This window comes from Streptomyces sp. NPDC048521, from assembly GCF_043199855.1.
Classification (GTDB): Bacteria; Actinomycetota; Actinomycetes; order Streptomycetales; family Streptomycetaceae; genus Streptomyces.
Window position 1 is genome coordinate 354,681 of record NZ_JBICWR010000004.1, and the last position, 57,153, is coordinate 411,833.

Sequence of the window (57,153 nt, forward strand, 5' to 3'; positions counted from 1 at the left end):
GCCCCGCGCGCCCTGCGCCGAAGCGGCTTGCGCCGATGCGCCCTGTGCCCTACGCCGATGCGGATGCGGCTTGCGCCGATGCTCCCCGCGCCGATGCTCCCCGCGCCGATGCGCGGCACGTCCGCCCAGCCCCCGCCCCGCGCGCCCTGCGCCGAAGCGGCTTGCGCCGATGCGCCCTGTGCCCTACGCCGATGCGGATGCGGCTTGCGCCGATGCTCCCCGCGCCGATGCGCGGCACGTCCGCCCAGCTCCCGCCCCCGCCCCTACGCGAGCGCCGTGCGGAGGGCTCGGACCAGCGCCTGTGCCCTCGGGTCCGCCGTCACGCTCGTCCTGAAGCCGTTGGTGACGTAGCCGAAGGCGATGCCCGTCTCCGGGTCGGCGAACGCGAGGGGGCCGCCCCGGCCCGGGTGGCCGAAGGAGGTGGGGGTGAGCAGCGGGGACGCGCTGCCGTGCAGCATGTAGCCGAGGCCGAAGCGGGTGCCGACGACGAGGACCCGGTCCGGCCCGGCGGACTGCTCGGCGCGGGCCAGTTCCGTGGTGCGCGGGGTGAACAGGCGGGTGCCGCCGTCCGGTTCGCCGATGAGCGAGGCGTAGAAGCGGGCCAGTCCGTCGGCGGTGGCGATGCCGTTGGAGGCGGGCAGGGCGGCGGCGCGGTAGGCGGGGGCGTTCTCGTCCGGCAGCGGGGTGATCGCCGCGAACGCGCGGCGGGTCAGGGAGTCCGGGTCGGCGTAGGCCTCGGCGACCGCGCGCTTGGGGCGGGTCTTCAGGCCGCCCGCTGCCTCGGGCGCCTCGACGGGGCCGACGCGTCCCACGCGCGACCGCCGCCCTTCCGGCAGGCCGAGCCAGAGGTCGGCGCCGACGGGTCCGGCGATCTCGTCCGCGATCCACTCGCCTGCCGGGCGGCCGGTGATGCGCCGGATCAGTTCGCCGGTGAGCCAGCTGTAGGTCTGGGCGTGGTAGCCGTGGTCCGTTCCCGGCTCCCACACCGGCGCCTGTGCGGCGACGGCCGCCGCGCCGAGGTCCGGGTCGGCGGCCTCCTCGGGGGTCAGCGGGCGGTCGAGCACGGGCACGCCCGCGCGGTGCGCGAGCAGATGCCGTACGCGCGTGTGCTCCTTGCCGGCCGCCTTGTACTCCGGCCAGTACGTGCCGACGGGGGCGTCCAGGTCCAGTTCGCCGCGCTGGTGCAGCAGCAGCAGCGCGGCCGCGGCGACGCCCTTGGTCGCGGAGCGCACGATCTGCGCGGTCCCGGCCTCCCAGGGGGTGTCGCCGTCCACGTCCTTGGTGCCGGCCCACAGGTTCACGACCCGGTGTCCGTCGCGGTACACGACGACGGCCGCGCCACGCTCCCCGAGCAGCGCGAAGTTCGCTGCGAAGGCCTCCCCGACCGGCTCGAAGCCCTCGGCCACAGTGCCGTTCACGTCCACGCCGGCCGTCCCTTCCCCGATCGCCTGCGACAGTGGGTGCAACAGCGGTCGGGCGCCTGCGATTCCTCGGTGGGATCAGCCCAGCAGAATCGTTACGTCGATGTTGCCGCGCGTGGCGTTCGAGTAGGGGCACACCTCGTGGGCGGCGTCCACCAGCTGCTCGGCGATATGCCGGTCCAGCACCGGCAACGCGACGCTGAGGGCGACCGCGAGGCCGTAGCCCCGGTGCCTGTTGGGGCCGATGCCGACCTTCGCGGCCACCGTGGAACCGGTCAGGTCGTAGCCCGCGCGGTTGCCGACCAGGATCAGGGCGTTGTGGAAGCAGGAGCTGTACCCCGCCGCGAACAGCTGCTCCGGGTTGGTGCCGTTGCCGTCCCCGCCCAGCTCCGGCGGCATCGCGACCTTCAGCGCGATCCGCCCGTCCTGGCTGGTGACGTACCCGTCGCGGCCGCCGTGCGCGGTGGCCTCGGCGACGTACATGATCTTCGTCGGGCGGGTGTCGACGGTGGTGTCGACTGAGGTGGTGTCCGTCATGATCGGCCTCCCCCGAAACAAGTGGCACACAAATACATCGCGCACAAGATACTGGCCGGTAGGTCACCCGGGGGCGGCAGGGGGTGCAACCGCTGGTAACGCGGGATCAGCGGGGCCGGAGCCGGATCAGGGCCGGTCGGCCGCCGCGTCGGCGCGCTCGGTGAGCCTCCACAACTCCTCGCGCAACCGCGCGACCTCCTGAGCGCCGAGCCCCGTGGTGGTGAGTAGTGCGTCCGGTACGCGCGCCGCGCGCTCCCTGAGTTCCTCCCCGCGCCCGGTGCACGCGACCAGCACCGAGCGCTCGTCGCCCGCCGCGCGCTCCCTGCGCACCAGCCCCGCCGCCTCCAGTCGCTTCAGCAGCGGCGAGACGGTGCCGTAGTCCAGGCGGAGCGCGCGCGCCAGCTCCTTCACGCTGGTCTCTCCGCGTTCCCAGAGCACCAGCAGGACGAGGTACTGCGGGTAGGTGAGCCCGAGGTCGTCGAGGAGCGGACGGTACGCGGCGGTCACGGCGCGCTGTGCCGCGTACAGCGCGAAGCACAGCTGGTCGTCCAGCAGCAGCGAGCCCTCGACGGCGGGATCCTCGTTCGTCACGCGCCCATTGTCACGGACTTCGGGTCGAACCCGAACGGCAGCTCCAGGCGGTGCGCCCGCATCAGCTCGTCGTCGGAGAGCAGCTCGCCGGTCGGACCGTCCGCCGCGATCACGCCGTCGCTGAGGATCAGGGAGCGCGGGCACAGCTCCAGGGCGTACGGCAGGTCGTGCGTGACCATGAGGACGGTCACGTCCAGGGACCGCAGGATGTCGGCGAGTTCGCGGCGGGAGGCCGGGTCGAGGTTGGAGGACGGCTCGTCCAGGACCAGGATCTCCGGCTCCATGGCGAGCACGGTGGCGACCGCGACGCGCCGGCGCTGGCCGAAGGACAGGTGGTGCGGCGGGCGGTCGGCGAAGTCCTGCATCCCGACCAGCTCCAGGGCGGAGCGCACCCGCTCCTCCAGCGCGGCGCCCTTGATCCCGGCGGCGGCCGGCCCGAACGCCACGTCCTCCCGCACGGTCGGCATGAACAACTGGTCGTCCGGGTCCTGGAAGACGATGCCGACCTTCTGCCGGACGGCGGCCATGTGCTGCTTGCCGACGGGCAGCCCGGCCACGGTCACCGTGCCGGTGCCACCGCCGAGGATGCCGTTCAGGTGCAGCACCAGGGTCGTCTTGCCGGCACCGTTCGGGCCGAGCAGCGCGACCCGCTCGCCGCGCGCGAGGCAGAAGTCGACGCCGAACAGGGCCTGGTGTCCGTCCGGGTAGGCGAAGGCGAGGCCGGAGACCTCCAGGGAGGCAGGTGTAGTCACAGGACCCATCCCAGCAGACAGACGGCGAGGGCGGCGAAGGGGAGCGTGAGGGCGTACGACCACTGCGCCCGGGACGCGGTCACCTCGTCGATGACCGGCATGGAGCCGGCGTACCCCCGGCTCACCATGGCCAGGTGCACGCGCTCCCCGCGCTCGTAGGAGCGGATGAACAGCGCACCGGCGGACTTGGCGAGCACGCCCCAGTGGCGCACGCCCTTCGCCTCGAAGCCGCGCGACTCGCGGGCGATCCGCATCCGGCGCATCTCGTCGGTGACGACATCGCCGTAACGGATCATGAAGGAGGCGATCTGCACGAGCAGCGGCGGCAGCTTCAGCCGCTGGAGACCGAGCAGCAGTTCGCGCAGTTCGGTGGTGGCGGCGAGCAGCACGGAGGCGGCGACGCCGAGCGTGCCCTTGGCGAGCACGTTCCAGGCGCCCCACAGGCCGTTCACGCTCAGCGAGAGCCCGAGCACGTCCGTCCGCCCGCCCTCCGCCACGAACGGCAGGAGCACCGCGAAGGCGACGAACGGCACCTCGATCAGCAGCCGCCCGAGCAGGAAACCGGCGGGCACGCGCGCGCGGTGCGCGACGCACGCGAGCAGGACGGCGTACACCCCGAACGCCCACATCGCCTCGCGCGGGGTCGACACCACGACCACCACGAACAGGAAGGTCGCCGCCAGCTTGGTGTGCGGTGGCAGCGCGTGCACGGGCGAGTGCCCGTGCCGGTACAGCCGGTGCGCGTGTCCCGCTCCCACGTCAGACGCCCGTGCCCGCGGTCGAGGCGGGCGAGACGTCCGCGTCGCGGCGCCGGCGCACCGCCCAGAACACCGCGCTGCCCGCCACGACGGTGACCCCCACGCCGATCACGCCCGCGAGACCGCCGGACAGCCGGGCGTCGGAGACGTCCTTGACGCCGTAGTCGGCGAGCGGGGAGTCGGACGCCGCGTGCTCCTCGGCCTTCTTGTCGATGCCCTTGTCGTGCGCGACCTTCTCCAGACCGTCCGGGTCGGCGGAGGCGTAGAAGCTGACGAACCCGGCGAGGACGAGGGAGGTGACCAGACCGGTCACCCACAGCGTGCGCCGCGAGGTGCGCGCCGCGACGGGCGCCGTGGGCGCCGGAGCGTCCACCAGTGTGCCGTTCACGCGCAACTGGAGCCGCTGCCGCAGGCCGCGCGCGCCGTGCACGAGGTCCGGGCGTACGGCGATGACGGCGCCGACGGTGAGCGCGGTGATGACCGCCTCGCCGATGCCGATCAGCACGTGCACGCCGATCATCGCGGTCGCGACCTTGCCGATGGAGACGTCCGTGGTGCCGCCGACGGCGTAGATCAGCGTGAAGGCGACGGCGGCGGCCGGCACGGACACCAGGGCGGCGACGAAGGAGGCGATGGTCACCGAGCGCCGCTTGCGGGGCAGCACGGCGAGCAGTCCGCGGAAGAGGGCGTAGGAGACCACCGTGGTGACGATCGCCATGTCGGTGATGTTCACGCCGAGCGCGGTCAGCCCGCCGTCGGCGAACAGCACGCCCTGCATCAGCAGCACGACCGACACGCACAACACGCCTGTGCAGGGGCCGACGAGTATCGCGGCGAGGGCTCCGCCGAGCAGGTGACCGCTTGTTCCGGCCGCGACGGGGAAGTTGAGCATCTGTACGGCGAAGATGAACGCCGCCACCAGGCCGGCCAGCGGAGCCGTCCGCTCGTCGAGTTCACGGCGGGCGCCGCGCAGGCTCACCGCGAGGGCGCCGGCGGCGACCACCCCGGTGACCGCGGAGGTGGGGGCGTCGATGAATCCGTCAGGTACATGCACCTGATGATTTTAGGCCCTTGTTGCGAACCTATTGCAAGAGAGACGGGGTCTCATCTCTCACCGGGGCGCAAACCGGAAAATGTGCGATTCTGGAGGGAAAGCGGATGCACGGCTTTCACAAAGGTCACGGTGCGTGAGAGGGCGGTCCGATGTCTGTAGTCGAACAGTACGCGCGCGCTCATATCGTCACGGACGAGGAAGACCCGGGGGCCGTACCCGTCGTGCTCCGGTACGACCCCGACGCCGATCCCCGGTCGGTCCGGGTCGGTCTTCCCGGACCGCACGAGTGGACCTTCTCCCGCTCGCTCCTGGAGCGGGGACTGCGCACGCCGGCCGAGAGCGGCGACGTCCGGGTGTGGCCGTGCGGGCGCGTCCAGGCCGTCGTGGAGTTCCACACCGACGACGGCGTGGAAGTGGTGCAGTTCGAGTCGAAGACCCTGGTCAGATTTCTGCGCCGGACGTACATCGCCGAGCCCGTACGGAGCTGATCAGCTTCCCATGCGCAGCAGGGTCGCCACGATCGGGCCGGCCGTGTCGCCGCCGTGGCCGCCCGCCTGGACCACGCCCGCGGCGGCGAGATCGCCCCGGTAGGCGGTGAACCAGCCGTTGGGCTTCTTCTGCCCGTCGACCTCCGCCGAGCCGGTCTTCGCGCCGTAGTCCGGACCGAGCCCGGACATGGCCTCGGCGGCGGTGCCGTAGGCGGCCGTGTACCGCATCAGCTCGCGCAGCTGGGACAGCGTCTTGGCCGACAGGGTGCGCGACGCGGTGGCCAGCGTGCGGTGGTCGACCGACGGTGACACCAGGTACGGCTGGTGGAAGGCGCCGGACCGCACCGTCGCCGCCACGGAGGCCATGTTCAGCGGGTTCATGCGCACCCCGCCCTGTCCGATCAGGGAGGCCGCCATCTGCGCCGCCGACTGGACCGGCACGGAGCCGTCGAAGGTGGGCACGCCGATCGCCCAGTTGTTCATGGACAGGCCGAAGACCTGCTGCGCCTGCTTGGTCAGGTCGTCGTTCTTCAGCTTCTTCGCCTGGCTGATGAAGGCGGTGTTGCACGAGCGGGCGAAGCTCGCCTTGAACGTGCCGCCCTTGATCTCGAAGTCGTCGTCGTTGTGGAACTTCCAGCCGCCGTAGGTGAACGTCTTGGGGCAGGGGTGCTCCTTGTCCGCCGACGCCAGGCCCTTGTCGATCAGCAGCGACGAGGTGATGACCTTCATCGTGGAGCCGGGCGCCAGGGAGCCCTGGAAGGCGGTGTTGAAGCCGTGCCCGCTGTTGGCGACCGCGAGGATCTCGCCGGTCGAGGGCCGCAGGACGACCACCGAGGCGCGGGCCCGCTTGTCGACCTGCCGCTCGGCCGCCGCCTGCAGGGTCGGGCTCAGCGTCGTCCGCACCGTGCCCGGCGTGCCCTTGCTCAGCTCCACGAGCGTCTTGTCGGACAGCTTGGCCGCCTTGGCCGCCTTGCCGCGTACCACGCGCAGTTCGACGCCCGCCTTGCCGCCCGCCTTCTTGCCGTACTTCTCCCGCAGCCCGTCCAGCACCGTGCCCAGCGAGGGGTACGTGGCGGCCGTCAGCTTGCCGCCGGCGCGGTCCAGCGCCGTGACGGGCGGGGTGCCGGACTCGCCGGTGACGAGCGTGTCGCCGTCCCGGAGCTCCGGGTGGACGACGGAGGAGTGCCAGTCGACCAGCGGCTTGCCGTCGCTCTCGCGCCGGACGACGGTGAGGGAACTGTCGTAGGCGAGCGGCTCGGTGAGGCTCCGGTACACGACGGTCGCCTTGACGGAGAACGGCACCTTGGCGCCCGTCGCCGTCCCGGCGGTGAGCCTGACGTTCTTCAGGTGGGCGTCCTTCGCGTACCCGGTGAGCAGCGTGCCGGCGGCGGCGGGGTCGTCGGTGGCGGCCGCCGCCTCGGCGGCCCTGCCCTGCTGCCAGGCGGTGAGGAAGCGCGCCGAGGCCGTGCGGACCTCGGCCGTGGTGAGCGGGCCGGTCTTGACGGCCTTGTGGTCGGCCGTGGCGGACGTCCGGTCGTCGGCCGCGGCGCCCCCGCCGTACAGCGCGTAGACGCCGAAGCCGGCGCCGCCGACGACCACGGCGATCATCCCGCCGAGCACGGCGGGTCCGGTCTTCCGTCGCTCGGCGACGCGCCTTCTCTTGCCCACTGCCTCAGTTCCTCCGCGACTTCCCCAGGCTCCCCGTAGCCCTCACACTCCCCAACGACGACCCTCACCTTAAGGTCCTGGCCTCGGCGGGTGATCTCAGCCGGCGTTCCGTAGCACGCTTGCGACAATCGGCCCGGCCGCGTCGATGCCGTGGCCGCCGTCCTGGACCATCGCGGCCGCCGCCACGTCATTGCGGTAACCGGTGAACCAGCTGTCGGACCTGGCGTTCCCGTCGACCTCCGCCGAGCCGGTCTTCGCCCCGATGTCGTCCCCGCCCATCCCGGTCATCACACCGGCCGCGGTGCCGCTGCGGGCGGTGCGGTTCATCATGCCGCGCAGTTGCGCGACCGTGCTCGACGACAGCCCGCGCGCGCGTGCGGGTTCGCGGCCGTCCAGGCCGAGCGGGACGAGCACCGGCTGCCGGAAGGTGCCGGTCATCGCGGTCGCGGTCACGGAGGCCAGGTTCAGCGGACTCAGCTGGACCTGGCCCTGGCCGATCAGGGCGGCCGCCTTGTCGGGGCCGCCGACCGCGGGCACCCGGCCGTCGAAGGAGGGCACGCCGATCTGCCAGTTGTCCCGCCCGAGCCCGAACCGCTCCTGGGCCTCCTTGGTGAGGGTGTCCTCCTTCACCTCGTCCGCGAACTTCACGAACGCCGTGTTGCAGGAGCGGGCGAAACTGTCGGAGAGGGTGGCGTGCTCGTCCGGCTTCAGATCCTTGAGGTTGTGGAAGGTCTGGCTGTTCGATACGGCGTCCGGCGGGCAGGGGGCCGGGCCGCCGGCCGTGGTCAGGCCGTTGTCGATGAGGGTCGCCGCACTGATGATCTTCATGGTGGATCCGGGTGCGCGTTCGCCGAGCAGGGCCGCGTCGAAGCCGTCGGCGCGGTGGTTGGCGACGGCCAGGATCTCGCCGGTGCTCGGCTCGACGGCCACGACGGACGCCTCGGTGTACTTGCGCACGGCCGTCTCGGCCGCCGCCTGCGCGCTCGCGCTGAGCGTCGTACGGAGCTTGCCGGGCCTGCCCTCGGCGAGCGTGAGCAGGGGGGTGTCGGCCTGGCCGGTGCCGTCCGTGTCCTCGTGGCGTACGGCCAGTTCCACGCCGGGCCTGCCACCCGCCTTGTCGCCGTACCGCTTGCGCAGCTCGTCCAGGACGGGACCGAGGGACGGGTACTTCTCCTTCGTCAGCACGGTGCCGTCGCGGTCCACGGCCTCGATCGGCGGGGCCGCCGACTCGCCGGTGACGAGCGTGTCGCCCTTGCGCAGCCGCGGATGGACGACGGACGGCTGCCAGTCGACCAGCGGCCGGTGCGAGGTCTCACCGCGTACGACGGTCAGGCTGCTCGGGTAGGCGAGCGGCCGGGACGTGCCGCCGTACGACACCGTCGCCTTGACCGTGAAAGGCACGGTGGTCCCGGTGGCCGTGCCGGGCGTGATGCGCACCTTCGTGATGTGCGCGTCGTCGCCGTAGGCGGTCAGCAACTGCCGGGCCGCCTCCGGGAAGTTCGTGTACGACGCCGCGGTCGGCGCGTCGCCCCTCTCCCAGGCGGCGAAGAACTTCGCCGTGGTGTCCTTCACCTCGTCCCCGCCGGGCGGCCCGGACTTCACGGTCGCGGTGCCGCCGGATCCTCCGTCGCCGCTCAGCGCCGACAGGATGTTGTAGGCCCCGTATCCCGCGCCGCCCAGCATCACCACGCACACGCCGCCTATGACCGCGCCCTTGACCCCGTTGCGCATCGCGCACCCCTCCCCGTGTCCCCGTTGAGCACCCGCCGTGTCACTGTTTCCTGAACGCGTTCAAAAGGCAGATGCGCAAGCACTGTAAGCGGTTGCGGGGCTCCTGTGGCAGGAGTTGTCGAAACCGTGACTAGACCCAGGTGTCCAGCCACATACGTGAACGCCAGGAGTCGATCGGGATCGCCTGGCCGGTGTACAGGGGCCAGAAGTAGATGAAGTTCCAGGCGATCAGCAGGACCAGTACGCCCGCCGCCGACGCGCCGATCACCCGGCGGGTGTCGCTGGAACCCGGTGGGCCGACGATCGCGCCGATCATCATCGCCACCGCCAGGCACAGGAACGGCAGGAAGACGACCGCGTAGAACAGGAAGATCGTCCGCTCCTGGTACATGAACCAGGGCAGGTAACCCGCCGCGATACCGCAGGCGATGGCACCGGCCCGCCAGTCGCGGCGGAACGCCCAGCGCCACAGCACGTACAGGAGTGCGAAGCAGGCCGCCCACCACAGCAGCGGTGTGCCGAGCGCCAGCACCTCGCGGGCGCACTTCTGACCGGCGTCCGCGGGGCAGCCGTCGGCGCCCGGGGCAGGGGACTCGTAGAAGTACGACACCGGTCGGCCCAGCACGATCCAGCTCCACGGATTGGACTGGTACGTGTGCGGAGACGACAGGTGGACGTGGAAGTTGTAGACCTCGTGCTCGTAGTGCCACAGGCTGCGCAGCCAGTCCGGCAGGAAGGTCCAGCTGCCGCCCTTGCCGTCGGTGGCCGCCCAGTTGCGGTAGTAGCCGCCGCTGCCGTCGGCCGGGGAGAGGATCCAGCCGGTCCAGGAGGCCAGGTAGACGACGAGCGCCACCGGGACCGTCGCCAGGAAGGCGAGGCCGGTGTCGTACTTGAGCGCCGCGGCGTACGGGTGACGGGCGCCGGCCACCTTGCGGGCGCCGGCGTCCCACAGCACCGTCATCACGCAGAACGCGGCCAGGACGTACAGGCCGTTCCACTTCGTGCCGATGGCCAGGCCCAGCATCAGCCCGGCCGCCCAGCGCCAGGGGCGCAGGCCGAAGCGGAACGTGTCGGCGACCTGGGCGTCCGGGCGGACCCGCCCGTCGGGCCCGGCCGGCAGCGCGGCGGCCAGTCTCTGCCGTGACCGGTCCCGGTCGACGACCAGACAGCCGAACGTCGCCAGTACGAAGAACATCAGCACGCCGTCGAGCAGCGAGGTCCGGCTCATCACGAAGTGCAGGCCGTCCACCGCCATCAGCGCGCCCGCCAGGCAGCCGAGGAACGTCGAGCGGAACATCCGGCGCCCGATCCGGCACAGCAGCAGCACGCTCAGCGTCCCCAGCAGCGCCGTCATGAACCGCCAGCCGAACGGGTCGAACCCGAAGATCAGCTCACCGAGGCCGATGACGTACTTGCCGACGGGCGGATGCACGACGTACGCCGGGTCCGTCGGGACCGCCAGGTGGCCGTGCGTCTGCAGGACCGTGTCGTTGGCGGCCTTGCCGTACTTGTCCCAGTTGACCTCGAAGCCGCGGTGGACGAGCGCCCAGGCGTCCTTGGCGTAGTACGTCTCGTCGAATATCACCGCGCGCGGACTGCCCAGGTTCCAGAACCGCATCACGCCCGCCATCAGCGTCACCAGCAGCGGACCGCCCCAGCCCGACCAGCGCGTGATCCGCTCGGCGAGGAGCGGCGGCACGCCGAGCGCCTGCCACAGCCGCGGGCTCGGCCGGGTGTACGGGGGCACCAGCCGGTCGCGTACGCCGCCCTCGGGCGCGTCCTTCGCCGGCGCGTACCCGAATCGGCACAGCCGCTGCTGCCACGACGGCCGCTGGTCGTGCGGCGCCTGGCCCTGCCGGAGGTCCGTGGAGGACGCGGTACTGGTCACCGCGCCATCGTAGGGAACCGTTCTGTGCGAGTCCCGTGCATGTGCGGTACCGGTCGGGGATGCCGTCGTTTTCCCGGGCCGCGGGCAGTCCCTGCGAGGATGGGGGGGTGACTGGAACCCTTGTCCTCGCAGGTACCCCCATCGGCGACATCGCGGACGCGCCGCCCCGGCTGGCCGAGGAGCTGGCCGGCGCCGACCTGGTCGCCGCCGAGGACACCCGGCGGCTGCGCCGGCTCACCCAGGCGCTCGGTGTGACGCCGGGGGGCCGCGTGGTGTCGTACTTCGAGGGCAACGAGTCCGCCCGTACGCCGGAACTGGTCGAGGAACTCCTCGGCGGCGCGCGCGTGCTGCTCGTGACCGACGCCGGCATGCCGTCGGTCTCCGACCCGGGGTACCGGCTGGTCGCGGCCGCCGTGGAGAAGGACATCCGGGTCACCGCCGTGCCCGGGCCGTCCGCCGTGCTCACCGCGCTGGCCCTGTCCGGGCTGCCCGTCGACCGGTTCTGCTTCGAGGGCTTCCTGCCCCGCAAGGCGGGCGAGCGGCTGTCCCGGCTGCGGGAGGTCGCGGACGAGCGGCGGACGCTCGTCTACTTCGAGGCCCCGCACCGGCTCGACGACACCCTCGCGGCCATGGCCGAGGTCTTCGGGGGCGAGCGGCGGGCCGCCGTCTGCCGCGAGCTGACCAAGACGTACGAGGAGGTACGCCGCGGGCCGCTGGCCGAGCTGGCGCGATGGGCCGCGGAGGGGGTGCGCGGCGAGATCACCGTGGTGGTCGAGGGCGCCCCCGAGTCCGGGCCCGAGGAACTCGACGCCGGGGAGCTGGTCCGCCGGGTGCGGGTGCGCGAGGAGGCCGGCGAGCGCCGCAAGGAGGCGATCGCGGCGGTGGCGGTGGAGGCGGGCGTGCCGAAGAGGATCGTGTTCGACGCCGTGGTGGCGGCCAAGCGCGCCGGTGACTGAGCCGGTGTTGTGCCGCTAGGGCGCTGCGCGCCCGGGCGTACGCCCCATCGGACGGCAAAAGGGTGTCGTCGATGGCAAAGCCCGGGCGGGGCGGAAGCGGCCGTTTCGGCAAGGAACGTCCAAATCGCCTCCAACACTCGACAGGCCTGCTGCGTTCACGCCGATCGAAGAGTCCACTGGTCGAAGGGACGCACCCGTCCCGCACCCCGGCGGGTTCCATGGGGAATCCCCGCACCGGGGTGCCTGTCCAGCGGACCACAGGAGCTGGCATGAGCGAGACAGCAGGACACACCGGCCTTCGCGGTACGGCCACCGCCGTCGTTCACGAGTCGTACGCGTTCGCGTGCATGCGCTGCGGGCACGGCTGGGAGCAGTCGTACGAGATAGAGCACCACACGGACGCCGACGGGCAGGAATTCGTGCGGTACGTGGCCGACGGCCGGGTCGTGCCGTCGCCGCTGAGCCGGCCCAGCTGCCACAACTGCGACGGGCACATCGTGCGGATCATGCGCGCGGGGCAGGTCTCGTCGGTGCGCAGCGCGGCGGAGCGGCGCGACCACCGCATACCGCCGGCGGGCCCGGTCGAGGTGGCGCAGGTGCCCGCGCCGTCCAAGGAGCCGCACCACTGGCACCTGTCCGATCTCCTGCACCCGTTCCAGCGCAAGGCCGGCTGAGCGGATCGCCGGCCCGCCCGGGCATGCCCCTTTCGTAGGATCGGGGCATGCCTTCGAACGCCGGCCAGAGCTCCAAGGACGACAAGCACGCGGCGCCGCCGCTCCCGGCACCCCTCCAGGTGCCCGTCGCCGACTCCCACACCCACCTCGACATGCAGTCCGGCACGGTCGAGGAAGGCCTGGCGAAGGCCGCGTCCGTGGGCGTGACGACGGTCGTGCAGGTCGGCTGCGACATCAAGGGCTCACGGTGGGCCGCCGAGACCGCGGCTGCGTACGAGAACGTCCACGCGACCGTCGCCCTGCACCCCAACGAGGCCCCGCGCATCGTCCACGGCGACCCCGACGGCTGGTCCCGGCAGGGTGCCCGCGAGCCGGGCGGTGACGCGGCGCTGGACGAGGCCCTGGCCGAGATCGACCGGCTGGCCGCGCTGCCCCAGGTCAGGGGCGTCGGCGAGACCGGGCTCGACTACTTCCGCACCGGGCCCGAGGGCAAGGCGGCCCAGGAGAGGTCCTTCCGCGCCCACATAGAGATCGCCAAGCGGCACGGCAAGGCGCTCGTCATCCACGACCGTGACGCCCACGCCGACGTCCTGCGCGTCCTGAAGGAGGAGGGCGCCCCCGAGCGCACCGTCTTCCACTGCTACTCCGGCGACGCCGAGATGGCGGGGATCTGCGCCCGTGAGGGCTACTTCATGTCCTTCGCCGGCAACGTCACCTTCAAGAACGCCCAGAATCTGCGGGACGCGCTCGCCGTCGCCCCGCTGGAACTGGTCCTCGTGGAGACCGACGCGCCCTTCCTGACCCCGGCCCCGTACCGCGGACGGCCCAACGCCCCGTATCTCGTTCCGGTCACGGTGCGGGCGATGGCCGCGGTGCGCGGTATCGACGAGGACGCGCTGGCGACGGCGCTCGGCGTCAACACCGCCCGCGCCTTCGGTTACTGAGCGTGCATCAAATATAACGTCTCGGTAACGGCCGCTGGGCTCGGGCTCGGGTTCTAGCGCCACCGTGAGTAGTCGTGCCGCTTTGGAGAGTGACCGGCGCTCCGCTAGGTTCTGGTCCCCGATCCGGACCCGTCTGGCCCTCTGGAGCGTATCGGCGTGAGCAACTCGCAGTTCGAGACCTATGAGGCGTACGGCCCCTACACCGCGCCGTCCGGCCCGCCCGGCGGCGCGTGGCCCGGCGTGCACGACGCGGAGACGCTTTCGCACGGAGTGGGGAACGCGGAGCACGAGGACCGCGAGGACCACGGGCAGTACCGGGAGTACCGGGAGTACCGGGAGTACCGGGAGTACGAGGACACGTACCGTCCCGCGTACGAGGCGGCGGCGCAGACACGCGTGAACGAGGCGGTGCTTCCGCGACAGAGCGGGAGCGAGCCGGACCAGGAGGCGCCCGCCCCCGAAGCGCGGGCCGGTGCGGCGCGTGAGCAGGGCGGATACGCCAAGGGTCGGCCCGAGGGCGATGAGCAGGCCGCGGGGGCGCACGAGCAGGACTCCCGCGCCGCCACGATCGGGGCTCCCGAGCGTGCCCTGCGCGCCGAGGCGAGTGGGCGTGCCGTGCGCCGGCGCAAGGGGCGGTTCGCCGAGCGCCCGGGGTCCGCCGAGCGCCCGGGGTCCACCGTGCGCCGCCTGCTGCCGCAGGCCCTGGTCGTGGCCTTCCTGGCCGGAGGCACCACCGCGTTCGTCGCCAAGGACAAGGCGATCGAGCTGAGCGTCGACGGCAGGCAGCGCACCCTGCACACCTTCGCCGACGACGTCGGCGAGTTGCTCGCCGAGGAGGGCGTACGCGTGGGGAGGCACGACATGATCGCGCCCGCCCCCGGCGCGGCGCTCGCCAGCGGCGACGAGGTCGCCGTGCGCTACGGACGCCCCGTGCGGCTCACGCTGGACGGCCGGCGGCGCGAGGTCTGGACGACGGCACGCACGGTGGAAGGGGCGCTGGACCAGCTGGGCGTGCGCGCGCAGGGCGCGTACCTGTCCACCTCGCGCTCCCGCAGCATCGGACGCGCCGGGCTCGCGCTCGACGTGCGCACCGAACGCGCGGTGACGATCATGGCGGACGGCCGGACCCGCACCATCCGCACCAACGCGGCCACCGTCGGCGAGGCGGTCGAGGAGGCCGGGATCACCCTGCGCGGGCAGGACACCACCTCCGTCCCGCCCGGCAGCTTCCCGCGCGACGGGCAGACGGTGACCGTGCTGCGGGTGAGCGGCTTCCGGGAGATCCGCGAGGAGCTGATCCCGTACGAGACCGAGCGGACCGCGGACCCCTCCCTGTTCAAGGGCACCGAGGTCATCGCGGACCCCGGCCAGCCCGGGCTGCGGCGGACCACCTACCTCCTGCGCACCGTCAACGGGGTCCGGCAGAAGCCGCGCCGCGAGCAGTCCGAGGTGGTGCGCCTGCCGCGCAAGCAGGTGGTGAAGGTGGGCACCAAGCCACTGCCGCCCTCCGTGAAGGACGCCGACCACCTGAACTGGCGCGCGCTGGCCGCCTGCGAGTCCGGCGGCCGCCCGCACGTGGTCGACCCCTCCGGTACGTACGGCGGGCTCTACCAGTTCGACACTCGCACCTGGCGCAGCCTCGGCGGCAGCGGACGGCCGCAGGACGCGTCGGCGGAGGAGCAGACGTTCCGCGCGAAGAAGCTGTACGTGCGCCGGGGGTCGACCCCTTGGCCGCATTGCGGGGCGCGACTGCACAAGTGACCGCGGACCGGTGGGCGGCTACGGGTCGGTGGGGGCCGGTCGTGCAGCGCCCGCGCTCTCCGGGTCGCTCGGCCGCGGGCGGGGGGGAGGTCCGCCCCCGCCCGGCCGCACCGCCAGGCACCGGCAGACCCGGCCGGCTCCTCCCCGTACCCTTGTCCCGTGAGCAGCCCCACCCCCGACGCCCTCCTCGGCCCGGCCGACATCCGTGAGCTGGCGGCAGCGCTCGGTGTCCGTCCCACCAAGCAGCGCGGCCAGAACTTCGTGATCGACGCCAACACGGTCCGCCGTATCGTCCGGACCGCCGAGGTCCGTCCCGACGACGTGGTCGTCGAGGTCGGCCCGGGGCTCGGTTCCCTCACCCTCGCGCTGCTGGAGGCCGCCGACCGGGTCACCGCCGTCGAGATCGACGACGTGCTGGCCGCCGCCCTGCCCGCGACCGTCGCGGCGCGCATGCCGGAGCGCGCCGACCGGTTCGCGCTGGTCCACTCCGACGCGATGCACGTCACCGAGCTGCCCGGCCCCGCGCCGACCGCCCTGGTGGCGAACCTGCCGTACAACGTGGCCGTTCCGGTGCTGCTGCACATGCTCGACACCTTCCCGGGCATCGAGCGGACGCTGGTGATGGTGCAGTCCGAGGTCGCCGACCGGCTCGCGGCCGCACCCGGCTCCAAGGTGTACGGCGTGCCCTCGGTCAAGGCCAACTGGTACGCCGACGTCAAGCGGGCCGGCGCCATCGGCCGCAACGTCTTCTGGCCCGCGCCGAACGTCGACAGCGGGCTGGTCTCCCTCGTCCGGCGGGCCGAGCCGGTCAAGACGACGGCCACCAAGCAGCAGGTCTTCGCCGTGATCGACGCGGCGTTCGCGCAGCGCCGCAAGACCCTGCGCGCGGCGCTCGCCGGCTGGGCCGGGTCGGCCGCGGCGGCGGAGGCGGCCCTGGTGGCGGCCGGAGTGTCACCGCAGGCACGGGGAGAAGCGCTGACGGTCGAGGAGTTCGCCCGTATCGCCGAGAACGCCCGGCACGCCGAGTAGCGCCGGCTGGTGCCGGACAGCGCCCGGCACCGCCGAGCAACGTCGACAACGCCCGCACACCAAGGAGCCCGGTCAGCAGTGAGCGTCACGGTCCGCGTCCCCGCCAAGGTCAACGTCCAGCTCGCGGTGGGCGCCGCCCGCCCCGACGGCTTCCACGACCTCGCCAACGTCTTCCTCGCCGTCGGCCTCTACGACGAGGTCACCGTCGGCCCGGCCGCCGAACTGCGCGTCACCTGCGAGGGCCCCGACGCCGACCAGGTACCCCTGGACCGCACCAACCTCGCCGCGCGCGCGGCGATCGCGCTCGCCGCACGGCGGGGCATCGAACCGGCCGTGCACATCCACATCGCCAAGGACATCCCGGTCGCCGGCGGCATGGCGGGCGGCAGCGCGGACGGCGCAGGCGCGCTGCTCGCCTGCGACACGCTGTGGGGCACGGGCGCCTCCCGCGCGGAACTCCTCGCGATCTGTGCCGAGCTGGGCAGCGACGTGCCGTTCAGCCTGGTCGGCGGCGCGGCGCTCGGGGTCGGGCGGGGCGAGCGGCTGACGGCGCTGGAGGCGGGCGGCACCTTCCACTGGGTGTTCGCGATGGCCGAGCGCGGGTTGTCGACGCCGGCGGTGTTCCGGGAGTTCGACCGGCTGGCGGAGGGACGGGAGATCCCGGAGCCGGTGGCCTCGGCGGAGCTGGTGCAGGCGCTGGCGAAGGGGGACGTGGAGGCGCTGGCCGCCGCCGTCTCGAACGACCTTCAGCCGGCCGCGCTGTCGCTGTTCCCGGAGCTGGCGGACACGCTGGAGGCGGGACGGGGGGCGGGTGCGCTCGCGGCGCTGGTCTCCGGTTCCGGGCCCACGACGGCGTTCCTCGCGCGGGACGCCGAGGCGGCGGAGAAGGTGGCCCAGGTGCTGCGGGCGTCGGGGACGTGCAGGGCGGTGCGGGTGGCGGCGGGTCCGGTGGCGGGGGCGACGGTGCTCTGACGCGCGGACGCCTCAAAGGGAGTTGCTCCCGGTCACCGGATCACGCTCGTACGCGCAGACGACCGGCAGCTCGTTCTCCCACCGCGGCGACCGTGTCCCGATCTCGTCATCACGAAGAGTGACCGTCACCTCGCGCCCCGCCGCCACCACCCCAGGCCCTACGCTAGAAGGCTGACCCACGCGGCGGAGCCGCACATCGATACACCCCCCGCGCACAGGAGTGAAATGGCCGTCAACCTGGTCAATGTCGAGAACGCCAGCAAGGTGTACGGCACCCGTGCCCTGCTGGACGGTGTCTCGCTCGGTGTGCAGGAAGGGGACCGGATCGGGGTCGTCGGACGCAACGGCGACGGCAAGACCACCCTCATCCGGATGCTCGCCAAGCTGGAGGGCGCCGACACCGGGCGGGTCACCCACTCCGGCGGGCTGCGCCTCGGCGTACTCACCCAGCACGACTCCCTGGACCCGGCCGCCACCGTGCGGCACGAGGTCATCGGCGACATGGCCGACCACGAGTGGGCCGGCAACGCCAAGGTCAGGGACGTCCTGACCGGGCTGTTCGGCGGCCTCGACCTGCCCGGGTTCCCGAAGGGGCTCGACACCGTCATCGGGCCGCTGTCCGGTGGCGAACGGCGCCGCATCGCGCTCGCCAAGCTGCTCATCGAGGAGCAGGACCTGATCATCCTCGACGAGCCCACCAACCACCTCGACGTCGAAGGCATCGCCTGGCTCGCCAAGCACCTGCAGAACCGGCGGTCGGCGCTGGTGTGCGTGACGCACGACCGGTGGTTCCTGGACCAGGTCTGCACCCGCATGTGGGACGTGCAGCGCGGCGACGTGTACGAGTACGAGGGCGGCTACTCCGACTACGTGTTCGCGCGCGCGGAGCGCGAGCGGATCGCGGCCACCGAGGAGGCCAAGCGGCAGAACCTCATCCGCAAGGAGCTGGCCTGGCTGCGGCGCGGCGCGCCCGCCCGTACCTCCAAGCCGCGCTTCCGGGTGGAGGCCGCCAACGAGCTGATCGCCGACGTGCCGCCGCCCCGGGACAGCAGCGAGCTGACGAAGTTCGCCTCCTCGCGGCTGGGCAAGACCGTCTTCGACCTGGAGGACGTCACCGTACAGGCCGGTCCCAAGGTGCTGCTCAAGCACATCACGTGGCAGCTCGGGCCGGGCGACCGGATCGGTCTCGTCGGGGTCAACGGCGCCGGCAAGACCTCCCTGCTGCGCGCCATGGCCGCGGCGGCCCGCACCGAGGGCGAGGAGCAGCCGGCCGGCGGGCGCATCGCCGTCGGCAGGACGGTCAAGCTCGCCTACCTCTCCCAGGAGGTCGCCGAACTCGACCCGTCCTGGCGGGTCCTGGAGGCCGTGCAGCGGGTCCGCGAGCGCGTCGACCTCGGCAAGGGGCGCGAACTGACCGCCGGCCAGCTGTGCGAGACGTTCGGCTTCAACAAGGACAAGCAGTGGACGCCGGTCGGGGACCTGTCCGGTGGTGAGCGCCGCCGGCTGCAACTGCTGCGCCTCCTCATGGACGAGCCCAACGTCCTCTTCCTCGACGAGCCCACCAACGACCTCGACATCGAGACCCTCACCCAGCTCGAGGACGTCCTCGACGGCTGGCCCGGCTCGATGATCGTCATCTCCCACGACCGGTTCTTCGTGGAGCGCACCACCGACCGGGTCTTCGCCCTCCTGGGCGACGGCACGCTGCGGATGCTGCCGCGCGGTATCGACGAGTACCTGGAGCGGCGGCAGCGCATGGAGGAGGCGGTCGCCGCGCAGACGGCCACCGCGGCGCCCAAGCCGGCCTCGGCGGAGAAGAGCGCCGCCGACCAGCGTGCCGCCAAGAAGGAACTGCAGAAGATCGAGCGGCAGTTGGACAAGGTCTCCGAGAAGGAGTCCACGCTGCACGCCCGGATCGCCGAGAACGCCACCGACTTCGCGAAGGTCGCCGAACTCGACGCCCAGCTGCGGGATCTCGCCGCAGAGCGTGAGGAACTGGAGCTGCGCTGGCTGGAACTGGCGGAGGACGCCTGACCTTTCACGCCCCTCGCGCAGGGTGCGCGCATGCCGGGTGAAGGGGGCGTGAAGGCGCGTAACGGCGGCATCACGGGCGGGTTCTTCCTTGGGAACGGCGGCGGATGCGGACCCGTGCGCTGTCGGTGCCGGGTGATAGAAAGAGCCGTCTGAGAACCGTCTGAATACGACCTTGGGTCCATCACGAACCTCAGGGCGTGGCTAAAAATCAGTGAACGAGGGGGAAGAGCGCTGATGACCCAGCCGCCCAACCAGCCGCCGCACGGCGGCTTCGGAGCGCCACAGGACCAGCCGCCGCAGGGCGGTTTCGGTCCGCCCCAGAGCCCCCCGGCGCAAGGCGGTTTCGGTCCGCCCCAGAGCCCCCCGAACCCTCCCGGTGCTCCCGGCGCCCATGGTGGACCCGCCACGCCCCCGCCGCCGGCCGGCCCCCCGCAGCCCCAGCCCGGCTACGGCTACCCCCAGCAGCCCGGCCCGTACGGCGCTCCCACCGCGCCCGGCGCCCCCGGCCCCTACGGCTACCCGCAGCAGCCCCAGCAGCCCGGCCCCTACGGGGCGGCACCGCAGCCCGGTTACGGATACGCGCAGCAGCCGCCGTACCCGGGCGCGCCCGGTGCCCCCCTCGGGGGAAAGCCGGCCTCCAGGGCGAAGCCGGCGCTGATGATCGGCGCAGCGGTCGCCGCGCTGCTCGTCATCGGCGGCACCGTGTACGCGGTCACGGGCGACGGCGACGACGGCAAGAAGAAGCCCGTCGCCCAGCACAGCGACGACCCCAAGCACTCCGGCTCCCCGACTCCGACCACGTCCGGGGGCGGCACCGGAGGTGACGACCCCGAGAACCTCAACGAGGGCCGGCAGGCCGGTGAGGCGAAGGTGCTCTGGTACAAGCCGGCTCCGGACGCCCCGGGTTCCGGTGCCGACGCGCCCGGCATGTGGATCACCGGCACGACCGCGGTGAAGGCGGCGTACAAGCAGGTCTTCGCCTTCGGTGCCGCCGACGGCGAGACCGCCTGGGGCCCGATCGACTTCCCGCAGAAGATCTGCGCGGCCACCACGCAGCAGTCGGCCGACGGCAAGATCGTCGTGGCGTACATGAACGGCTCGGGCGACCGGGCCAAGTGCAACCAGCTCCAGCAGATCGACCTGGAGACCGGCGAGAAGGGCTGGAGCGGAGAGGTCGCCGACGGCGGGCTGTTCGACAGCGCGCTCAACGTCGAGCTGACCGTGAGCGGCAAGACGCTGATGGTGGGCCGTTCGCAGTCGGGCACGGCGTACGACATCGGCAGCGGCAAGAAGCTGTACGACAAGAAGAAGTACGGCGCGGCCTGTTTCCCGACCGCGTTCGCGGGCGGCACCGGACGGCTGATCCAGGTGGCCTCCTGCGCCGCCGGTACGGGCAACGAGCACGACGAGATCCATGAACTCGACCCCGCCACCGGCAAGGTGAGGTGGACCCAGCCGGTCAAGAAGGGCTGGCGGGTGGCCCGGACGTACTCCGTCGACCCGCTCGTGGTCTACCTGACCAACCAGGACAAGAAGGCCTGGAACATCTCCACCTTCACCAAGACCGGCAAGTTCCGTTCCGAGGTCAAGGTCAACGAGAAGTTCGCGCCCCGCTGCGGCTGGGCGATCCTCGAACGCGACCTGCAGGGCTGCCAGGGTGTCGCGGTCGACGCCGACATGCTCTACCTGCCCACCGACGCCCTCAGCAGCGCCAACGAGATCGTCGCGATCAGCCTCGCCGACGGCAAGGCGAAGTGGCGGGCCAAGTCCCCGGCGGACGAGCCGATGGCCCCGATGAAGGTCGAGGGCGGCAAGCTCATCGCCTATGTGCAGCCGTCGTACGACGCGGGCGGCCAGGTGGTGTCGATCCCGGTCACCGGCTCCTCCCACAAGAGCACCCGCCTGCTGCAGAACCCGCAGGGCACCGCCGACATCGAGGACACCTTCTACGACGGTGCCGTCGACTGGGTCGACGGGCGGTTCTACATCTCCGCCGGCCGGCTGTCCGGCCGCGACGACGCCAAGGAGAAGCTGATGATGGCCTTCGGCGACTGAGCCCGGCGCACGCTCCTTCGCACAGAGTCCCGAGTCCCGTCCGCCGTACGGCCTTGACAGCTTCGCCGAGGTACCAGCTCCCATGACCCAGCCGCCCCCTCCGCCGCCGAACCAGCCCCCGCAGCAGGGCGGCTTCGGCCCCCCGAACCCGCAGACCCCGCCGCAGCAGCAGCCGCCGGCGCCCCCGGCCGCCCCGCCCGCGCAGGCGCCGCAGCCCGGTTACGGCTACCCGCAGACCGCCCCGGCCCCCCAGCCGCCGCAGCCCCAGCCCGGCTACGGCTACCCCGGCGCGCAGCAGAACCCGTACGCCACACAGCCCCCGGCCTACGGCGGACAGCCTCCTGGCTACGGCGCCCCGCCGCACAACCCCTACGCGCAGCCGCCGCAGCCCCCGCAGCCGGGGTACGGCTACCCGGGCCAGCCGCCGACCGTGCCCATGCAGCCGCAGCCGGGGCAGAGCGGCGGCGGGCGGAACAACACCGTGTTGTTCATCGTCGTCGCGGCCGTCGTCGCCATCGCGCTGATCGTCGGCGGCGGCATCTGGTACGCCAAGTCCTCCGGGGACGACGGCGACCAGCACAACACCGCCTCCTCCAGCGGCGGCACGGGCGGCAAGAACGGCACCGGCGGCACCGGTGGCACGTCCAGCGGCGGCAAGGAGAAGGTGCCGGCCGACCCTGCCTCCCACGTGCTGCTCCAGGTCCCGATGCCCAAGACGGACGACACCGTCGTCACCTCGGGCTCGTGGCTGACGGACAAGGTGTACGCCAAGAGCGGCATCGCCGAGATCGTCGGCTACGACGCCGCCAAGGGCACCAAGCTGTGGACGGTCAAGCTGCCCGGCCCGGTGTGCGCGGCGGCCGGCCACGTCACCTCGGACAACAAGACGGCGATCACCTTCCAGCCGAAGATGCCCGCCAAGAACTCCTCCGCGGGCTGCAGCCAGGTCGCCGCGATCGACCTGGACGCGGGCAAGAAGCTGTGGACGAAGACGGTCAAGTCCGGTGACTACGCGGTCAGCCTGCAGAATGTGACGGTCGCTTCTCACACCGTCGCGGTCGGCAGCAGCAGCGGCGGTGCCGCGTTCGACATCGATTCCGGCGCGGTGCTGTGGCAGCCGAAGCCGGACGACACCTGCTATGACGCCGGCTACGGCGGCGGCGCCAAGCTGGTCGCGGTGCGCAAGTGCGGCGATTACGGCAACCGGCAGCTGCGCATCCAGAACATCGACCCCAAGACGGGGAAGGTGATCGCCGAGTACAAGATGCCCGCGGGCGTCGAGTACGCCGCCATCGTCTCCACCGACCCGCTGGTGGTGGCGGCCGACGTCGGCGACAGCGCGGGTGACGGCAGCGGCGTCTCGGACTACTTCTCCATCGACGGCAGGACCGGCAAGCTGCTCACCCGCATCTCCGCGCCCGGTGACACCTACGGGGGACGCTGCGACGGCATCACCCGGATCGAGGGCTGCAAGCAGATCGTCGCCGGCAACGGCAGGCTGTACCTGCCGACCGAGAGGCATGACGGCAAGGGCGCGTCGTACAGCAAGACGAACGAGATCATCGCCTTCGATCTGAGCACCGGCAAGCAGACCGGCCAGCGCGCCGAGGCCGGTGACGGCTACGAGCTGTCCCCGCTGCGCATGGACGGCGGCAATCTGCTCGCCTACAAGCGGCCGCCGTACGACAAGGGCGGTCAGATCGTCAGCATCGACGGCGGCAGCTTCAAGGAGACCGAGCTGCTGGTGAACCCCTCCGCGCGGAACGTCCGGGACGCGGAGACCGGCATGCTGCCGGACTACGCGGAGATCCTCTACGGGCAGGGCCGCCTCTACATGTCGGCGGTGTTCGCCCACAAGACGGACTCGACGTACGGCAAGGAGTACCTGGTGATGGGCTTCGGCACGGACGGCTGACGGCCCGTCGGCGGCGCCGCCCGCCTCGCCCGAATGGGTGACTTACCGAGAAGTGCCCCGGATTTCATCGATCCGGGGCACTTCTCATCAAGAGGGGCAGCGCGACGTCGAACAAGCGTGTAGCTTCCGGGGGCATGAAGGGCGGGGTCCGGGGGGCCCTCTGTCCTTGCGGACCGGTGGGCGTCCATAGTGGGGCATCCATGGGGGGGACTGGGGGGTTGCTCTATGGGAGTGCGGCTCATGGTCGTCGACGACCATCGCCTGCTCGCGGAGGCGCTGGCGTCGGCGTTGAAGCTGCGCGGGCACCGGGTGCTCGCAGCGGCGGCACCGGCCGCGGGTGCGGCCGACCTGGTGATCGCGCGGGCGCCGGAGGTGTGCCTGCTGGGTACGGCGGCACCGGCCGAGCCGGGGGTCTTCGACCCGGTGGTGAAGATCAAACGGGAGCGGCCGCAGGTGGCGGTGCTGGTGCTGGGCCCGGTGCCGTCCCCGCGGGGCATCGCGGCGGCCTTCGCGTCGGGCGCGTCGGGGTACGTGCGGCACGACGAGCGGATCGAGGGCGTCGAGCGGGCCATGATGAAGGCCCGCGCGGGAGAGGCGGCGGTCGCTCCGCAGTTGTTGCAGGGGGCGTTCGGCGAGCTGCTCAATCCGGCCGCGCAGCCCGACGACGAGGCGCAGCGGCTGCTGGAGGTGCTCACGCCGCGGGAGGTGGAAGTGCTGGTGCGGGTGGCCGACGGGGAGGACACGAGGCTGATCGCGGCGGGGATGGGGATCGCGCCGAGCACCGCGCGGACGCATGTGCAGCGTGTGCTGATGAAGCTGGGCGTCGGCTCCCGGCTGGAGGCGGCGGCGCTGGCGGCCCGGACGGGCCTGCTGGACCGGGCGGGGTCCTACCGGGTGCCGGAGTAAGCCACCCTGTGCCGGGGCGGCCAAGGGGCGCGGGGGGCTCCGCGCCCGGCCCCCACGCGCCCGCGGCCGGCGTACGACCTGTCGGCCCCCCGCGTTACTCCGTCCCCTTCTCCTCCGGCAGCCCCTGCGGAGGAAGCGGCGGCGGTGTGGGCCGCAGCTTCAGCCAGGCCAGGAAGAAGATCCCCAGGAGCAGCATGCCGATGCCGGTCCAGAGGTTGATGTTGACGCCCTCGGCCTTGTCGATCGCGGCCTGGGAGTCGGTGATGCCGGTGATCGTGACGATGATGCCGTAGACCACGAACAGGCCGCCGATGATGCGGCGCAGGTCGAAGATCCGGGCCGCGGTCGCGGACTTGCCCTCCAGCTCGGTGACTTCCCGCTGGACGTCGTCCTCGGAGTAGTGGAAGCGCTCGTGGTGGCGGTCGGGGTGCTCGGTCATGGTTTCCTCATCCTCCCGCGGTCAGAACGAGAACGGGATGTAGCAGGCGGCGGCCAGGACGACCGCGCCCCAGCCCAGCAGGGCGGGCTTGCGGTACCAGGCGTCGTCGCCCTTGGCGGGCGGTTCGGACATGCCGGGGGAGCGGGTGCCGTAGACCAGGCCCTGCAGCTCCTGCGCCGGCTTCGGCTTGGTGAACAGGGACACGGCGACCATGACGACCGCGCCGGCGACGAAGCCGGCGATGGCGGAGACGAAGTTGGCGCCCTGGTCGGAGGGGATGGAGATGATCCCCTTCTTGTAGAACACGAAGTAGTTGACCATCGCCGTCACGGTGCCCGCGAGCAGGCCCCAGAAGCCGGACTTGACGGACGCGCGCTTCCAGAACATGCCGACGATGAAGACCACGAACATCGGCACGTTGAAGAAGGAGAACAGCGTCTGCAGGTAGCTCATGATGTTCGAGAACGAGGACGCCAGGAACGCCGTGCCGACCGACGCGCAGACGCCGATCGCGGTGATCAGGCGGCCGAAGCGGACGTAGTAGGCGTCCTCGCGGCCGCGCACCACGTACTTGGCCCAGATGTCGTTGGTGAACACCGTGTTGAAGGACGACACGTTCGCCGCCATGCCCGCCATGAAGGCGGCCAGCAGACCGGTGACGGCGATGCCGAGCACGCCGTTGGGCAGCAGCTCCTGCATCAGGTAGGGGATGGCGTCGTTGTACTGCAGGTCGGAGCCCGAGGTGCCGATCTTCGGCACGAGCGCGGCGGCGACCAGGCCCGGGATCATCACCAGGAAGACGATGAAGATCTTCGGGTAGGCGGCGATCAGCGGGGTGCGCTGGCCGGCCGAGAGGTTCTTCGCGGACAGGGCGCGCTGCACCTCGGCGAAGTTGGTGGTCCAGTAGCCGAAGGAGAGCACGAAGCCCAGGCCGAGGACGATGGTCAGCCAGTTGGCGCCGAGCGGGTTGACGCTGCCGATGCCGGTGCCGCCCCAGGCGCTGGTGAAGTCGGGGCCGTGCTGCGCGGTGAGCTTGTCGGTCAGGCCGCCCCAGCCGCCGACCTTCTTCAGGCCGAGGACGGTGATCGGGATGAGGGCGGCGAGGATCACGAAGAACTGCAGCACCTCGTTGTAGATGGCCGAGGACAGGCCGCCGAGGGTGATGTACCCGAGCACGAAGGCGCCGGCGACCACGATGGCCACCCACTGCGGCCAGCCCAGCAGGGCCTCGACGACGATCGCGAGGGCGTAGAGGTTGACGCCCGCGATCAGGATGGCGGCGAACGCGAACAGGATCGAGGCGAGCAGGTGGGCGGCCCGGTCGAAGCGCAGCAGCAGGAACTCGGGGACCGAGCGGACCTTGCTGCCGTAGTAGAAGGGCATCATCACCAGGCCCAGGAAGACCATGGCCGGGATGGCGCCGATCCAGTACCAGTGCACGGTGTAGGCGCCGTACTGCGCGCTGTTCGCGGCCATGCCCAGGATCTCGGTGGCCGCCAGGTTCGCCGAGATGAAGGCGAGGCCGGTGATCCAGGCGGGCAGCGAGCGTCCGGAGAGGAAGAAGTCGAGGCTCGTCTTGACCGAGCGGCGGGCCGCGAAGCCGATGCCCAGGACGACGACGAAGTAGATCGCCAGGATCGTGTAGTCCAGCCAGTTGGTGGGGAGCTGTAGCTCCGCCGCCAGATAGGTGGGGGCGTATGTGGGGGTTTGCATGAGAACTCGCTTCGTTGCGCGAACTGATCCAGTGCGGAACCTACGCCGCCGTGTTCAATATTTGAACACTTGAGCTGGTGTTCTTTGTTTGATTGTGATCGACCGAGGAGTTGTCCAGTTGTGGTTTGTTATGTTTGATTGTGTTGAGTGATTGGGTGCGGACAAGCCCCTCCGGGGTTGCGAACAAGGAGCCCGGCGTGAAGAAGACCTCGACCCGGCTGGCCGACGGTCGTGAGCTGATCTACTACGACCTTCGGGACGACACCGTGCGGGACGCCGCCGACCGCCGCCCGCTGGACCGTACGGTCACCACGTCCGAGATCCGCCGCGACCCGCTGCTCGGCGACTCGGTCGCCGTCGCCTCCCACCGGCAGGGCCGCACCTACCATCCGCCGGCCGACCAGTGCCCCCTGTGCCCGACCCGGGGCGAGCGGCTGAGCGAGATCCCGGACTCCTCGTACGACGTCGTCGTCTTCGAGAACCGGTTCCCGTCCCTCGCCGGCGACTCCGGCCGCTGCGAGGTCGTCTGCTTCACCTCCGACCACGACGCCTCCTTCGCCGACCTCACCGAGGAGCAGGCCCGGCTGGTCCTGGACGCCTGGACGGACCGCACATCGGAGCTGTCGCATCTGCCCTCCGTCGAGCAGGTGTTCTGTTTCGAGAACCGCGGTGCCGAGATCGGCGTGACCCTGGGTCACCCGCACGGACAGATCTACGCCTACCCCTTCACCACCCCACGCACCGCGCTGATGCTCCGCTCGCTCGCCGCCCACAAGGAGGCCACCGGTGGGGAGAACCTGTTCGACGCGGTGCTGGAGCAGGAACTCGCCGGGGAGCGGGTCGTCCTTGAGGGTGAACACTGGGCGGCCTTCGTCCCGTACGCGGCGCACTGGCCGTACGAGGTCCACCTGTACCCCAAGCGCCGGGTCCCGGACATGCTCGCGCTCGACGAGGCGGCACGCACAGAATTCCCCCAGGTCTATCTGGAACTCTTGAGGCGCTTCGACCGGATCTTCGGTGAGGGTGAGCCTCCGACGCCGTACATCGCGGCCTGGCATCAGGCCCCGTTCGGCGCGCTGGAGGAGTTCGACGGCGTGACGCGGGACGACTTCGCGCTCCACCTCGAGCTTTTCACCATCCGCCGCACCTCCGGCAAGCTGAAGTTCCTCGCGGGTTCCGAGTCCGGCATGAGCGTGTTCATCAACGACGTGCCGCCGGAGCGCGCGGCCGAGCGACTGCGAGAGGTAGCGAGTTCATGAAGTACCTGGTGACGGGCGGCGCGGGTTACGTCGGCAGCGTGGTGGCCCAGCACCTGTTGGAGGCCGGCCACGAGGTCACCGTCCTCGACAACCTCTCCACCGGCTTCCGCGAGGGCGTGCCCGCCGGGGCGGCCTTCATCGAGGGCGACATCCGCGACGCCGCCAAGTGGCTCGACGCCTCCTACGACGGCGTGCTGCACTTCGCCGCGTCCTCGCAGGTCGGCGAGTCGGTGGTGAAGCCGGAGAAGTACTGGGACAACAACGTCGCCGGCAGCCTGGCCCTGCTCGGCGCGATGCGTGAGGCGGGCGTCCGCAAACTGGTCTTCTCCTCCACGGCGGCCACGTACGGCGAGCCGGAGCAGGTCCCGATCGTGGAGACCGCCCGGACACAGCCGACCAGCCCCTACGGTGCCTCCAAGCTCGCCGTCGACCACATGATCACCGGCGAGGCGCACGCCCACGGCCTGGCCGCGGTGTCGCTGCGCTACTTCAACGTGGCCGGCGCCTACGGCGCGTACGGCGAGCGCCACGACCCCGAGTCGCACCTCATCCCGCTCGTCCTCCAGGTCGCCCAGGGCCGCCGCGACGCGATCTCGGTCTACGGCGACGACTACGCGACCCCCGACGGCACCTGCATCCGCGACTACATCCACGTCGCGGACCTGGCCGACGCCCACCTGCTGGCCCTGCGGGCGGCCCGGCCGGGCGAGCACCTGATCTGCAACCTCGGCAACGGCAGCGGCTTCTCCGTCCGCGAGGTCATCGAGACCGTCCGCGAGGTCACCGGCCACCCGATCCCCGAGGTGATCGCCCCGCGCCGGGGCGGCGACCCCGCGGTCCTGGTCGCCTCCGCGGACACCGCCCGCGAGAAACTGGGCTGGAACCCGTCCCGCGCGGACCTCGCGGGGATCGTCGCGGACGCCTGGGAGTTCGCGCAGCACATCACAAGGGAGCAGTAGTGGGGGCACAGCAGGTCGCGGAGCGCTTCACCGAGCTGTACGGGACGGCGCCCGAGGGCGTGTGGGCGGCGCCGGGCCGGGTCAACCTGATCGGCGAGCACACCGACTACAACGACGGCTTCGTCATGCCGTTCGCGCTGCCGCATCAGGTGATCGCGGCCGTATCCCGCCGGGACGACGGACTGGTGCGGCTGCACTCGGCGGACGTCGAGGGCGGCATCGCGGAGCTGGCGCTCGAGGCGCTCGCACCGCAGAGCGACCGGGCGTGGACCGCGTACCCGGCGGGCGTGCTCTGGGCGCTGCGCGAGGCGGGCCACGAGGTCACCGGCGCGGACATCCACCTCGCCTCCACCGTGCCGACGGGCGCGGGCCTGTCCTCCTCGGCGGCCCTGGAGATCGTCATCGCGCTCGCGCTGAACGACCTGTACGGCCTCGGCCTGCAGCGCTGGCAGCTGGCCCGGCTGTGCCAGCGCGCCGAGAACGTCTACGTCGGCGCGCCGACCGGCATCATGGACCAGACGGCGTCCGCGTGCTGCGAGCAGGGCCACGCGCTCTTCCTGGACACCCGTGACCTGTCCCAGCAGCAGATCCCCTTCGACCTCGCGGCCGAGGGACTGCGCCTGCTGGTGGTCGACACCCAGGTCAAGCACGCCCACAGCGGCGGAGAGTACGGCAAGCGGCGGGCCGGCTGCGAGAAGGGCGCGGCCCTGCTCGGCGTCGACGCCCTGCGGGACGTCCCGTACGCCGACCTGGACGCGGCCCTCGCCCGCCTCGGCGACGAGGAGGAGATCGTCCGCCTGGTCCGCCACGTGGTGACGGAGGATCAGCGGGTGGAACGGGTCGTCGCCCTGCTCCGCTCCGGCGAGACCCGCGCCATCGGTCCCGTCCTCACCGAGGGCCACGCCTCCCTGCGCGACGACTTCCGCATCTCCTGTCCGGAGCTGGACCTGGTCGTCGACACCGCCCTGGCCAACGGCGCCCTCGGCGCCCGGATGACCGGCGGCGGCTTCGGCGGTTCGGCGATCGTCCTGGCGGAGGCCACAGACGTGAACGCCCTCACCAAGGCGATCGAGGAGGCCTTCACCACGGCCGGCTTCACGACCCCCCGCACCTTCGAGGCGGTGCCCTCGGCAGGAGCCCGACGCCTGAACTGACCCCCTCCACCGCCGCACCGGCCCCGTGCACGAACGCTGTGCACGGGGCCGGTTTCGTTGTTCCAGAAGTCCCAACGAATCATCGTCGCCGTGCACTTGAGGCGGCCGGAGGTAAGGTACATGCCCGTCACTGGGGGTCGAGCGGGTCCGTGGCGGGCGGCGGGGGCCGGCGCCGTTGCCGCGCGGGCGCGATCTCCTCGGCCCGAGCCTGGATCGACACCCCGCCCCGAACCCCGACCGTCGAAGAGGGACCGAATCTCCTCGTCCGTCATGCCCGCCCCGCCGGGCCGGAGTGATCCGCCGCCATGGTGTTCCGCGCCGGTGGTGTGCCGGGGACGTCGTCGTGTCGGTGCACGGCAGTGGTGAGCGGAGCAGATCACGTCGGTCCTTGTCGACTTCCGTCTCGGTACGAAACATGCGGCACACCGAACACGCGCCGTACGGCCAGTTCTGCAAATCCGCTTCCGCTGTCGGCTCCCATCCGTACTCTGAGGATCAGCACCGGTGGGGGCCGGTGCTGATCAGGGGGCGAGACAGGCGGGTACGGCGCCCGCGGCGGGGGTAGGAGTTTCCGCGACGGCGGCGGCCGTGCGGCGGGCTTCCTTCCCGCTGGGTGTCGTACCCGTGCGGGTCGTCGTTCTCCGGGCCTTTTCCGGGCTTTTCCGGACCGGCGATCGCCGGATCCTTCCGGACCTTGGGTATCCCCTGCTCCGCGCGGAGCCTGGGGAAGGGGGTTTCGTGGTTCGTATCCGAGTCCTGGTCGTGGACGACCACCGCATCTTCGCCGAGTCGCTCGCCGCCGCCCTGGCCGCCGAGCCCGACGTCGACGTCTCCGCCGCCGGCAGCGGCCCGGCCGCACTGCGCTGTCTCGAGCGCGCGGCCGCCGAGGGCCGCCGCTACGACGTCCTGCTGGTCGACGCCGATCTGGGCGGCAACCTGGCCGGGGCTCGCCCGGCCGTGCCCGTGCAGGCGGGCGACGAGGAGGGCCTGGTCGACGGGATCTCGCTCGTCACCGGAGTCCGGTCCGCCCAGCCCTCCGCGCGGATCGTCGTCCTCGCCGAGAAGGACGACCCGCGCCGAGCGGCACTCGCCCTGCAGGCCGGCGCCTCCGGCTGGGTCGCCAAGGACTGCTCGCTGTCGCGGCTGCTGACGGTGATTCGAGGAGTGCTGCGGGACGAGACCCATCTGCCGCCCGCCCTGCTCACCGGGGTGCTCAAGGAGCTGACGGCCGCGCGCAAGCACCGCACCGAGAGCGAACGGCTGGTGGAGTCCCTCACCCCGCGCGAGCGGGAGGTGCTGCGCTGCATGGTCGCCGGACTGGGCCGCAAGGCGGTCGCCGAGCGGCTGTTCCTGTCGCCGCACACCGTACGCACCCACATGCAGAACGTCCTCGGCAAGCTGGGTGTCCACTCCACCCTGGCCGCTGTGGCGCTCGCCCGGCGGGCCGGGGTCGGGCCGGCCGACCTAGCCCGGGATGTTGTCGAACGGGGCGGTCAACTGGCGTAGCAGCCCGGCCAGTTCCGCACGCTGGGCGCGCGACAGCTCGGCGAGGATCGCCCGTTCCTGGTCCAGCAGGCCCGCCAGCGCCTGGTCCGCGCGGTCCCGGCCCGTCTCGGTCAGCCGGACCAGCACACCGCGCCGGTCGCTGGGATCGGGCAGCCGCTCCACCAGGCCCTTCTTCGCGAGCCGGTCGATCCGGTTGGTCATCGTGCCCGAGGTGACCAGGGTCTGCGTCAGCAGCTGGCCGGGGGAGAGCTGGTACGGCGTGCCCGCGCGCCGCAGCGCGGTCAGCACGTCGAACTCCCAGGGCTCCAGCTGATGCTCGGCGAACGCGAGCCGGCGCGCACGGTCCAGGTGCCGGGCGAGTCGGCTCACCCGGCTGAGCACTTCCAGCGGTTCCACGTCGAGGTCCGGGCGCTCCCGGCGCCACGCTGCGACCAGCCGATCGACCTCGTCCTCCATGGAGATCAGTGTAGTGGTTGTGTCGACATGAAGTCTCTTGATGTCGAGTCTCTTGACATCGAGATAAGTGGATGGGGAGAGTGAGAGGCATGACGAACCCCACCTGGGACCCCGCCCAGTACCTCCGGCACGCCGGCCACCGGGCCCGCCCCTTCGCCGACCTCCTCGCCCGCGTACCCGCCCTCCCCACGCAACCGCCCGCGGCACACCCCCGCATCGCCGACCTCGGCTGCGGCCCCGGCAACGTCACCGTCGTCCTCACCGAACGCTGGCCCACCGCCCACGTCACCGGCTACGACAACTCGCCCGAGATGCTCGACCAGGCCCACGTCGACCACGAGGGCCCCACGCCCGGCGGCGGCCGCCTGGACTTCGCCCCCGCCGACGCCCGCACCTGGAGGCCGAAGGAGCCCTACGACCTGATCGTCTCCAACGCCACGCTGCAGTGGGTACCGGGCCACGCCGACCGCTTCGCCGACTGGATCGCCGCCCTGAAACCCGGCGGCACCTTCGCCTTCCAGGTCCCCGACAACATCGACGCCCCGCTGCACTCCCTGATGCGCGACCTCGCCGCCACCCCCCGCTGGAAGGCCCGCCTCGCCGACGTCCTGCGCCGCACGGACTCCGTGGACACCCCCGGCGCCTACCTGGACCGGCTGGCCCGCCTCGGCTGCGCGACCGACGTGTGGCAGACGACGTACCTCCACGTCCTGCAGGGCGAGGACCCGGTGCTCGACTGGGTGAAGGGCACCGGTCTGCGGCCCGCCCTGACCGCGCTCGCCGACGACCCCGAGGCCCGCGACGCCTTCCTCACCGAATACCGCGACCTGCTCGGAAAGGCCTACCCGCGCGCCCCCTACGGCACGGTCCTGCCGTTCCGCCGGCTGTTCGCGGTGGCCGTGAAGGAGGCGTGAGGGTGATCGCCGCGCTCGACCACGTCCAGCTGGCCGCACCGCCCGGCTCCGAGGAGACCCTGCGGGCCTACTACGCCGGTGCCCTCGGCATGACGGAGGTCCCGAAGCCGCCGGTGCTCGCCGCCCGCGGGGGCTGCTGGTTCCAGGCGGGCTCCGTTCAGCTCCACCTGGGCATCGAGGAGGACTTCCGGCCCGCGCGGAAGGCCCACCCGGGCCTGCGGGTGACGGACATCGAGGCCTGTGCCGCCCGGCTGACGGCGCACGGAGCGCCGGTCACCTGGGACGACAACCTTCCGGGCCACCGGCGCTTCCACTCCGAGGACCCCGTCGGCAACCGGCTGGAGTTCCTCCAGCCCTGGTGACGGCGGCCCTACGCCTTCCGGTGCCCTATCAGCCGCGGCTTCGGCTCCAGCCCGTCGAGACCGTGCCACGCCAGGTTCACCAGGTGGGCCGCCACCTCCGCCTTCTTCGGGCGCCGCACGTCCAGCCACCACTGGCCGGTCAGGGCGACCATGCCGACCAGCGCCTGGGCGTACAGGGGAGCCAGTTTCGGGTCGAAGCCACGGCTCTTGAACTCGCGGCCCAGGATGTCCTCCACCTGGGTGGCGATGTCGGAGATCAGCGACGCGAAGGAACCCGTGGACTGGGGGATGGGCGAGTCACGGACCAGGATGCGGAACCCGTCCGTGTACTCCTCGATGTAGTCCAGCAGCGCGAAGGCGGCCTGCTCGCACAGCTCACGGGGATGGCCGGCCGTCAGCGAGCTGGTCACCATGTCCAGCAGGCGCCGCATCTCGCGGTCCACGACGACCGCGTACAGCCCTTCCTTGCCGCCGAAGTGCTCGTACACCACCGGTTTGGACACCCCGGCCTTGGCCGCGATCTCCTCCACCGAGGTGCCCTCGAATCCCTTCGCCGCGAAAAGGGTGCGACCGATCTCCAGCAGCTGCTGGCGGCGCTCGGCACCGGTCATACGGGTCCGGCGGGTCCGCCGTTGCTTGTCATTGCCGGAATTGCTGCTGGAATCGGTCGCCACGGCGTCAATCATGCCGCCTCGGCGGCCTGCTTCCGGCGCCGGGAGCCGCCCTGGTCGGTGTTACGGCGCGAATCGATACGCGAGCGTGACGGCCAGCGCACGTCGTACGCCCAGCCGAGCAGCTCGAACCAGCGGATGAAACGAGCGGAGGAGTCGATCTGGCCGCGCATCACCCCGTGCCGGGCCGACGTCGGGTCGGCATGGTGCAGGTTGTGCCAGGACTCGCCGCAGGACAGCACCGCCAGCCACCACACGTTGCCCGAGCGGTCCCGCGACTTGAACGGCCGCTTGCCGACCGCGTGGCAGATCGAGTTGATCGACCACGTCACATGGTGCAGCAGCGCCACCCGGACGAGTGAACCCCAGAAGAAGCCGGTGAACGCGCCCCACCAGGACATGGTCACCAGACCGCCGATCAGCGGCGGCAGCCCCAGGGACACGATCGTCCACAGGACGAACGTGCGGGAGATCGTCCGGATCGCCTTGTCCTTGATCAGGTCCGGCGCGTACTTCTCCTGCGGGGTCTGCTCCTCGTCGAACATCCAGCCGATGTGCGCCCACCACAGGCCCTTCATCAGCGCCGGAACCGTCTCGCCGAACCGCCACGGCGAGTGCGGGTCGCCCTCGGCGTCGGAGAACTTGTGGTGCCTGCGGTGATCGGCCACCCAGCGCACCAGGGGGCCCTCGACCGCCATCGACCCCATGATCGCCAGCGCGATCCTCAGGGGCCGTTTGGCCTTGAACGAGCCATGGGTGAAGTACCGGTGGAAACCGATCGTGATGCCGTGGCACCCCAGGAAGTAGAAGAAGACCAGCAGGCCCACATCGAGCCAGCTCACCCCCCAGCCCCAGGCCAGCGGCACGGCCGCCACGAGTGCCACGAACGGCACGACGATGAACAGGAGCAGCGTGATCTGTTCGATCGAACGCTTCTGCTCGCCGCCCAGCGTGGCGGAGGGAGGGGTTGTGTCGGTGGCCTTACGGGCTTCTTCGATCACATCGGAGCTTGGAGTCATGGGCGTCCCCTGTGGGGTCGAGGGTCAAGACAGGTGCTCGCCGCCGGGACCGGACGGGACCCGACGGTATTTCCCTACGGTTCCGTAACCTACGGCGTCGTAAGTATGTCAGCGTGTCGTGCGGCGGCAAGAGCCCCAGAGCCTGCGCGTCCCGACGGGCCCCTATCCTTGGACTCGGTCGGACAGCGCGGTCCGCTGAAGTTTCTTCCCGGACGCTCCGGCCCGTATGCGGCGCCCCGCCGCGTGGCACGACGGCCGGGTTCCCTCCCAGACGAGCTTCAACACTGCAAGGAGCCGCACCTGTGAGCAGTGCCGACGACCAGACCACCACGACCAGCAGCGAGCTGCGCGCCGACATCCGCCGCCTGGGTGACCTCTTGGGAGAGACCCTCGTCCGGCAGGAAGGGCCCGAACTCCTGGAGCTGGTCGAGAAGGTCCGCCGCCTCACCCGCGAGGACGGCGAGGCCGCCGCCGAGCTGCTGCGCGGCACCGAACTGGAGACCGCGGCCAAGCTGGTCCGCGCCTTCTCCACCTACTTCCACCTGGCCAACATCGCCGAGCAGGTGCACCGCGGCCGCGAACTGCGCGCCAAGCGCGCCGCCGAGGGCGGCCTGCTCGCCCGCACCGCCGACCGCCTCAAGGACGCCGACCCCGAACACCTGCGGCAGACCGTGCGGCACCTGAACGTCCGCCCGGTGTTCACCGCCCACCCCACCGAGGCCGCACGCCGGTCGGTCCTCAACAAGCTCCGGCGCGTCGCCGCCCTCCTGGACACCCCCGTCCTCGACTCCGACCGCCGCCGCCACGACGTCCGCCTCGCCGAGAACATCGACCTGGTGTGGCAGACGGACGAACTGCGCGTGGTACGTCCCGAGCCCGCCGACGAGGCCCGCAACGCCATCTACTACCTCGACGAGCTGCACGCCGAGGCCGTCGGCGACGTCCTCGAGGACCTGACGGCGGAGCTGGAGCGCGTCGGCGTCAACCTCCCCGACGACACCCGCCCCCTCACCTTCGGCACCTGGATCGGCGGCGACCGCGACGGCAACCCCAACGTCACCCCCCAGGTCACCTGGGACGTCCTCATCCTCCAGCACGAGCACGGCATCAACGACGCCCTGGACACGATCGACGAACTGCGCGGCCTGCTCTCCAACTCCGTCCGCTACACCGGCGCCACCGAGGAACTCCTGCAGTCCCTCCACGCCGACCTCGAACGCCTGCCCGAAATCAGCCCCCGCTACAAGCGCCTCAACGCCGAGGAGCCCTACCGGCTCAAGGCCACCTGCATCCGGCAGAAGCTCGAGAACACCAAGCAGCGCCTCGCCAAGGGCACCCCGCACGAGGAGGGCCGCGACTACCTCGGCACCAGCGAACTGCTGAACGACCTACGGATCATCCAGGCCTCGCTCCGGGAGCACCGGGGAGGACTGTTCGCCGACGGCCGCCTCGGCCGCACCATCCGCACCCTGGCCGCCTTCGGCCTCCAGCTCGCCACCATGGACGTACGCGAACACGCCGACGCCCACCACCACGCCCTCGGCCAGCTCTTCGACCGCCTCGGCGAGGAGTCCTGGCGCTACGCCGACATGCCCCGCGAGTACCGCGCCAAGCTCCTCGCCAAGGAACTGCGCTCCCGCCGGCCACTGGCCCCCACCCCGGCACCCGTGGACGCGGCCGGCGCGAAGACCCTCGGCGTCTTCGAGACGGTCAAGCGCGCCCTGGAGGTCTTCGGCCCCGAGGTCATCGAGTCCTACATCATCTCCATGTGCCAGGGCGCCGACGACGTCTTCGCCGCCGCCGTCCTCGCCCGCGAGGCCGGCCTGCTCGACCTGCACGCCGGCTGGGCCAAGATCGGCATCGTCCCCCTCCTGGAGACCACCGACGAGCTGCGCGCCGCCGACACCATCCTCGAGGACATGCTCTCCGACCCGTCCTACCGGCGCCTGGTCGCGCTGCGCGGCGACGTCCAGGAGGTCATGCTCGGCTACTCCGACTCCTCCAAGTTCGGCGGCATCACCACCAGCCAGTGGGAGATCCACCGCGCCCAGCGCCGGCTGCGCGACGTCGCCCACCGCTACGGCGTCCGCCTGCGCCTCTTCCACGGCCGCGGCGGCACCGTCGGCCGCGGCGGCGGCCCCTCCCACGACGCCATCCTCGCCCAGCCCTGGGGCACCCTCGAGGGCGAGATCAAGGTCACCGAACAGGGCGAGGTCATCTCCGACAAGTACCTCATCCCGTCCCTGGCCCGGGAGAACCTCGAACTGACCGTCGCGGCCACCCTGCAGGCCTCTGCCCTGCACACCGCCCCCCGCCAGTCCGACGAGGCCCTCGCCCGCTGGGACGCCGCCATGGACGTCGTCTCCGACGCCGCCCACGCCGCCTACCGCCGCCTGGTGGAGGACCCCGACCTGCCGGCGTACTTCTTCGCCTCCACCCCGGTCGACCAGCTCGCCGACCTGCACCTCGGCTCCCGGCCCTCCCGCCGGCCCGACTCCGGCGCCGGACTCGACGGCCTGCGCGCCATCCCCTGGGTGTTCGGCTGGACCCAGTCCCGGCAGATCGTCCCCGGCTGGTTCGGCGTCGGCTCCGGACTGAAGGCCCTGCGCGAGTCCGGCCTCGACACCGTCCTCGACGAGATGCACGAGCAGTGGCACTTCTTCCGCAACTTCATCTCCAACGTCGAGATGACCCTCGCGAAGACCGACCTGCGCATCGCCGAGCACTACGTCGACACCCTCGTCCCCGACGAGCTCAAGCACGTCTTCGACACCATCAAGGCCGAGCACGAACTGACGGTCCGCGAGGTGCTGCGGGTGACCGGTGAGGACGAACTCCTCGACGCCGCGCCCGTGCTCAAGCAGACCTTCGCCATCCGCGACGCCTACCTGGACCCGATCTCCTACCTCCAGGTCACCCTGCTCAAGCGCCAGCGCGACGCGGCCGCCGCCGGCGCCTCCGCCGATCCGCTGCTCGCCCGCGCCCTGCTCCTGACCGTCAACGGCGTGGCCGCGGGCCTGCGCAACACCGGCTGACAACCCCGGCACGACGGAGGTGCCCCCGATGTCAGCACGACCTCGGGGGCACCTTCGCGTACGGCTGGGTCAGCCCCGCCGGGCCATACGGCGCCGGGCCACCAGATAGCCGCCCACGCCGACCAGCGCGACGGCAGCGGCCGACAACACGCCCACCGGGGCGCCGTTGCCGGTCTCGGCGAGGTCACCGCCGGCACCCTGCGCCGACGCGGAGGCGGACGGGGCCACGGCGGCGGAGGGCGAGCCGGAACCGGACGGGGCCGCGCTCGCGGCCGCACCCGACGACGAGGACGACGAGGACGACGAGGACGGCGAAACGGACGGGGACACCGAGCCGGACGGCTTGCCACCGCCCCCCTCCACGTCCTCGCAGTCCGTCCAGAACACCTTGTGCTTGGCCGACCCCTTCTCCCCCTCGAAGTTCCAGAACAGCTTGTAGTGACCGTCCGGCAGCGACAGGTCCTCGGTACGGCCATGGCCGCCGGCGTCCAGCGTGAGCGCACCGGACTTCACGGTCTCGCCCTTCGTGGCCGCCGTCGGCGCCCAGGCCTCGATGTGCCAGTCGACCTGCCGGCCACCGTCGAAGCCGAAGGCGTCCAGGTAGAACGTGCACACATGCGGCTCGTTGCGGCGCAGCTCCTCGCCGGTCGTGGCGTCATGGATCTTCACGGTGCCGTTGTCCCCGTGAGGGGTGGCGTGGGCAACGGCGGGAGCGACCACAAGGGCCGCCGAGGCGAGGGCGGTCAGCACGCCGACGCGCGTCAGGCTGGGCATAGGGCAGTCCATCTTCGAGATGCGAACGGGAAGATGTGGAGGGGGCGGTTCAGCTTCCAGTCCCGCCGGGCAGCCGGTCAATCACGAACAGGCAACACTCAGGCCCCCCACAAACGTGAAGAACGCCCCAACCCCTCAGAGCGTCACGAAGGCCGCAGTCAGCAGCACCGTTCCCGACCCCGCCAGCAGCCACGCCACCCGGGTCAGCCGCATCCCGCCCGCCACCACCACCGACGCCAGCAACAACGCCCCGCCGAACGGCACCCAGGCGTAGAGCACCCCCGCCGGCCCGGACCGCACCACCTCGTCCGTCCCCGGCTTCACCACCACGTCGTACGTCAGCCCCTCGCGCACCGCGACCGACTTCGCGATCTCCACGCGCGCACGAGCCCTGGCACCCGTCGACACCGGCGTGAACGGACCCGTACACGCATCGCCGTCGCACCGGGCCACCTCGACCGTGCCGCGCTCGCGCCCCTTGGTCAGCATCACGTGCTGCGCGGTCCCCCAGGAACCCCACACCCCGGCGAACAGAATCAGCGCGGCGACCGCACCCATCGCCGCGACCCGCCCGAACCACAACGCGGTCACGGAGGCCTGGCGGCGAGCAGTGGTGGCTGAGGCAGGCATGGCCGGGATCATTGGCCATACCGCCACGACCGGTCAACTCCGGTGGGAGCCAAGAAAGGACAAGTCAGGAGTTGTACGCGCCCTGCGCCCGCTCCAGCCCCTCCGTCACCAGACACTCCACCGCATCCGCCGCACGGTCCACCAAGTAGTCCAGCTCCTTGCGCTCCGCCGACGAGAAGTCCTTCAGCACGAAGTCCGCGACCTGCATCCGCCCCGGCGGCCGTCCGATCCCGAACCGCACCCGGTGATACTCCGGCCCCATCGCCTTCGTCATCGACTTCAGACCGTTGTGCCCGTTGTCGCCCCCGCCCAGCTTCAGCCGCAGCGTGCCGTAGTCGATGTCCAGCTCGTCATGGACCGCCACGACGTTCGCCACCGGAACCTTGTAGAAGTCCTTCAACGCGTTCACCGGACCGCCCGACAGATTCATGTACGACATCGGCTTCGCCAGGATCACCCGGCGGTTCGCCGGCCCCACCGGACCGATCCGCCCCTCCAGCACCTGCGCCTGCGCCTTGCCCGCCCGCTTGAACTTCCCCCCGATCCGCTCCGCGAGCAGGTCGACCACCATGAAACCGACGTTGTGCCGGTTCATGGCGTACTCCGGCCCCGGATTACCGAGCCCCACGATGAGCCAGGGGGCAGTGGCGGGCGTGGTCACGTCCATGTCTCCTTGATACGCGCCAGCCGCCGCTCCCGGCGAGGGCAGCGGCGGCTGAACAGATGATGACGACGGCGAGGATCAGGCCTCGGCGGCCTCTTCGCCCTCGGCGGCCTCTTCACCCTGGGTCTCCTCGGCCTGCGCGGCCAGGACCTGCAGCACGACCGTGTCCTCCTCGACGGCCAGCGTGGTGCCGGACGGGAGCGGGATGTCCTTGGCGAGGATGGAGGCACCGGCCTCCAGACCCTCGACGGAGACCGTGACCGACTCGGGGATGTGCGTGGCCTCGGTCTCGACGGGCAGCGCGTTCAGAACGTGCTCCAGCAGGTTGCCGCCCGGCGCCAGCTCGCCCTCGGTGTGGACGAAGATCTCGACCGTGACCTTCTCGCCACGCTTGACCAGCTGCAGGTCGACGTGCTCCAGGAAGCCCTTCAGCGGGTCGCGCTGAACGGCCTTCGGGATCGCCAGCTCGTTGGTCTTGCCGTCGATGTCCAGGGAGATCAGGACGTTCGGCGTACGCAGCGCCAGCAGCAGGTCGTGGCCCGGCAGGGTCAGGTGCAGCGGCTCGGAACCGTGGCCGTACAGAACACCCGGAACCTTGTTGTCACGGCGGATGCGGCGCGCGGCACCCTTGCCGAACTCGGTGCGGGTCTCGGCGGTGAGCTTCACCTCGGACATGTTGATCACTCCTCGCAGGAACTAGGAACGGACGTGGTCACCCGGCCACGAACGGCCTGCTACGAAGAGCGCGTCGATAACGGACCACCGCATCCGTCTTCCAACGGAGTACGGCCTCCCTCGCCGAGCAACTGGAGCAGTTTACTCGCAGAGGGAGGCCGTACCCAAAACGATCTTCAGCTAGCCCGCCGGACGGGCCCGTGGAACGACGTGCAGAAACCTCACTGCTCGTCGAAGAGGCTGGTCACCGAACCATCCTCGAACACCTCACGCACCGCACTCGCGATCGTCGGAGCAATCGACAACACCTTGAGCTTGTCCAGGTCCGCCGCCAACTCACCCGGCGTCGGCAACGTGTTCGTGAACACGAACTCACTCACCCGGGAGTTCTTCAGCCGATCCGCAGCCGGACCCGAAAGCACACCGTGCGTCGCCGTCACGATGACATCCTCCGCACCGTGCGCGAACAACGCGTCGGCCGCCGCACAGATCGTCCCACCGGTGTCGATCATGTCGTCCACCAGCACACACACGCGCCCCTTGACCTCACCCACGACCTCATGGACGGTCACCTGGTTCGCCACGTCCTTGTCCCGCCGCTTGTGCACGATCGCCAGCGGCGCACCGAGCCGGTCACACCACCGGTCCGCCACCCGCACACGACCCGCGTCCGGAGACACCACCGTCAGCTTGTCCCGGTCCACCTTGCCGCCCACGTAGTCCGCCAGCAGCGGAAGCGCGAACAGATGGTCCACCGGCCCGTCGAAGAAGCCCTGGATCTGATCCGTGTGCAGATCCACGGTCAGGATCCGGTCCGCACCCGCCGTCTTCATCAGATCCGCGATCAGACGCGCCGAGATCGGTTCACGGCCCCGGTGCTTCTTGTCCTGCCGCGCGTAACCGTAGAACGGCACGATTACCGTGATCGAACGAGCCGACGCACGCTTCAGTGCGTCGATCATGATCAACTGCTCCATGATCCACTTGTTGATCGGAGCCGTGTGGCTCTGGATCAGGAAGCAGTCCGCACCACGAGCCGACTCCTGGTAACGGACATAGATCTCACCGTTCGCGAAGTCGAAGGCCTTCGTCGGGACAACCCCGACACCCAGCTGCTGGGCGACCTCCTCGGCAAGCTCGGGGTGGGCGCGGCCGGAGAAGAACATCATCTTCTTCTCGCCGGTCGTCTTGATCCCGGTCACAGCACAGTCTCCTCAGAGGTTGTCTCAGCCAGCCGGCTGCTCGGCGACCTCTCGGCTGGGCGTGAGAGGCCGTATCAGCTGGTAAGGATGCGGGTGCACGCGTGCAGATGTGCACTTATCACGGTACGCCGTGTTCGGCGCACCCGTGCCCCCTCACTCCTCGCCCGCACCCCGCCCGGACGCCGCCTCGGCCGCCTTCGCCGCCGCGCTCCCCGGACGCTTCCGCGCCACCCAACCCTCGATATTCCGCTGCTGACCGCGGGCCACGGCCAACGAACCGGGCGGCACATCCTTCGTGATCACAGACCCGGCAGCGGTGTACGCACCGTCCCCGACCGTGACAGGAGCCACAAACATGTTGTCCGAACCCGTCTTGCAATGCGACCCGACGGTCGTGTGGTGCTTGCTCTCCCCGTCGTAGTTCACGAACACACTCGCCGCCCCGATGTTCGTGAAATCACCGATCGTCGCATCACCGACATACGACAGATGCGGAACCTTCGTCCCCTCACCGATCGAGGAGTTCTTCGTCTCCACATACGTACCGATCTTCGACCTCAGCCCCAGACGAGTACCCGGCCGCAGATACGCGTACGGACCCACCGACGCCTGCTCACCGATCCGCGCACCGTCCGACACCGTCGTGTCCACCCGCGCCCCCGCACCCACCCGGGTGTCCGTCAGCCGGCTGTTCGGCCCGACCTCGGCACCCTCACCCAGATGCGTCGACCCGAGCAACTGCGTACCCGGATGCACGACCGCGTCCTGCTCGAACGTCACGGTCACATCGACCCACGTCGTAGCCGGGTCGACCACCGTGACCCCCTCCAGCATGGCCCGGGTCAGCAGCCGGTCGTTGAGGATCCGGCGAGCCTCGGCCAGCTGCACCCGGTTGTTGATCCCGGCGATCTCCCGATGATCACCCGCCACGGACGCCCCCACCCGATGCCCGGCCTCCCGCAGGATCCCGAGCACATCGGTCAGGTACTCCTCACCCTGACTGTTGTCCGTCCGCACCTTCTTCAGCGCGTCCGCCAGCAACTGCCCGTCGAACGCGAACACCCCGCTGTTGATCTCCCGGATCGCCCGCTGGACCTCGGTCGCGTCCTTGTGCTCCACGATCGCCGTCACCGCACCGGTCGCCTCGTCCCGCACGATCCGGCCGTAACCGGTCGCGTCCGGCACCTCGGCCGTGAGAACGGTCACGGCGTTACCGTCGGCGCGATGCGTCTCGGCGAGCCGCTTCAAGGTGTCCGCGGTCAGCAGGGGCGTGTCCCCGCAGACGACCACCACGGTCCCGTCCACGGCCCCGCCCAGCTCCTCCAGCCCCATACGGACGGCGTGCCCGGTCCCCTTCTGCTCCGCCTGCACGGCCGTGCGCACGGCCGGGTCGATCCCGGTCAGGTGCGCGGTGACCTGCTCACGGGCGTGGCCCACGACGACGACCAGGTTCTGGGGATCCAACTCACGGGCAGCGGCCAGCACATGGCCGACCAGGGAGCGGCCGCAGATCTGGTGGAGGACCTTGGGTGTGGCCGACTTCATACGGGTGCCCTCACCCGCTGCAAGAACGACGACGGCTGCCGGGCGGATGGCGCTCACGGGGTTGCCCTTCGGCTCTGGATGGGTGGGGGTGACAGCCGCAGGATACCGGGGTGAGTTGTGGGGGGAACGAGTGCGGGCCCTGACCGGGGGTTACCGGTCAGGACCCGAACCTAGGTTTTGTGTGCTGTGGGCTCCCGGAGAAGGATTCGAACCCTCATTCAACGGACCAAAACCGTTTGTCCTGCCCTTAGACGATCCGGGATGGTTTGCGTGCTATGTCCGAATTGGGCGATCGGTTTCGCGCGCGGCCTCCACTATGCCGTACCAAGACCCTTCGATGCGACGGTACAAGTCGGCGCCTTTCAGGACTTTGATCACGAGACAGCCCCGATAGTTCTCGCCGGTGTTCTTGCGGACCGTCTTGGGGTTGTGCTTCTTGATGGTGGTCTTGTTGAAGGAGCCGGGGGCGGCGCCGACCAGGTCTGCCCAGTAGCGCTCAGCCGCTCCGACGTCCGCCGTCTCGTGGATCATCACCGTGAACCGCAGGCGATCGCGCTGAACTTCGAGGAGGTCCAGCCAGGCCAGGAACACCTCGATCATCCCGGGGTCGCTGTTCACGAAGGAGATGTTCTCGCGGCGGTCGTACGGTTTGTCCTTGCCCCCCTCTGCCCAGTAGAGGCCCACGCCCACCAGGAACAGCTCGCGAGTCGACATGCTGCCGATCGCCAGTTTGGCCTCTTCCTTCGTGCGCCGGCGCTCCTCGTCCCGCAGGCGCAGCCTCGCTTCCCAGCCCTTGTGGGCGATCGCGGCCGCTTCTTCGGGGCTGCGTCGGCGTTCCGGCTCCGGCAGGTCCCGGACCCACAGTGACACCGAGCTTCGTGAGCAACCGAGCTCCGCCTCGATCTGGTCGTAGGTCCAGCCCCGCAGCCGTAGCTCGCGTGCCTTCGCGCGGAGGTCGTCCTTCGCCCTCGGGCGCTTCGTCCACTCCGGTGGTGGTTCGCCCTTCACCAGCTGGTTGAGGATGTCGTTGTTGAAGATCTTCAGCTCGTCCCGGATCTGGCGGAGGCTGTGGCCCGCTCGGCGCAGGGCGATCGCCCGTGCTCGGAGGTCGTCGAAGTCGGCGTATGTGCCGGGTGCATGTGTCATACGCATACCGTCCGGGCGGAATGGGTGGTTCCGTACTCGAACAGGAAAGGTTCAGCAGTTCGAGGGATATCGGGGGGTTTCGAGGTCGTTCTGCTGTGGAGTGTGGTGTGTGGTCGTAGGTAAAAGTCACCGGAAATGCCGCGCCGGTCGCCCTTAGGCTGGGTGTATGACCATGACGGGGGAAGAGCACGCCAGGGGGCTGACCGGCCCTTGGTGGTGGGGGAGGTGGCGCAGTGCGGTGCTCGACGGGAGTCTCGCGCTGGTGTCCGCCGTGGAGTGCGGCGCGGAGGGGATTCCGTTCGCCCGGGACGCGGGTGTCCCGGTGTCGGTGGGGATCGGTTTCGGGCTGATCGCCGGTTCGGTGTTGCTGGTGCGGCGGAAGTGGCCGATCGCCGTTGTGCTCGTCGCCATCGCGATCACACCGGCCCAGATGGGTTTCCTGATGGGCATCGTCGGCCTGTACACGCTGGCGGCGTGTGAGCTGCCGCGGCGGATCATCGGTGCGCTGGCGGGGATGTCGTTGCTGGGCACGATGATCGTGACGTTCGTGCGGGTGCGGCAGGACATGGCGCGGGGTGATCTGACGCTCGGTGACTGGTTCGTGCCGTTCGCGGCGGTCACGACGTCGTTGGGGTTGACGGCTCCGCCGGTGCTGCTGGGTCTGTACGTGGGTGCGCGGCGGCGGTTGATGGAGAGCTTGCGGGAGCGGGCGGACTCTTTGGAGCGGGAGCTTCAGTTGCTCGCGGAGCGGGCGGAGGAGCGTGCGGAGTGGGCGCGCAACGAGGAGCGGACGCGGATCGCGCGGGAGATGCATGACGTCGTCGCGCACCGGGTGAGTCTGATGGTGGTGCATGCGGCGGCGTTGCAGGCGGTCGCGCGGAAGGATCCGGAGAAGGCGGTGAGGAATGCCGCGCTGGTGGGGGACATGGGGCGGCAGGCGTTGACCGAGTTGCGGGAGATGCTCGGGGTGCTGCGGGCGGGGGAGGACGTGGGCCGGCGTGCGGCGTCGGTGCCGTTGGTGGCGGTGGGGGAGGCGGCTGCTGCGGCGGCTTCGCGGGTGGCCGAGGCGGAGGGGGCGGCGGAGGGGCCGAGTCTGTCGGAGCTGGACGAGTTGATCGGGCAGTCGGCGGCGGCGGGGATGGTCGTGGATCTGTCGGTGGAGGGGGAGGTGCGGGCGTATGCGGCGGAGATCGAGCAGACGGCGTACCGGGTGGTGCAGGAGGCGTTGACGAACGTCCACAAGCATGCGGCGGGTGCGAAGACGTATGTGCGGCTCGCGCATCGGGTGTCGGAGATCGCGATGCAGGTGGAGAACGAGCCGCCGCCGGAGCCGGCGTCGGCGTCGGCGGCGCGGTTGCCGTCGGGTGGGAACGGTCTGGTGGGGATGCGGGAGCGGGTGGTGGCGTTGGGTGGTGTGTTCGTGTCGGGGCCGACGGATGCTGGGGGTTTTCGGGTGTCGGCGGTGATTCCGGCGGTGTAGGTCGTTCTCCGCGGGGTTGCGGGGTCAGCCTGCGGTGAGGCGTACGGGTTCGATGCCGGTGATGAGGGTGGCCAGGGCGTGGTCGATGTCGGGGCCGGCGTACCAGTCGCCGGTGTGGTCGAGGGTGTAGATGCGGCCTTCGGCGTCGATGGCGAGGAGGGCTGTGGTGTCGGTCTCCTGGCCGAGGGGGCTGAGTTCGGTGCCGAGGGCGCGGCCGAGGTCGCCGAGGGTGCGGGCGTGGTGGAGGCCGTGGAGGGGGTCGACGTGGAGGGTGGCGGGGGCGATCTGGCGGCCGGGGCCGGTGGGGGTGATGTGGAGGCCGCCGAATTCGGCCCAGGCTTCGACGGCGGCGGGGAAGACGGTGTGGCGGTGTCCGGCGGGTGAGGTGTGTGCGCGCAGGGTGTCCGCCCAGATTTCGGCCTGCTTTATGTCCCAGCGTCCGGGTTGCCAGCCGGCGGCGCGCAGGGCGGCGTCGACGGGTACGGGGAAGCGCGTGGTGGAGGTGCGGTCGGGGTGCATCTGCCCTTCGTTCGTCGTGCGTGCCGGGTGGTTCCGGGGTGGCGGGTCAGTCGTCGGTTGCCGTGGGGTCGACGATGCGGACGCCGAAGTGGGCGCTGAGGGCGGTGCAGGCGCGGCAGGGGGTGGCGAAGCTGCCGTGGAGGGGGTCGCCGTCCTCGCGTATGCGGCGGGCGGTGAGTTTGGCGTGTTTGAGTGCTTTGCGGGCTTCGCCGTTGGTCATGGGTCTGCGGGCGGCGCGTTTGCTGCGGGCGGTGTCGGCGGCGGTGATGTGGCGGGAGATGAGGATGGTCTCGGCGCAGCGGCCGGTGAAGCGGTCGCGTTGGGCGCTGGTGAGGGTGTCGAGGAAGTCCTGGACGAGGGGGTGGAGGGCGGGGGGTTCCTCGCCGCGGGCGGCGGTGCCGGTGAGGGTGGTGCCGCGGACGGAGAGGGCTGCGGCGACGGTGGGCAGGATGCCGTCGCGGCGGTGGCGGAGGGTGGGGGCGGGGGGTGTGTCGGTGCCGCTCCAGTCGATGCGAGGGTCGCCGGCCCGCACGTCCGTACCTCCGGTCTGCAAGGTGTTCATGGTTGTTCTTCCCTCCCCGGGCATCCCCCCGAAGGACACAGGGTGCCAAATGCCGTGGCTGCTGCGGAAGCTGGGGCGGTGCGACACGCCCGGGTCGGGGGTGGGTGGTGACGGTGGGGTGACGGCTGGTCACGGAAGCGTGGGGGGTGGTGTGCGCGGGGATGCGGTGGGCCGGTGACCGGGGTTCGTGTTCCGCATAGGCTGTCGCCATCCGCGATCGACACCGCCGTTCAGGCCAGAGAGAACGCCGCAGGGGGCAACCGCCATGACGACAGGTCGGCTCGGGCTGGGGGCACCGCCCAGCGGCCAGGCTGGGGGACAAGCCGTGCCGCCGAACGCGGCCTATGCCGGGCAGGTCGTGCACTTCCCGGATCCGGTTCGGGCGGCGCGTCACCCGAGAGGGGTACGGGTCGATGAGCGTGGTTACCCGGATTTCTCGCCGTACGCGCGGGTGGCGGCGGAGATCGCCGAGCCGCCTGAGGGTTTCGGTGTCGATGAGTTGCGGCTGACGGATTTCGTGTCGGCGAACGCGGCGTTGGCGGCGGCGGGGCACGAGTTGTGGGACACGGTGCCGGATGTGGCGACGCCGCACGGCTGGACGTGGCATCACGTGGCGGGTACGCGGCGGCTGGAGTTGGTTCCGGTCGAGGTGAAGGCGTTGCTGCGGCATCACGGTGGGGTGGCGACGGCGTCGGTGGATCATGCCAAGCGGGGGACGCGGCCGTTGCAGGAGACGCGTCCGGCGCATTTCGGGTTGCCGAAGTCGGGTGTGGCGGTGACGGAGGCGCAGGTGCAGGGGGTCGAGGAGGACCTCGGGTACCGGCTTCCTGGTGCCTATCGTTCGTTTCTGAAGGCTGCGGGTGGTTGTGCGCCGGTCGGTACGGCGTTGGACGCGGAGCTGGGGCTGTTGGTGGACCAGCCGTTCTTCACGGTGCGGGACGAGGCCGCGGTCAATGATCTGGTGTATGTCAACAAGTGTCTGCGCGATCATCTGACGAAGGATTATCTGGGTGTCGCGTTCGTGCAGGGTGGTCTGCTCGCGGTGAAGGTGAAGGGCGAGCGGGTCGGTTCGGTGTGGTTCTGTGCGTACGACGATGTGCGGGATGTGGATCCGTCGTGGTCGCCGGCGGAGCGGGTGGAGCGTCTGCTGCTGCCGTGCGGTGATGATTTCGACGCTTTCCTGTCCCGGTTGGCCGGTAGTCCGCCGGAGTTGGAGACGGTGGCCGATCTGATGGTGGACGGCGGTTTCGCCCGTGTCGTCCCGGTGTCTTCCGGCTCGGCGTCTTCCGGCCCGGTGGGGGAGTGAGCTGCAGGCGATGGTGACCTACGCGCAGGCGCAGGAGCGCGCCGAGGAGTGGATCAACGGCGATGTCCCCGCGTATCAGCATCGTGAGGTGCGGGTGCGGGAGTTCGAGCTGGGTTTCGTGGTGTGGGGCGAGGACCGTGCGGAGGGCCCGCGTTCGGATGCGGGCGGGCAGCGGCTGGTCATCGCCCGGGACAGCGGGGAGGCGACGCTGTGGCCGGCGTTGCCGGTGGGTGAGGTGATCCGCCGGTACGAGGAGGAGTACGGCCGCGCCGACGAGCCGCAGGACGCGGTGCCGTCGGCTGCCGCGGTTCGTGTGGACCTGAATCAGACGTCGTTCCTGCTGTCTCCTCCGGAGTGGTTGCAGGAGGCGGCGGACAAGCTGGGCCTTGAGGACCGGCGGCCCGGCGGCGAGGGTGGTGCCGGGGCTTCGCAGGGGGCTTCTGCGGGGGTTGCCGCTGGTGCTGGTGCCGGTGGGTCGGATGCCGGTGGTGGTGTGGGGGCCGTTTCTGGTGGTGCGGGGCCGGCGGAGACGCGGGCCGGGGTGCCGGGGGCTTCCGGGGCGTTCGGTGGGGTGCAGGGGGGCGCTGGTGCGTCCGGCCCGTCCAGCCCGTCGAGCCGGCCCGGGATGCCCGATAACCCCGGTGGCCCTGGGGTGCCGAGCCCGTTCGGTGCTCCCGGTGGGCCTGGCGTGCCCAGCCCTTCCGGTGCGCCCGGTGCGCCCGGTGGTGGGGCGGTGCCCGGGGCCGGCCCTGCTCCGGCTGACACGCCTGCGGGGTCCACGCCCTGGGCGGGTACGGACACCAATGCGGAAGCCGGTGAGGACGACCGTTCCGTGCCGTTGCCGGCGACGGTGTTCGCGGCGCCGTTGAGCGACTCGGACGATGAGCGGCCGCGGCCGCCGGCGGCGGCGCCGGATGCGAAGACGGCATTGATGTCGGGGGGCAGTCAGCTGCCGCCGACGGCGGTCGCGCCGGCGCTCGATGCCTCGAACGGGCCGGGAGCGCAGGGCTTTGCGCCCGGTGCGCACGGTGGCCCGTCCACCGCTGGTGGCGCTCCGGGGGCGCCCGGTGCCGCGTACGCGCCGGGCGGGCCGGCGGCACCTGATGCCGCTGCCGCTCCCGGTACTTCCGCTGCTCCTGGTGCGCCGGGTGTCCCGCAGGGCAGCACGCCGGCGCCGCCGCCCGGCACGCCGCCGTACGGCTACCCGCAGGCGCCCGCAGCGCCGGGTACGCCCCCGCCGGGGGCGCCCGCCCGTCCGTCGGCGCACGGCACACCGCCCGCGCCTCCCGCTGCTCCGGGCTACGGCTACCCGCAGGCGCCGGGCGGTGCGCCGAACGCGCCGCAGCCCCCGGCGGGACCGGGTGCGCCCGCGCGGCCTCTCGCACCCCACGCCGGTGACATCGCGGACGCCGCGACGAGCAAGGCGGCGCCGCCGCCGAAGAAGGCGCGCGGTGGAGTGGGTGCGCCGCCCCCTCCGCCGGGCGCCCCGGGTACGCCGGGCGCGCGCCCGGGGAGTGGGGCGCCTGCGCCCGCGCCGGGTGCGTCCGCGGGCGGCTATGTGCCCACGCAGCTTGTGTCGGCGCTCGGACCCGAGGGGCCCGAGGGGCAGGTCGGTGCCGGTGGCGCGGACGGCGCCCAGGTGCCGGGCGCGCCGAATGCGCCGGGCGGTACGCCTCCGGGCAACGTCCACCACGCGGCCACGGTGTTGGCCGACCCCAGCCAGTTGGGTGGGGGTGCGCCGCAACCTCCAGGTGCTCCGGGTGCCCCCGGTGTTCCGGGCGCGCAGGGCGGCCCGGGTGCCCCTGGCATGCCGAACCCGCCCGGCGCTCCCGGGGCCGCGAACGCCCCGGGTATGCCTCCCGCGCCCGGCGCACCGCAGCCCCCGGGTGCCCCCGGCGTGCCTCCCGCGCCCGGCGTACCGCAGTCGCCCGGCGCTCCGGGTGTGCCTGGTGTCCCTGGTGCGCCCGGTGCGTCCGGTGGTGGGCGAGGTGCCGTGCACCATGCCGAGACCGTGCTGTCCGCGCCCCCCGTGGCCGGCCCCGGCGCACCCCCGCCGCCCGTGCCTGGCATGCCGGGCGTTCCGCAGCCGATGCCGCCGGGTGCCCCGGTGCCGGGGCAGCCTCCGGCGTACGGGTATCCGCAGCAGGGGCAGCCGACGGTCGGCCCCGGTTACCAGGCGGTGCTGCGGTATCGCGCGCAGGACGGTTCGGAGCAGCAGCTGATCCGGCGTTCGGCGCCGGGCACGCCGCACCCGGAGTGGCAGATCTTCCACGAGCTGCGCGCCATGAACGTGCCGCCGGACCAGGTGCTGGAGCTGCACACCGAGCTGGAGTCGTGCGAGCTGCCGGGCGCCTACTGTGCCCGGATGATCCGGGAGCAGTGGCCGCAGGCGCGGATCGCGAGCATCGCGCCGTACGGCACGGACCACGCGAGCCGGCAGCAGGGCATGCAGCAGTTGCTGGCGCACCAGGGTGAGTTGCATCAGGTGGCGGACGGTCCCGCGCGGCCGGCGCCGGTGCGGGCGCCGCTGCCGCCGGTGCAGGCCGCGCCGGCGATCCCGCCGGAGGGGATCGCGCAGGAGCTGGCGGCGGCGTTCGGGCCGGGGGTCTTCCGGTTCGAGCAGCAGGCGGTGTCGCGGCAGGGTGTGCCGCCGATCGTGGCGCACATGCTGGTCGTGGCCGGGTTGCCGCTGGACATGGGCCCGTTCTTCTGGGCGCAGGCGCAACCGGGCCGGCCGGTGCCGACGCTGGCGGAGCTGGCGGTCGAGCGGGGGGTGCAGCCGGCGGCGGACGCGGGGTCGTACCTCGTGATGGGCACCGACTTCGGCAAGGCGATCTGTGTGCAGTACGGCACCGCGAACATCGTGGCCGTGCCGGTGGAGGCGGGGCCGGGTGGTGCTCCGGTGCCGCCGCAGTTCGTGAACAGCGGGCTGCCGGAGTTCGCGCGCTGCCTGGCGCTGCTCGGCCGGATGTGGCGCCTGCGGTACGGGCTGAACCAGGAGCAGGCGGGCCGCTGGACCGTCGACTTCCAGGCGCAGCTGGCCTCCTTGGACCCGGCGGCGCTCGGCTCTCCGGAGAGCTGGTGGTCGGTGCTGCTGGAGCAGATGTGGGACGGGCTGCTGTGACGTCCTCGCTGACGTGAGCGGGGGGCCGGGGTGTGCCCGTCACCCATGAGGAGGGTGTGCTCCGGGCGCCCCGGTCCGCCACGCCGACCGCGAAGTGTGATGTTTCGGCCGTGACGTGACTGCGGAGTGTCGCGTTATGAACACCTATGTCCGATCCATCAAGATGTGCGCGAAATCATCCTGTCGTGTACGTCCGGTGGAGAGGGGTTTCCAGGGTGAGCAGCGCATCGATGCCGCCGCACGACTTCGTGACGGTCCGGGGGCGCGGCTACCGCCCCGATCAGGTCGACGCGTACGTGGCGGCGCTGTCGCAGCGCCGGGACGCCGCGTGGGAGCGCGCCGCACGGCTGACGGTGCTCGCCAAGGAGATGGGGGCGGAGGCCGCGCGACTGCGCGAGACCGTCTCCCGGCTGGCGCCGCAGACGTACGAGGCGCTCGGCGAGGGCGCCCGCCGCCTGTTCCAGCACGCGCTGGACGAGGCGGCGGACATCCGGGAGCGCACCAGGCGTGCGGCGCACGAGCACCTCGCGCAGGCCGAGGCACGTGCCGAGGACGTCCGCCGGGAGGCGCAGGAGGCGGCGGACGCGCTTCGCGCGGAAGCCGACGAGCGCGCCCGCCAGGTGCTCCTGGCCGCGAGCGCCGAGGCCGACGACATCCGCGTCGGCGCCCGCCGCGAGGTGAAGGAAGGGCGCGGGGAGGCCCTTGCCGCGTTGCGCGAGGTACGGCAGCGCACCACCGGCATGCTCGCCGAGCAGTCCCGGGAGCACGCCGAGCGCTGGGCGCAGGCCGAGCGTGAGGAGGCCGAGAAGGTGGCCGAGCTCGACGCCCGGCTCGCCGAGCGGGTCAGCCGGGCGGAGCACGCGCTGTCCGAGGCGGAGCGGGAGTTCGGCGAGGCCGAGGAGTCCGCCCGCCGCTGCCAGGAGGAGGCACACGCGCGTGCCGCCGACATCGTCGCCGACGCGCGTGCGCGCGAGGAGCGCATCGCCCGGGAGACGGAACAGGTGCTGCGCGAGCACGGCGAGACCTGGGACGTCGTACGGGCGCACATGGACAGCGTGCGCAGCAGCCTGATCACGCTGACGGGCCGGGCCGCACTGGAGTAGCGGCCCGCCAGTCGTGCCCGGCGGGCCCGGTCGTGCCCGGTGCCCGCAGGCCCGGCGGCCGCGTCACTTGCGCACCGCTCCCGCCAGGATCCAGCCCTCCACGGCCTCGTACTGGCGCCGCTGCTGCTCCGCCTTCGCGCGGCCCGACACCACCGTGCCCAGCCAGCCGAAGAAGAAGCCGGCCGGGACGGAGACGATGCCGGTCGTGGTGAACGGGAACCAGTTGAAGTCGGCGTGCGGGAAGGCCGAGACCGGCGAGCCGGAGACGAGGTTGGTGCCCGGCATGAGCAGCAGCACGGTCAGCGAGCCACCGATGAGCGTGCCCAGCAGTCCGCTGCGGGTGTAGCGGCGCCAGAACAGGCCGTAGACCAGGGCCGGGGCGAGGGCCGAGGCGCCCAGGGAGAAGGAGAGCGTCACCAGGGGCTGCAGGCTGTGGTGCTGCACCAGGGTGGCCAGCAGGATGGTCGGGACGCCTATGGCGAGCGCCGAGAGGCGGGCCAGGGCCATCTCGCGGCGGGCCGGCATCTCCTGGACGCGGGCCGCGAAGACGTCGTGGGCCAGGGAGTTGGCGCAGGCGAGGATCATCCCGGCCACCGAGGCGAGCAGGGTCAGGAAGATCGCGGTGGTGACCATGGTGAACAGGAAGGTGTCCGCCGTCGACACGTCGGCACCGAACGCCGCCCGGGAGCCCAGCAGGTACGCCGTGTTGCCCTGCGGATCGGCCGCGGCGATCACCGCACGGCCGACCAGTGCCGTGGCGCCGAAGCCCACCACCGTGATGACGAGCACGAACAGGGCGACGATCGACACCGCCCAGGACATCGAGCGGCGCACCTGGCGGGCGCTGGAGGCGGTGTACATGCGCATGGTGATGTGCGGCAGGCAGGCGCCGCCGAGCACCACGGTCAGCTGCGAGGCGATCATGTCGACGCGGGACCTGGTTCCGGTGCCGAACTCCAGTCCGGAGCGCAGGAAGGCGGGCCCGGCCCCGCTCTGCCGTGACGCCGTGGTGAACAGGGCGCCCGGATCCCAGTCGAAGCGGCGCAGGATCAGCAGGGCGACGACGGCGCCCGATCCGACCAGCATCACGATCTTCAGGATCTGGATGAGCGCGGTGCCCTTCATGCCGCCGATCGCCGCGTAGGCGATCATCAGGGCGCCGACCCCCACGAGGCATCCGGTCTTCAGGGACTCGTTGCTGAAGCCCAGGAGGAAGGCCATCAGCTGGCCGGTTCCGGCGAGTTGGACCAGCATCAGCGGCAGCAGCGCGGCGATCGTGACCGCGCACGCCGTGATGCGCACACAGCGGCCCGGCAGCCGGCGGGCCAGCGCGTCGCCCATGGTGAACCGGCCCGCGTTGCGCAGGGGTTCGGCCAGCAGGAACATCAGCAGCATCAGCGACAGCGTCGTACTGAGGGCGAGGACGACCCCGTCGTACCCGCACAGGGCGATCACTCCGCCGGTGCCGAGGACGGTGGCCGCGGAGATGTAGTCGCCGGCGATGGCGAGGCCGTTGCGCAGCGGGGACAGGGAGCCGTAGCCGGTGTAGAACTCGTCGAGGTCGTCGCGGTCGGGGCCGGTCATGACGCACAGCAGCAGGATCACCGTGGCGACGGTGGAGAAGGCGACCAGGGACATGGCCTGGGCGGAGTCGCTGAAGCCGGTGGAGCCCGGGGCGGCGGGGTCACCCGCGGCGCTGGTCATCGCACCGCTCCTCGCCGCGCGTTGAGTTCGGCCTCCTTGCGGATGCGGTCCGCGAGCGGGTCGACGTGCCGGCGCGCGGTGTGCTCGTACAGGGCGATCGCGAGCCAGGTGACGGGGAGTTGCAGGAGGGCGAGCAGCAGGCCGGCGGGGATGCCGTCGGCGACCGTGCTCGTCATGACGCCGGGCGCGCACGCGGACAGGATCAGGAACAGCGTGAAGTAGCCGAGCGCGGTGAGCGTGGCGGTACGCCGCTGCCAGCGGTACGCGCTGCGCAGCACGCGCAGGTCGCTGTGGTGGCCGAGGGGTTCGCGGGGCGGCCGGTGGGCGGGGCGGGGCGGTTCGGGCGGGGCGGGCTGCCAGGGGTAGGTGTACGACGGGGGCGGCGGGTCGTAGGACATCCCGGGGCTCCTTGCGCGGCTCGGGTCCGTGGCGGCGGACCGCAGGGAGGGGGAGCGGAGCCACGCACGCTACTCGCGGAGTCCGGGCCGCGCGGCGTTTTCCCCAAACTGGCCAGTCGGTATGCGCTTGCTGCGCGGAAACACCTGCGGAGCCGGGCTGTCCCCCGCGTCGGCGAACGAGGACCGGCCGAATCCGGAGCCTCCGGCCGTGCCCTCCGGACAGCGTCCCGACGCGCTCACGCGCGCGTGCGGGTTCGTGTGCCGTGGTCGGCGTTGTGGGGAGGGTTCGAGGGGGCGTTCACACGCGTGTACGGGTCCGTGTGCCGTGGTCGGCGTATGTGGGCAGGGCCCGAGGGGGCGTTCACGCGTGTGTGCGGGCCCGTGTGCGGCGGTCGGCGCGTTCTGGGGAGGTCCGGGGGACGTGGCCGGCGGCGCTGGGAAGGACCGAGGGGACGCTCACTCGTCGCGCACCGGGAACCTGCGCGGCGCCACCAGCAGCAGCACCAGGAAGGCCAGCGCCGCCGCGCCGGCCGCGCCGAGGTACACCGCGTGCACCGCCTCGGCGATTGCCCGCCGCGTCGCCTCCGGGGCCGTACCGGCGTCCAGCGCGCCCGTGACGGAGTCCAGATCGCCGGCCCCGCCCAGCCGCGCGGCCAGCACGCCGTTGGCGACGGCGCCGAACAGGGACGCGCCCATGGTCTGCCCGGTCTGCCGGCAGAAGAGGACGGACGCGGTCGTGGTGCCCCGCTCCGCCCAGCCCACCGTGGACTGCACCCCCACGATCAGCGGCAGCTGGAACAGCCCCAGCGCTCCGCCCAGCAGCAGCATCAGCAGTGTCGGCTGCCACCACGACCCCGGATACGGCAGGAACGGGAACGCGCACAGGATCAGCGCCGCCAGCCCGATGCCGAGCAGCGCGGTGTCCCGGAAGCCGATGCGCCGGTAGACGTGCTGGCTGAGCGCCGCCGACAGCGGCCAGCTGAGCGTCCACACCGACAGCACGAATCCGGCGGCCACCGGCGCGAGGCCGAGCACCGACTGGGCGTACGTCGGCAGGAACACCGCCGGCGCCACCATCAGCAGCCCCAGCGCGCCGAGCGCGAGATTGACGGCCGCGATCGTCCGGCGCCGCCACACCCACCCCGGGATGATCGGCTCGGCCGCCCGCCGCTCCACCCCCACCACGACGGCGGCCAGCGCCAGGCCTGTACCGAACAGCGCCAGCGACGGCGCGGACAGCCACGGCCACGCGACCCCGCCCTGCACCAGCGCGGTCAGCAGCACCCCGCCGCACGCGAACACCGCCAGCGCGCCGGGCCAGTCCACGCGCGCGCGGGCGGGGGCCTCCCGCTCGGGCTCGTGCAGGTGACGGACGATCAGCCACAGCGCGGCGGCGCCGATCGGCAGGTTGACCAGGAAGATCCAGCGCCAGTCGGCGTAGGTGGCGAGCACTCCGCCGAGCCCCGGTCCGGCGACCGCCGACACCGCCCACACCGTGGACAGCTTGGACTGGATCTTCGGCCGCTCCGCCAGCGGGTACAGATCGGCGGCGAGCGTCTGCACGGTGCCCTGCAACGCCCCGCCGCCCAGTCCCTGCACGATCCGGAACGCGATCAGCGCCCCCATGTTCCAGGCCACCGCGCACAGCAGCGAACCCAGCAGGAACACCGCCGCGCCGACCACCAGCACCGGCTTGCGGCCGAAGGTGTCGGACAGCTTGCCGTACACGGGGAGCGTGACCGTCACGGCGAGCAGATAGCCGGAGAACAGCCAGGAGAAGACGGAGAACCCACCGAGATCGCCGACGATCTGCGGTACGGCGGTGGAGACGACGGTGGAGTCGAGCGCCGCCAGGGCCATCGCCAGCATCAGTGCGGCGACGACCGCGCCTCTGCGGCGGGTGCCCTGCTCCGTGCCGGCGCCGTTGCGTATCGCGGGTGTCGTACTCCCCACCGGATCCCCTCCCGTGCCCCTTGCACCTGTGTCCGCCGGCACAGCTTCCCACTTGACCCTGACGTGACGGGAGGGTGGAACCTGTCCGGGCCGAAGGGGGGAGCCGGCCCCGAGAAGGACTCCACCCGTCGGTGGAGGACCCCTAGGGGTTCCTCCGTACTACGGCTCGGGGAGGGTTCGTACCGCCGGAGGACGAGACGGACCCGGTGCCGTCCTTAACCTGGCTTCACGCCGCCGGGGGCGGCTGACGGAACCGGCGGGGGTGGGGTTTTCCCCCGCACAAGAGGGGGCTCCGCACCAGCGCGCGGCACCCCCTCCCGCCGCGAGACTCATCGACGTACCCGAACGAACGCACCGGCCCGCCGGGGCGCACCGACCGACTTGCTGACCGACATAGGAGATATACCGTGACATCGGCTGTGACCATTCCCAGGCACGGGGGCACTGGAGGGCGTACGGCCGTTGCCGCACGGGCGCGGCAGGTCGTGAAGGCGTACGGGTCCGGGGAGACCCGTGTCGTCGCCCTGGACCATGTCGACGTGGACATCGCCCGCGGCCGGTTCACCGCGATCATGGGCCCCTCGGGGTCCGGCAAGTCCACCCTGATGCACTGCCTCGCCGGACTCGACACCGTGACGAGCGGTCAGATCCACCTGGACGAGACCGAGATCACCGGCCTGAAGGACAAGAAGCTCACCCAGCTGCGCCGGGACCGGATCGGGTTCATCTTCCAGGCGTTCAACCTGC

Annotated in this window: 49 protein-coding genes and 1 tRNA gene (1 of these 50 cut by a window edge); 23 read left to right on the forward strand and 27 right to left on the reverse strand. The window is 71.5% G+C overall.

Annotated features, from left to right (window positions below; all coding sequences use genetic code 11):
* Positions 1-263: 263 nt before the first annotated feature.
* From ACGFRF_RS12595 to ACGFRF_RS12620, 6 genes are all read right to left on the reverse strand, one after another.
* A complete protein-coding gene (locus ACGFRF_RS12595) occupies positions 264-1,424 on the reverse strand; it encodes a serine hydrolase domain-containing protein (RefSeq protein ID WP_393738958.1) in 1,161 nt (386 codons plus the stop codon).
* Between the two features lie 75 nt (positions 1,425-1,499).
* Complete coding sequence (locus ACGFRF_RS12600; protein WP_393738960.1) at positions 1,500-1,958, reverse strand: organic hydroperoxide resistance protein; 459 nt, start codon at positions 1,956-1,958, stop codon at positions 1,500-1,502.
* 126 nt (positions 1,959-2,084) lie between these two features.
* Complete coding sequence (locus ACGFRF_RS12605) at positions 2,085-2,549, reverse strand: MarR family winged helix-turn-helix transcriptional regulator (RefSeq protein WP_393738962.1); 465 nt, start codon at positions 2,547-2,549, stop codon at positions 2,085-2,087.
* Positions 2,546-3,310, reverse strand: a complete 765-nt coding sequence (locus ACGFRF_RS12610) for an energy-coupling factor ABC transporter ATP-binding protein (RefSeq protein WP_393738964.1) — start codon at positions 3,308-3,310, stop codon at positions 2,546-2,548. Before ACGFRF_RS12610 ends, ACGFRF_RS12605 begins: the two co-directional genes overlap by 4 nt.
* On the reverse strand, positions 3,298-4,059 hold the full coding sequence (cbiQ, locus tag ACGFRF_RS12615; RefSeq protein ID WP_393738966.1) for a cobalt ECF transporter T component CbiQ: 762 nt from the start codon (positions 4,057-4,059) through the stop codon (positions 3,298-3,300). The genes ACGFRF_RS12610 and cbiQ overlap by 13 nt, the downstream gene beginning before the upstream one ends.
* 1 nt (position 4,060) lies before the next feature.
* The gene (locus tag ACGFRF_RS12620; RefSeq protein WP_393738968.1) at positions 4,061-5,113 is read right to left on the reverse strand and encodes an energy-coupling factor ABC transporter permease; all 1,053 of its coding nucleotides are present in this window, start codon (positions 5,111-5,113) and stop codon (positions 4,061-4,063) included.
* Positions 5,114-5,262: 149 nt separating this feature from the next.
* Here ACGFRF_RS12620 and ACGFRF_RS12625 point away from each other — a divergent pair, with 149 nt between their 5' ends.
* Positions 5,263-5,601 (forward strand): SsgA family sporulation/cell division regulator, encoded by a 339-nt coding sequence (locus ACGFRF_RS12625; protein WP_393738970.1) that lies wholly within the window; start codon positions 5,263-5,265, stop codon positions 5,599-5,601.
* On the opposite strand, the gene ACGFRF_RS12630 is transcribed toward ACGFRF_RS12625, so the two are convergent.
* From ACGFRF_RS12630 to ACGFRF_RS12640, 3 genes are all read right to left on the reverse strand, one after another.
* Positions 5,602-7,269 carry a penicillin-binding transpeptidase domain-containing protein gene (locus ACGFRF_RS12630; RefSeq protein WP_393738972.1) on the reverse strand — a complete coding sequence of 556 codons (1,668 nt, stop codon included), beginning with the start codon at positions 7,267-7,269 and terminating at the stop codon, positions 5,602-5,604. It abuts the gene before it with no gap.
* A 96-nt stretch (positions 7,270-7,365) separates the two neighbouring features.
* A complete protein-coding gene (locus ACGFRF_RS12635; protein WP_393738974.1) occupies positions 7,366-9,000 on the reverse strand; it encodes a penicillin-binding transpeptidase domain-containing protein in 1,635 nt (544 codons plus the stop codon).
* A gap of 130 nt (positions 9,001-9,130) precedes the next feature.
* Positions 9,131-10,888 carry a dolichyl-phosphate-mannose--protein mannosyltransferase gene (locus tag ACGFRF_RS12640; RefSeq protein ID WP_393738976.1) on the reverse strand — a complete coding sequence of 586 codons (1,758 nt, stop codon included), beginning with the start codon at positions 10,886-10,888 and terminating at the stop codon, positions 9,131-9,133.
* Between the two features lie 107 nt (positions 10,889-10,995).
* On the opposite strand from ACGFRF_RS12640, the gene rsmI reads away from it, so the two are divergent.
* The 10 genes from rsmI to ACGFRF_RS12690 all read left to right on the forward strand — a co-directional run bounded on the left by rsmI (position 10,996) and on the right by ACGFRF_RS12690 (position 24,134).
* On the forward strand, positions 10,996-11,844 hold the full coding sequence (gene rsmI, locus ACGFRF_RS12645; RefSeq protein WP_393738978.1) for a 16S rRNA (cytidine(1402)-2'-O)-methyltransferase: 849 nt from the start codon (positions 10,996-10,998) through the stop codon (positions 11,842-11,844).
* A gap of 269 nt (positions 11,845-12,113) precedes the next feature.
* Positions 12,114-12,518, forward strand: coding sequence for a hypothetical protein (locus ACGFRF_RS12650; protein ID WP_393738980.1), 405 nt, complete (start codon positions 12,114-12,116; stop codon positions 12,516-12,518).
* 47 nt (positions 12,519-12,565) lie between these two features.
* Positions 12,566-13,462 carry a TatD family hydrolase gene (locus tag ACGFRF_RS12655; protein ID WP_393738982.1) on the forward strand — a complete coding sequence of 299 codons (897 nt, stop codon included), beginning with the start codon at positions 12,566-12,568 and terminating at the stop codon, positions 13,460-13,462.
* Between the two features lie 156 nt (positions 13,463-13,618).
* Positions 13,619-15,223: a ubiquitin-like domain-containing protein gene (locus ACGFRF_RS12660; RefSeq protein ID WP_393738984.1), complete on the forward strand. Its 1,605-nt coding sequence runs from the start codon at positions 13,619-13,621 to the stop codon at positions 15,221-15,223.
* A gap of 159 nt (positions 15,224-15,382) precedes the next feature.
* On the forward strand, positions 15,383-16,252 hold the full coding sequence (gene rsmA, locus ACGFRF_RS12665; RefSeq protein WP_393738986.1) for a 16S rRNA (adenine(1518)-N(6)/adenine(1519)-N(6))-dimethyltransferase RsmA: 870 nt from the start codon (positions 15,383-15,385) through the stop codon (positions 16,250-16,252).
* 78 nt (positions 16,253-16,330) lie between these two features.
* Positions 16,331-17,224, forward strand: a complete 894-nt coding sequence (locus ACGFRF_RS12670) for a 4-(cytidine 5'-diphospho)-2-C-methyl-D-erythritol kinase (protein WP_393738988.1) — start codon at positions 16,331-16,333, stop codon at positions 17,222-17,224.
* 225 nt (positions 17,225-17,449) lie between these two features.
* A complete protein-coding gene (locus ACGFRF_RS12675; RefSeq protein WP_393738990.1) occupies positions 17,450-19,258 on the forward strand; it encodes an ABC-F family ATP-binding cassette domain-containing protein in 1,809 nt (602 codons plus the stop codon).
* A 234-nt stretch (positions 19,259-19,492) separates the two neighbouring features.
* On the forward strand, positions 19,493-21,313 hold the full coding sequence (locus ACGFRF_RS12680; protein ID WP_393738992.1) for a PQQ-binding-like beta-propeller repeat protein: 1,821 nt from the start codon (positions 19,493-19,495) through the stop codon (positions 21,311-21,313).
* Positions 21,314-21,395: 82 nt separating this feature from the next.
* Positions 21,396-23,228, forward strand: a complete 1,833-nt coding sequence (locus ACGFRF_RS12685) for a PQQ-binding-like beta-propeller repeat protein (protein WP_393738994.1) — start codon at positions 21,396-21,398, stop codon at positions 23,226-23,228.
* Between the two features lie 225 nt (positions 23,229-23,453).
* Complete coding sequence (locus tag ACGFRF_RS12690) at positions 23,454-24,134, forward strand: LuxR C-terminal-related transcriptional regulator (RefSeq protein ID WP_393738996.1); 681 nt, start codon at positions 23,454-23,456, stop codon at positions 24,132-24,134.
* Positions 24,135-24,228: 94 nt separating this feature from the next.
* Here ACGFRF_RS12690 and ACGFRF_RS12695 read toward each other — a convergent pair whose 3' ends face one another.
* Both ACGFRF_RS12695 and ACGFRF_RS12700 read right to left on the reverse strand, forming a co-directional pair.
* Positions 24,229-24,573 (reverse strand): hypothetical protein, encoded by a 345-nt coding sequence (locus ACGFRF_RS12695; protein ID WP_393738998.1) that lies wholly within the window; start codon positions 24,571-24,573, stop codon positions 24,229-24,231.
* Between the two features lie 21 nt (positions 24,574-24,594).
* Positions 24,595-26,286, reverse strand: a complete 1,692-nt coding sequence (locus ACGFRF_RS12700; RefSeq protein ID WP_393739000.1) for a sodium:solute symporter family protein — start codon at positions 26,284-26,286, stop codon at positions 24,595-24,597.
* Between the two features lie 197 nt (positions 26,287-26,483).
* Here ACGFRF_RS12700 and galT point away from each other — a divergent pair, with 197 nt between their 5' ends.
* The 4 genes from galT to ACGFRF_RS12720 all read left to right on the forward strand — a co-directional run bounded on the left by galT (position 26,484) and on the right by ACGFRF_RS12720 (position 31,164).
* Positions 26,484-27,545 (forward strand): galactose-1-phosphate uridylyltransferase, encoded by a 1,062-nt coding sequence (gene galT / locus ACGFRF_RS12705; protein WP_393739002.1) that lies wholly within the window; start codon positions 26,484-26,486, stop codon positions 27,543-27,545.
* Positions 27,542-28,504 carry a UDP-glucose 4-epimerase GalE gene (gene galE / locus ACGFRF_RS12710; RefSeq protein ID WP_393739004.1) on the forward strand — a complete coding sequence of 321 codons (963 nt, stop codon included), beginning with the start codon at positions 27,542-27,544 and terminating at the stop codon, positions 28,502-28,504. Before galT ends, galE begins: the two co-directional genes overlap by 4 nt.
* Positions 28,504-29,658 (forward strand): galactokinase, encoded by a 1,155-nt coding sequence (galK, locus tag ACGFRF_RS12715; RefSeq protein ID WP_393739006.1) that lies wholly within the window; start codon positions 28,504-28,506, stop codon positions 29,656-29,658. Before galE ends, galK begins: the two co-directional genes overlap by 1 nt.
* Positions 29,659-30,396: 738 nt before the next feature.
* Positions 30,397-31,164 carry a LuxR C-terminal-related transcriptional regulator gene (locus ACGFRF_RS12720; protein ID WP_393739008.1) on the forward strand — a complete coding sequence of 256 codons (768 nt, stop codon included), beginning with the start codon at positions 30,397-30,399 and terminating at the stop codon, positions 31,162-31,164.
* On the opposite strand, the gene tamR is transcribed toward ACGFRF_RS12720, so the two are convergent.
* Positions 31,123-31,620, reverse strand: coding sequence for a MarR family transcriptional regulator TamR (tamR, locus tag ACGFRF_RS12725; protein WP_393739010.1), 498 nt, complete (start codon positions 31,618-31,620; stop codon positions 31,123-31,125). The two genes, ACGFRF_RS12720 and tamR, sit on opposite strands and share 42 nt — an antisense overlap.
* 89 nt (positions 31,621-31,709) lie before the next feature.
* Between tamR and ACGFRF_RS12730 the strand changes: the two genes are divergently transcribed.
* Together ACGFRF_RS12730 and ACGFRF_RS12735 are read left to right on the forward strand one after the other, a co-directional pair.
* Positions 31,710-32,534 (forward strand): trans-aconitate 2-methyltransferase, encoded by an 825-nt coding sequence (locus tag ACGFRF_RS12730; protein WP_393739012.1) that lies wholly within the window; start codon positions 31,710-31,712, stop codon positions 32,532-32,534.
* A gap of 2 nt (positions 32,535-32,536) precedes the next feature.
* Complete coding sequence (locus ACGFRF_RS12735) at positions 32,537-32,896, forward strand: VOC family protein (RefSeq protein ID WP_393739361.1); 360 nt, start codon at positions 32,537-32,539, stop codon at positions 32,894-32,896.
* A gap of 8 nt (positions 32,897-32,904) precedes the next feature.
* On the opposite strand, the gene ACGFRF_RS12740 is transcribed toward ACGFRF_RS12735, so the two are convergent.
* Together ACGFRF_RS12740 and ACGFRF_RS12745 are read right to left on the reverse strand one after the other, a co-directional pair.
* On the reverse strand, positions 32,905-33,582 hold the full coding sequence (locus tag ACGFRF_RS12740; protein WP_393739014.1) for a TetR/AcrR family transcriptional regulator: 678 nt from the start codon (positions 33,580-33,582) through the stop codon (positions 32,905-32,907).
* Positions 33,579-34,586: an acyl-CoA desaturase gene (locus ACGFRF_RS12745; protein WP_393739016.1), complete on the reverse strand. Its 1,008-nt coding sequence runs from the start codon at positions 34,584-34,586 to the stop codon at positions 33,579-33,581. The genes ACGFRF_RS12740 and ACGFRF_RS12745 overlap by 4 nt, the downstream gene beginning before the upstream one ends.
* A gap of 302 nt (positions 34,587-34,888) precedes the next feature.
* On the opposite strand from ACGFRF_RS12745, the gene ppc reads away from it, so the two are divergent.
* On the forward strand, positions 34,889-37,621 hold the full coding sequence (gene ppc, locus ACGFRF_RS12750; protein ID WP_393739018.1) for a phosphoenolpyruvate carboxylase: 2,733 nt from the start codon (positions 34,889-34,891) through the stop codon (positions 37,619-37,621).
* Between the two features lie 69 nt (positions 37,622-37,690).
* Here ppc and ACGFRF_RS12755 read toward each other — a convergent pair whose 3' ends face one another.
* The 8 genes from ACGFRF_RS12755 to ACGFRF_RS12790 all read right to left on the reverse strand — a co-directional run bounded on the left by ACGFRF_RS12755 (position 37,691) and on the right by ACGFRF_RS12790 (position 44,257).
* Positions 37,691-38,395, reverse strand: a complete 705-nt coding sequence (locus ACGFRF_RS12755; RefSeq protein ID WP_393739020.1) for a hypothetical protein — start codon at positions 38,393-38,395, stop codon at positions 37,691-37,693.
* 135 nt (positions 38,396-38,530) lie between these two features.
* Positions 38,531-39,037, reverse strand: a complete 507-nt coding sequence (locus tag ACGFRF_RS12760; protein WP_393739363.1) for a hypothetical protein — start codon at positions 39,035-39,037, stop codon at positions 38,531-38,533.
* A 52-nt stretch (positions 39,038-39,089) separates the two neighbouring features.
* On the reverse strand, positions 39,090-39,692 hold the full coding sequence (pth, locus tag ACGFRF_RS12765) for an aminoacyl-tRNA hydrolase (RefSeq protein ID WP_393739022.1): 603 nt from the start codon (positions 39,690-39,692) through the stop codon (positions 39,090-39,092).
* Between the two features lie 75 nt (positions 39,693-39,767).
* Positions 39,768-40,364 carry a 50S ribosomal protein L25/general stress protein Ctc gene (locus ACGFRF_RS12770; RefSeq protein ID WP_393739024.1) on the reverse strand — a complete coding sequence of 199 codons (597 nt, stop codon included), beginning with the start codon at positions 40,362-40,364 and terminating at the stop codon, positions 39,768-39,770.
* Positions 40,365-40,585: 221 nt separating this feature from the next.
* Positions 40,586-41,566, reverse strand: a complete 981-nt coding sequence (locus ACGFRF_RS12775) for a ribose-phosphate diphosphokinase (protein ID WP_393739026.1) — start codon at positions 41,564-41,566, stop codon at positions 40,586-40,588.
* A gap of 153 nt (positions 41,567-41,719) precedes the next feature.
* Positions 41,720-43,168, reverse strand: a complete 1,449-nt coding sequence (gene glmU, locus ACGFRF_RS12780) for a bifunctional UDP-N-acetylglucosamine diphosphorylase/glucosamine-1-phosphate N-acetyltransferase GlmU (RefSeq protein ID WP_393739028.1) — start codon at positions 43,166-43,168, stop codon at positions 41,720-41,722.
* Positions 43,169-43,302: 134 nt separating this feature from the next.
* Positions 43,303-43,373 (reverse strand) — tRNA-Gln (locus ACGFRF_RS12785).
* Between the two features lie 11 nt (positions 43,374-43,384).
* Positions 43,385-44,257 (reverse strand): helix-turn-helix domain-containing protein, encoded by an 873-nt coding sequence (locus tag ACGFRF_RS12790; protein WP_393739030.1) that lies wholly within the window; start codon positions 44,255-44,257, stop codon positions 43,385-43,387.
* A gap of 166 nt (positions 44,258-44,423) precedes the next feature.
* Between ACGFRF_RS12790 and ACGFRF_RS12795 the strand changes: the two genes are divergently transcribed.
* Complete coding sequence (locus tag ACGFRF_RS12795) at positions 44,424-45,737, forward strand: sensor histidine kinase (protein ID WP_393739032.1); 1,314 nt, start codon at positions 44,424-44,426, stop codon at positions 45,735-45,737.
* Positions 45,738-45,761: 24 nt separating this feature from the next.
* Here ACGFRF_RS12795 and ACGFRF_RS12800 read toward each other — a convergent pair whose 3' ends face one another.
* The gene (locus ACGFRF_RS12800; protein ID WP_393739034.1) at positions 45,762-46,256 is read right to left on the reverse strand and encodes an SUKH-3 domain-containing protein; all 495 of its coding nucleotides are present in this window, start codon (positions 46,254-46,256) and stop codon (positions 45,762-45,764) included.
* A 46-nt stretch (positions 46,257-46,302) separates the two neighbouring features.
* Positions 46,303-46,818, reverse strand: coding sequence for a YwqJ-related putative deaminase (locus tag ACGFRF_RS12805; RefSeq protein WP_393739036.1), 516 nt, complete (start codon positions 46,816-46,818; stop codon positions 46,303-46,305).
* 265 nt (positions 46,819-47,083) lie between these two features.
* Between ACGFRF_RS12805 and ACGFRF_RS12810 the strand changes: the two genes are divergently transcribed.
* From ACGFRF_RS12810 to ACGFRF_RS12820, 3 genes are all read left to right on the forward strand, one after another.
* Complete coding sequence (locus tag ACGFRF_RS12810) at positions 47,084-48,124, forward strand: SMI1/KNR4 family protein (protein WP_393739038.1); 1,041 nt, start codon at positions 47,084-47,086, stop codon at positions 48,122-48,124.
* A gap of 10 nt (positions 48,125-48,134) precedes the next feature.
* The gene (locus ACGFRF_RS12815) at positions 48,135-51,248 is read left to right on the forward strand and encodes an SUKH-4 family immunity protein (protein WP_393739040.1); all 3,114 of its coding nucleotides are present in this window, start codon (positions 48,135-48,137) and stop codon (positions 51,246-51,248) included.
* 230 nt (positions 51,249-51,478) lie between these two features.
* Positions 51,479-52,351 carry a cellulose-binding protein gene (locus tag ACGFRF_RS12820; protein ID WP_393739365.1) on the forward strand — a complete coding sequence of 291 codons (873 nt, stop codon included), beginning with the start codon at positions 51,479-51,481 and terminating at the stop codon, positions 52,349-52,351.
* A gap of 63 nt (positions 52,352-52,414) precedes the next feature.
* Here ACGFRF_RS12820 and ACGFRF_RS12825 read toward each other — a convergent pair whose 3' ends face one another.
* The 3 genes from ACGFRF_RS12825 to ACGFRF_RS12835 all read right to left on the reverse strand — a co-directional run bounded on the left by ACGFRF_RS12825 (position 52,415) and on the right by ACGFRF_RS12835 (position 56,406).
* Positions 52,415-54,055, reverse strand: a complete 1,641-nt coding sequence (locus ACGFRF_RS12825; protein ID WP_393739042.1) for a cation acetate symporter — start codon at positions 54,053-54,055, stop codon at positions 52,415-52,417.
* Entirely contained in the window at positions 54,052-54,453 is a 402-nt protein-coding gene (locus ACGFRF_RS12830; protein WP_393739044.1) for a DUF485 domain-containing protein, read from the reverse strand. The genes ACGFRF_RS12825 and ACGFRF_RS12830 overlap by 4 nt, the downstream gene beginning before the upstream one ends.
* Before the next feature lie 456 nt (positions 54,454-54,909).
* A complete protein-coding gene (locus ACGFRF_RS12835) occupies positions 54,910-56,406 on the reverse strand; it encodes an MFS transporter (RefSeq protein WP_393739046.1) in 1,497 nt (498 codons plus the stop codon).
* A 407-nt stretch (positions 56,407-56,813) separates the two neighbouring features.
* On the opposite strand from ACGFRF_RS12835, the gene ACGFRF_RS12840 reads away from it, so the two are divergent.
* A protein-coding gene (locus tag ACGFRF_RS12840; protein WP_393739047.1) for an ABC transporter ATP-binding protein crosses the window boundary here: on the forward strand, positions 56,814-57,153 show its beginning. Its footprint extends 449 nt past the window's final position; only the first 340 of its 789 coding nucleotides appear in the window; the start codon lies at positions 56,814-56,816; the stop codon falls past the right edge of the window.

Excerpts from the sequence above, each read along its gene's own strand:
- ACGFRF_RS12600 (WP_393738960.1), bottom strand. The coding sequence starts at position 1,958 with ATGACGGACACCACCTCAGTCGACACCACCGTCGACACCCGCCCGACG.
- ACGFRF_RS12610 (WP_393738964.1), bottom strand. The coding sequence starts at position 3,310 with ATGGGTCCTGTGACTACACCTGCCTCCCTGGAGGTCTCCGGCCTCGCC.
- ACGFRF_RS12625 (WP_393738970.1), top strand. The coding sequence starts at position 5,263 with ATGTCTGTAGTCGAACAGTACGCGCGCGCTCATATCGTCACGGACGAG.
- ACGFRF_RS12635 (WP_393738974.1), bottom strand. The coding sequence starts at position 9,000 with ATGCGCAACGGGGTCAAGGGCGCGGTCATAGGCGGCGTGTGCGTGGTG.
- ACGFRF_RS12650 (WP_393738980.1), top strand. The coding sequence starts at position 12,114 with ATGAGCGAGACAGCAGGACACACCGGCCTTCGCGGTACGGCCACCGCC.
- ACGFRF_RS12655 (WP_393738982.1), top strand. The coding sequence starts at position 12,566 with ATGCCTTCGAACGCCGGCCAGAGCTCCAAGGACGACAAGCACGCGGCG.
- ACGFRF_RS12675 (WP_393738990.1), top strand. The coding sequence starts at position 17,450 with ATGGCCGTCAACCTGGTCAATGTCGAGAACGCCAGCAAGGTGTACGGC.
- ACGFRF_RS12680 (WP_393738992.1), top strand. The coding sequence starts at position 19,493 with ATGACCCAGCCGCCCAACCAGCCGCCGCACGGCGGCTTCGGAGCGCCA.
- ACGFRF_RS12685 (WP_393738994.1), top strand. The coding sequence starts at position 21,396 with ATGACCCAGCCGCCCCCTCCGCCGCCGAACCAGCCCCCGCAGCAGGGC.
- ACGFRF_RS12690 (WP_393738996.1), top strand. The coding sequence starts at position 23,454 with ATGGGAGTGCGGCTCATGGTCGTCGACGACCATCGCCTGCTCGCGGAG.
- ACGFRF_RS12695 (WP_393738998.1), bottom strand. The coding sequence starts at position 24,573 with ATGACCGAGCACCCCGACCGCCACCACGAGCGCTTCCACTACTCCGAG.
- ACGFRF_RS12700 (WP_393739000.1), bottom strand. The coding sequence starts at position 26,286 with ATGCAAACCCCCACATACGCCCCCACCTATCTGGCGGCGGAGCTACAG.
- galE (WP_393739004.1), top strand. The coding sequence starts at position 27,542 with ATGAAGTACCTGGTGACGGGCGGCGCGGGTTACGTCGGCAGCGTGGTG.
- tamR (WP_393739010.1), bottom strand. The coding sequence starts at position 31,620 with ATGGAGGACGAGGTCGATCGGCTGGTCGCAGCGTGGCGCCGGGAGCGC.
- ACGFRF_RS12730 (WP_393739012.1), top strand. The coding sequence starts at position 31,710 with ATGACGAACCCCACCTGGGACCCCGCCCAGTACCTCCGGCACGCCGGC.
- ACGFRF_RS12740 (WP_393739014.1), bottom strand. The coding sequence starts at position 33,582 with ATGATTGACGCCGTGGCGACCGATTCCAGCAGCAATTCCGGCAATGAC.
- ACGFRF_RS12745 (WP_393739016.1), bottom strand. The coding sequence starts at position 34,586 with ATGACTCCAAGCTCCGATGTGATCGAAGAAGCCCGTAAGGCCACCGAC.
- ACGFRF_RS12755 (WP_393739020.1), bottom strand. The coding sequence starts at position 38,395 with ATGCCCAGCCTGACGCGCGTCGGCGTGCTGACCGCCCTCGCCTCGGCG.
- ACGFRF_RS12760 (WP_393739363.1), bottom strand. The coding sequence starts at position 39,037 with ATGATCCCGGCCATGCCTGCCTCAGCCACCACTGCTCGCCGCCAGGCC.
- pth (WP_393739022.1), bottom strand. The coding sequence starts at position 39,692 with ATGGACGTGACCACGCCCGCCACTGCCCCCTGGCTCATCGTGGGGCTC.
- ACGFRF_RS12770 (WP_393739024.1), bottom strand. The coding sequence starts at position 40,364 with ATGTCCGAGGTGAAGCTCACCGCCGAGACCCGCACCGAGTTCGGCAAG.
- ACGFRF_RS12790 (WP_393739030.1), bottom strand. The coding sequence starts at position 44,257 with ATGACACATGCACCCGGCACATACGCCGACTTCGACGACCTCCGAGCA.
- ACGFRF_RS12795 (WP_393739032.1), top strand. The coding sequence starts at position 44,424 with ATGACCATGACGGGGGAAGAGCACGCCAGGGGGCTGACCGGCCCTTGG.
- ACGFRF_RS12800 (WP_393739034.1), bottom strand. The coding sequence starts at position 46,256 with ATGCACCCCGACCGCACCTCCACCACGCGCTTCCCCGTACCCGTCGAC.
- ACGFRF_RS12805 (WP_393739036.1), bottom strand. The coding sequence starts at position 46,818 with ATGAACACCTTGCAGACCGGAGGTACGGACGTGCGGGCCGGCGACCCT.
- ACGFRF_RS12810 (WP_393739038.1), top strand. The coding sequence starts at position 47,084 with ATGACGACAGGTCGGCTCGGGCTGGGGGCACCGCCCAGCGGCCAGGCT.
- ACGFRF_RS12815 (WP_393739040.1), top strand. The coding sequence starts at position 48,135 with ATGGTGACCTACGCGCAGGCGCAGGAGCGCGCCGAGGAGTGGATCAAC.
- ACGFRF_RS12820 (WP_393739365.1), top strand. The coding sequence starts at position 51,479 with ATGCCGCCGCACGACTTCGTGACGGTCCGGGGGCGCGGCTACCGCCCC.
- ACGFRF_RS12825 (WP_393739042.1), bottom strand. The coding sequence starts at position 54,055 with ATGACCAGCGCCGCGGGTGACCCCGCCGCCCCGGGCTCCACCGGCTTC.
- ACGFRF_RS12830 (WP_393739044.1), bottom strand. The coding sequence starts at position 54,453 with ATGTCCTACGACCCGCCGCCCCCGTCGTACACCTACCCCTGGCAGCCC.